The organism is Clostridium cavendishii DSM 21758 (assembly GCF_900141845.1).
Classification (GTDB): domain Bacteria; phylum Bacillota; class Clostridia; order Clostridiales; family Clostridiaceae; genus Clostridium_AG; species Clostridium_AG cavendishii.
In genome coordinates this window covers 230,685-288,355 of the sequence record NZ_FQZB01000008.1, presented here as the reverse complement: position 1 = coordinate 288,355, position 57,671 = coordinate 230,685, and the positions used below count along the sequence as shown (strand labels likewise).

At 26.5% G+C, this 57,671-nt stretch carries 59 protein-coding genes and 1 other annotated feature (2 of these 60 cut by a window edge); of the genes, 25 read left to right on the top strand and 34 right to left on the bottom strand.

Translation table 11 applies throughout. The features are described from left to right. Positions 1 to 62 carry the final stretch of a hypothetical protein gene (locus BUB01_RS09975; protein ID WP_072986685.1) on the top strand. It extends 814 nt beyond the left edge of the window, so the window shows 62 of its 876 coding nt (coding positions 815-876); its start codon lies off the left edge, out of view; the stop codon is at positions 60 to 62. Positions 63 to 210: 148 nt separating this feature from the next. Here the strand turns inward: BUB01_RS09975 and BUB01_RS09970 are convergent, their stop codons facing one another. The 4 genes from BUB01_RS09970 to BUB01_RS09955 all read right to left on the bottom strand — a co-directional run bounded on the left by BUB01_RS09970 (position 211) and on the right by BUB01_RS09955 (position 3,089). Then, positions 211 to 1,452, bottom strand: coding sequence for an SPOCS domain-containing protein (locus tag BUB01_RS09970; protein ID WP_072986682.1), 1,242 nt, complete (start codon positions 1,450 to 1,452; stop codon positions 211 to 213). A 15-nt stretch (positions 1,453 to 1,467) separates the two neighbouring features. Beyond that, positions 1,468 to 1,956: a hypothetical protein gene (locus BUB01_RS09965; RefSeq protein WP_072986679.1), complete on the bottom strand. Its 489-nt coding sequence runs from the start codon at positions 1,954 to 1,956 to the stop codon at positions 1,468 to 1,470. A 13-nt stretch (positions 1,957 to 1,969) separates the two neighbouring features. Beyond that, on the bottom strand, positions 1,970 to 2,446 hold the full coding sequence (locus tag BUB01_RS09960; protein WP_072986676.1) for an SPOCS domain-containing protein: 477 nt from the start codon (positions 2,444 to 2,446) through the stop codon (positions 1,970 to 1,972). 256 nt (positions 2,447 to 2,702) lie between these two features. Then, entirely contained in the window at positions 2,703 to 3,089 is a 387-nt protein-coding gene (locus BUB01_RS09955; protein ID WP_072986672.1) for a hypothetical protein, read from the bottom strand. 344 nt (positions 3,090 to 3,433) lie between these two features. On the opposite strand from BUB01_RS09955, the gene BUB01_RS09950 reads away from it, so the two are divergent. The 4 genes from BUB01_RS09950 (at position 3,434) to BUB01_RS09935 (ending at position 6,428) form a co-directional block, all read left to right on the top strand. Further along, entirely contained in the window at positions 3,434 to 4,579 is a 1,146-nt protein-coding gene (locus tag BUB01_RS09950) for a tetratricopeptide repeat-containing glycosyltransferase family 2 protein (RefSeq protein ID WP_072986669.1), read from the top strand. Positions 4,580 to 4,699: 120 nt separating this feature from the next. Then, positions 4,700 to 5,194, top strand: a complete 495-nt coding sequence (locus BUB01_RS09945) for a hypothetical protein (protein WP_072986667.1) — start codon at positions 4,700 to 4,702, stop codon at positions 5,192 to 5,194. Positions 5,195 to 5,263: 69 nt separating this feature from the next. After that, a complete protein-coding gene (locus tag BUB01_RS09940) occupies positions 5,264 to 5,698 on the top strand; it encodes a hypothetical protein (protein WP_072986664.1) in 435 nt (144 codons plus the stop codon). Positions 5,699 to 5,825: 127 nt separating this feature from the next. After that, positions 5,826 to 6,428 carry a hypothetical protein gene (locus BUB01_RS09935; RefSeq protein WP_072986661.1) on the top strand — a complete coding sequence of 201 codons (603 nt, stop codon included), beginning with the start codon at positions 5,826 to 5,828 and terminating at the stop codon, positions 6,426 to 6,428. Between the two features lie 63 nt (positions 6,429 to 6,491). On the opposite strand, the gene BUB01_RS09930 is transcribed toward BUB01_RS09935, so the two are convergent. From BUB01_RS09930 to BUB01_RS09910, 5 genes are read right to left on the bottom strand one after another with little or no spacing between them, the layout of a single operon-like run. Beyond that, positions 6,492 to 6,932 (bottom strand): hypothetical protein, encoded by a 441-nt coding sequence (locus tag BUB01_RS09930; RefSeq protein ID WP_072986659.1) that lies wholly within the window; start codon positions 6,930 to 6,932, stop codon positions 6,492 to 6,494. A gap of 3 nt (positions 6,933 to 6,935) precedes the next feature. Then, positions 6,936 to 8,072, bottom strand: a complete 1,137-nt coding sequence (locus tag BUB01_RS09925; RefSeq protein WP_072986656.1) for a glycosyltransferase — start codon at positions 8,070 to 8,072, stop codon at positions 6,936 to 6,938. A 14-nt stretch (positions 8,073 to 8,086) separates the two neighbouring features. After that, positions 8,087 to 8,584: a hypothetical protein gene (locus tag BUB01_RS09920; protein ID WP_072986653.1), complete on the bottom strand. Its 498-nt coding sequence runs from the start codon at positions 8,582 to 8,584 to the stop codon at positions 8,087 to 8,089. A gap of 3 nt (positions 8,585 to 8,587) precedes the next feature. Then, complete coding sequence (locus BUB01_RS09915) at positions 8,588 to 9,052, bottom strand: hypothetical protein (RefSeq protein ID WP_072986650.1); 465 nt, start codon at positions 9,050 to 9,052, stop codon at positions 8,588 to 8,590. Positions 9,053 to 9,068: 16 nt separating this feature from the next. Continuing rightward, on the bottom strand, positions 9,069 to 10,442 hold the full coding sequence (locus tag BUB01_RS09910) for a hypothetical protein (RefSeq protein ID WP_072986646.1): 1,374 nt from the start codon (positions 10,440 to 10,442) through the stop codon (positions 9,069 to 9,071). Between the two features lie 312 nt (positions 10,443 to 10,754). Here BUB01_RS09910 and BUB01_RS09905 point away from each other — a divergent pair, with 312 nt between their 5' ends. Together BUB01_RS09905 and BUB01_RS09900 are read left to right on the top strand one after the other, a co-directional pair. After that, complete coding sequence (locus tag BUB01_RS09905; RefSeq protein WP_072986643.1) at positions 10,755 to 11,231, top strand: hypothetical protein; 477 nt, start codon at positions 10,755 to 10,757, stop codon at positions 11,229 to 11,231. A 23-nt stretch (positions 11,232 to 11,254) separates the two neighbouring features. Next, positions 11,255 to 11,752 carry a hypothetical protein gene (locus tag BUB01_RS09900; protein WP_072986640.1) on the top strand — a complete coding sequence of 166 codons (498 nt, stop codon included), beginning with the start codon at positions 11,255 to 11,257 and terminating at the stop codon, positions 11,750 to 11,752. A 113-nt stretch (positions 11,753 to 11,865) separates the two neighbouring features. Here the strand turns inward: BUB01_RS09900 and BUB01_RS09895 are convergent, their stop codons facing one another. Continuing rightward, entirely contained in the window at positions 11,866 to 13,308 is a 1,443-nt protein-coding gene (locus BUB01_RS09895; RefSeq protein ID WP_242958394.1) for a bifunctional glycosyltransferase family 2 protein/class I SAM-dependent methyltransferase, read from the bottom strand. 418 nt (positions 13,309 to 13,726) lie between these two features. On the opposite strand from BUB01_RS09895, the gene BUB01_RS09890 reads away from it, so the two are divergent. Both BUB01_RS09890 and BUB01_RS09885 read left to right on the top strand, forming a co-directional pair. Next, the gene (locus BUB01_RS09890) at positions 13,727 to 14,272 is read left to right on the top strand and encodes a site-specific integrase (protein ID WP_072986637.1); all 546 of its coding nucleotides are present in this window, start codon (positions 13,727 to 13,729) and stop codon (positions 14,270 to 14,272) included. Positions 14,273 to 14,557: 285 nt separating this feature from the next. Further along, a complete protein-coding gene (locus BUB01_RS09885) occupies positions 14,558 to 15,205 on the top strand; it encodes a DedA family protein (protein ID WP_072986634.1) in 648 nt (215 codons plus the stop codon). Positions 15,206 to 15,292: 87 nt separating this feature from the next. Here BUB01_RS09885 and BUB01_RS09880 read toward each other — a convergent pair whose 3' ends face one another. The 5 genes from BUB01_RS09880 to nagE form a co-directional block, all read right to left on the bottom strand. Further along, positions 15,293 to 16,483, bottom strand: coding sequence for an anaerobic nitric oxide reductase flavorubredoxin (locus BUB01_RS09880; RefSeq protein ID WP_072986632.1), 1,191 nt, complete (start codon positions 16,481 to 16,483; stop codon positions 15,293 to 15,295). A 151-nt stretch (positions 16,484 to 16,634) separates the two neighbouring features. Next, positions 16,635 to 16,853 carry a YuzB family protein gene (locus BUB01_RS09875; RefSeq protein ID WP_072986629.1) on the bottom strand — a complete coding sequence of 73 codons (219 nt, stop codon included), beginning with the start codon at positions 16,851 to 16,853 and terminating at the stop codon, positions 16,635 to 16,637. Positions 16,854 to 16,876: 23 nt separating this feature from the next. After that, on the bottom strand, positions 16,877 to 18,088 hold the full coding sequence (locus BUB01_RS09870) for an NAD(P)/FAD-dependent oxidoreductase (RefSeq protein WP_072986626.1): 1,212 nt from the start codon (positions 18,086 to 18,088) through the stop codon (positions 16,877 to 16,879). 354 nt (positions 18,089 to 18,442) lie between these two features. Then, positions 18,443 to 20,101 carry a glutamate--tRNA ligase gene (gene gltX / locus BUB01_RS09865; protein ID WP_072986623.1) on the bottom strand — a complete coding sequence of 553 codons (1,659 nt, stop codon included), beginning with the start codon at positions 20,099 to 20,101 and terminating at the stop codon, positions 18,443 to 18,445. 88 nt (positions 20,102 to 20,189) lie between these two features. After that, positions 20,190 to 20,499: a binding site (T-box leader), on the bottom strand. Between the two features lie 391 nt (positions 20,500 to 20,890). Next, positions 20,891 to 22,333: an N-acetylglucosamine-specific PTS transporter subunit IIBC gene (gene nagE, locus BUB01_RS09860; RefSeq protein WP_072986619.1), complete on the bottom strand. Its 1,443-nt coding sequence runs from the start codon at positions 22,331 to 22,333 to the stop codon at positions 20,891 to 20,893. A gap of 416 nt (positions 22,334 to 22,749) precedes the next feature. Here nagE and BUB01_RS09855 point away from each other — a divergent pair, with 416 nt between their 5' ends. Next, positions 22,750 to 23,229 (top strand): PTS sugar transporter subunit IIA, encoded by a 480-nt coding sequence (locus BUB01_RS09855; RefSeq protein WP_072986616.1) that lies wholly within the window; start codon positions 22,750 to 22,752, stop codon positions 23,227 to 23,229. 86 nt (positions 23,230 to 23,315) lie between these two features. Here BUB01_RS09855 and BUB01_RS09850 read toward each other — a convergent pair whose 3' ends face one another. Both BUB01_RS09850 and BUB01_RS09845 read right to left on the bottom strand, forming a co-directional pair. Continuing rightward, positions 23,316 to 24,020, bottom strand: a complete 705-nt coding sequence (locus BUB01_RS09850; protein WP_072986612.1) for a hypothetical protein — start codon at positions 24,018 to 24,020, stop codon at positions 23,316 to 23,318. Positions 24,021 to 24,603: 583 nt separating this feature from the next. Then, on the bottom strand, positions 24,604 to 25,059 hold the full coding sequence (locus tag BUB01_RS09845; RefSeq protein ID WP_072986609.1) for an SUKH-3 domain-containing protein: 456 nt from the start codon (positions 25,057 to 25,059) through the stop codon (positions 24,604 to 24,606). Between the two features lie 399 nt (positions 25,060 to 25,458). On the opposite strand from BUB01_RS09845, the gene BUB01_RS09840 reads away from it, so the two are divergent. Further along, positions 25,459 to 26,043: a helix-turn-helix domain-containing protein gene (locus BUB01_RS09840; RefSeq protein WP_072986605.1), complete on the top strand. Its 585-nt coding sequence runs from the start codon at positions 25,459 to 25,461 to the stop codon at positions 26,041 to 26,043. A gap of 129 nt (positions 26,044 to 26,172) precedes the next feature. On the opposite strand, the gene BUB01_RS09835 is transcribed toward BUB01_RS09840, so the two are convergent. The 7 genes from BUB01_RS09835 to BUB01_RS09810 form a co-directional block, all read right to left on the bottom strand. Next, positions 26,173 to 27,516, bottom strand: coding sequence for a radical SAM protein (locus BUB01_RS09835; protein WP_072986602.1), 1,344 nt, complete (start codon positions 27,514 to 27,516; stop codon positions 26,173 to 26,175). 21 nt (positions 27,517 to 27,537) lie between these two features. Continuing rightward, positions 27,538 to 27,639: a glycosyltransferase gene (locus BUB01_RS23815; RefSeq protein WP_200802862.1), complete on the bottom strand. Its 102-nt coding sequence runs from the start codon at positions 27,637 to 27,639 to the stop codon at positions 27,538 to 27,540. Between the two features lie 13 nt (positions 27,640 to 27,652). Continuing rightward, positions 27,653 to 28,228 carry a histidine phosphatase family protein gene (locus BUB01_RS09830; protein ID WP_072986599.1) on the bottom strand — a complete coding sequence of 192 codons (576 nt, stop codon included), beginning with the start codon at positions 28,226 to 28,228 and terminating at the stop codon, positions 27,653 to 27,655. Positions 28,229 to 28,256: 28 nt separating this feature from the next. Then, positions 28,257 to 28,853 carry a dTMP kinase gene (gene tmk / locus BUB01_RS09825; RefSeq protein ID WP_072986597.1) on the bottom strand — a complete coding sequence of 199 codons (597 nt, stop codon included), beginning with the start codon at positions 28,851 to 28,853 and terminating at the stop codon, positions 28,257 to 28,259. A 226-nt stretch (positions 28,854 to 29,079) separates the two neighbouring features. Then, positions 29,080 to 30,096: a hypothetical protein gene (locus tag BUB01_RS09820; RefSeq protein ID WP_072986594.1), complete on the bottom strand. Its 1,017-nt coding sequence runs from the start codon at positions 30,094 to 30,096 to the stop codon at positions 29,080 to 29,082. Positions 30,097 to 30,111: 15 nt separating this feature from the next. Then, entirely contained in the window at positions 30,112 to 31,113 is a 1,002-nt protein-coding gene (locus tag BUB01_RS09815) for a phosphodiester glycosidase family protein (RefSeq protein ID WP_242958393.1), read from the bottom strand. Positions 31,114 to 31,217: 104 nt separating this feature from the next. Continuing rightward, a complete protein-coding gene (locus BUB01_RS09810; RefSeq protein ID WP_072986587.1) occupies positions 31,218 to 35,828 on the bottom strand; it encodes a hypothetical protein in 4,611 nt (1,536 codons plus the stop codon). 200 nt (positions 35,829 to 36,028) lie between these two features. Here BUB01_RS09810 and BUB01_RS09805 point away from each other — a divergent pair, with 200 nt between their 5' ends. The 7 genes from BUB01_RS09805 (at position 36,029) to BUB01_RS09780 (ending at position 41,056) form a co-directional block, all read left to right on the top strand. Next, positions 36,029 to 36,310 carry a TIGR04540 family protein gene (locus BUB01_RS09805; protein ID WP_084108625.1) on the top strand — a complete coding sequence of 94 codons (282 nt, stop codon included), beginning with the start codon at positions 36,029 to 36,031 and terminating at the stop codon, positions 36,308 to 36,310. Continuing rightward, positions 36,285 to 37,040, top strand: coding sequence for a ParA family protein (locus tag BUB01_RS09800; RefSeq protein ID WP_072986584.1), 756 nt, complete (start codon positions 36,285 to 36,287; stop codon positions 37,038 to 37,040). Before BUB01_RS09805 ends, BUB01_RS09800 begins: the two co-directional genes overlap by 26 nt. Then, positions 37,033 to 37,635, top strand: coding sequence for a hypothetical protein (locus BUB01_RS23690; protein WP_242958392.1), 603 nt, complete (start codon positions 37,033 to 37,035; stop codon positions 37,633 to 37,635). Before BUB01_RS09800 ends, BUB01_RS23690 begins: the two co-directional genes overlap by 8 nt. Before the next feature lie 210 nt (positions 37,636 to 37,845). After that, positions 37,846 to 38,010 (top strand): hypothetical protein, encoded by a 165-nt coding sequence (locus tag BUB01_RS23170; RefSeq protein WP_159433227.1) that lies wholly within the window; start codon positions 37,846 to 37,848, stop codon positions 38,008 to 38,010. A 466-nt stretch (positions 38,011 to 38,476) separates the two neighbouring features. Then, positions 38,477 to 38,917, top strand: a complete 441-nt coding sequence (locus BUB01_RS09790; RefSeq protein ID WP_072986581.1) for a GNAT family N-acetyltransferase — start codon at positions 38,477 to 38,479, stop codon at positions 38,915 to 38,917. A gap of 207 nt (positions 38,918 to 39,124) precedes the next feature. Beyond that, entirely contained in the window at positions 39,125 to 39,670 is a 546-nt protein-coding gene (locus BUB01_RS09785; protein ID WP_072986578.1) for a sigma-70 family RNA polymerase sigma factor, read from the top strand. After that, positions 39,671 to 41,056, top strand: coding sequence for a DUF4179 domain-containing protein (locus BUB01_RS09780; protein WP_072986576.1), 1,386 nt, complete (start codon positions 39,671 to 39,673; stop codon positions 41,054 to 41,056). Positions 41,057 to 41,152: 96 nt separating this feature from the next. On the opposite strand, the gene BUB01_RS09775 is transcribed toward BUB01_RS09780, so the two are convergent. From BUB01_RS09775 to BUB01_RS09750, 6 genes are all read right to left on the bottom strand, one after another. Further along, entirely contained in the window at positions 41,153 to 41,455 is a 303-nt protein-coding gene (locus BUB01_RS09775) for a hypothetical protein (RefSeq protein ID WP_072986574.1), read from the bottom strand. Positions 41,456 to 41,655: 200 nt separating this feature from the next. Continuing rightward, positions 41,656 to 44,145: a cation-translocating P-type ATPase gene (locus BUB01_RS09770; protein ID WP_072986572.1), complete on the bottom strand. Its 2,490-nt coding sequence runs from the start codon at positions 44,143 to 44,145 to the stop codon at positions 41,656 to 41,658. Between the two features lie 235 nt (positions 44,146 to 44,380). After that, positions 44,381 to 45,880, bottom strand: coding sequence for a zf-HC2 domain-containing protein (locus BUB01_RS09765; RefSeq protein ID WP_072986571.1), 1,500 nt, complete (start codon positions 45,878 to 45,880; stop codon positions 44,381 to 44,383). After that, positions 45,870 to 46,436: an RNA polymerase sigma factor gene (locus BUB01_RS09760; protein ID WP_072986569.1), complete on the bottom strand. Its 567-nt coding sequence runs from the start codon at positions 46,434 to 46,436 to the stop codon at positions 45,870 to 45,872. Before BUB01_RS09760 ends, BUB01_RS09765 begins: the two co-directional genes overlap by 11 nt. Positions 46,437 to 46,699: 263 nt before the next feature. Then, positions 46,700 to 47,689: a tetratricopeptide repeat protein gene (locus BUB01_RS09755; RefSeq protein ID WP_072986567.1), complete on the bottom strand. Its 990-nt coding sequence runs from the start codon at positions 47,687 to 47,689 to the stop codon at positions 46,700 to 46,702. A gap of 148 nt (positions 47,690 to 47,837) precedes the next feature. After that, a complete protein-coding gene (locus BUB01_RS09750; protein ID WP_072986565.1) occupies positions 47,838 to 49,103 on the bottom strand; it encodes a tetratricopeptide repeat protein in 1,266 nt (421 codons plus the stop codon). Between the two features lie 203 nt (positions 49,104 to 49,306). Here BUB01_RS09750 and BUB01_RS09745 point away from each other — a divergent pair, with 203 nt between their 5' ends. Both BUB01_RS09745 and BUB01_RS09740 read left to right on the top strand, forming a co-directional pair. Beyond that, positions 49,307 to 49,828, top strand: coding sequence for a YcxB family protein (locus tag BUB01_RS09745; RefSeq protein WP_072986564.1), 522 nt, complete (start codon positions 49,307 to 49,309; stop codon positions 49,826 to 49,828). A 97-nt stretch (positions 49,829 to 49,925) separates the two neighbouring features. Further along, positions 49,926 to 50,450 (top strand): YcxB family protein, encoded by a 525-nt coding sequence (locus tag BUB01_RS09740; protein ID WP_072986562.1) that lies wholly within the window; start codon positions 49,926 to 49,928, stop codon positions 50,448 to 50,450. A 26-nt stretch (positions 50,451 to 50,476) separates the two neighbouring features. Here the strand turns inward: BUB01_RS09740 and BUB01_RS09735 are convergent, their stop codons facing one another. Then, the gene (locus tag BUB01_RS09735) at positions 50,477 to 50,980 is read right to left on the bottom strand and encodes a DUF6241 domain-containing protein (RefSeq protein WP_072986560.1); all 504 of its coding nucleotides are present in this window, start codon (positions 50,978 to 50,980) and stop codon (positions 50,477 to 50,479) included. A 376-nt stretch (positions 50,981 to 51,356) separates the two neighbouring features. Here BUB01_RS09735 and BUB01_RS09730 point away from each other — a divergent pair, with 376 nt between their 5' ends. The 4 genes from BUB01_RS09730 (at position 51,357) to BUB01_RS09715 (ending at position 54,082) form a co-directional block, all read left to right on the top strand. After that, positions 51,357 to 51,545: a hypothetical protein gene (locus BUB01_RS09730; protein ID WP_084108619.1), complete on the top strand. Its 189-nt coding sequence runs from the start codon at positions 51,357 to 51,359 to the stop codon at positions 51,543 to 51,545. Between the two features lie 254 nt (positions 51,546 to 51,799). Continuing rightward, a complete protein-coding gene (locus tag BUB01_RS09725; protein WP_072986556.1) occupies positions 51,800 to 52,345 on the top strand; it encodes a sigma-70 family RNA polymerase sigma factor in 546 nt (181 codons plus the stop codon). A 1-nt stretch (position 52,346) separates the two neighbouring features. Continuing rightward, on the top strand, positions 52,347 to 53,708 hold the full coding sequence (locus tag BUB01_RS09720) for a DUF4179 domain-containing protein (protein ID WP_072986554.1): 1,362 nt from the start codon (positions 52,347 to 52,349) through the stop codon (positions 53,706 to 53,708). Positions 53,709 to 53,830: 122 nt separating this feature from the next. Then, positions 53,831 to 54,082 carry a kinase to dihydroxyacetone kinase gene (locus BUB01_RS09715; RefSeq protein WP_072986552.1) on the top strand — a complete coding sequence of 84 codons (252 nt, stop codon included), beginning with the start codon at positions 53,831 to 53,833 and terminating at the stop codon, positions 54,080 to 54,082. An 80-nt stretch (positions 54,083 to 54,162) separates the two neighbouring features. Here BUB01_RS09715 and BUB01_RS09710 read toward each other — a convergent pair whose 3' ends face one another. Continuing rightward, positions 54,163 to 54,714, bottom strand: a complete 552-nt coding sequence (locus tag BUB01_RS09710) for a GNAT family N-acetyltransferase (RefSeq protein ID WP_072986551.1) — start codon at positions 54,712 to 54,714, stop codon at positions 54,163 to 54,165. Between the two features lie 232 nt (positions 54,715 to 54,946). Between BUB01_RS09710 and BUB01_RS09705 the strand changes: the two genes are divergently transcribed. Beyond that, positions 54,947 to 56,530 (top strand): putative polysaccharide biosynthesis protein, encoded by a 1,584-nt coding sequence (locus BUB01_RS09705; protein ID WP_072986549.1) that lies wholly within the window; start codon positions 54,947 to 54,949, stop codon positions 56,528 to 56,530. Between the two features lie 83 nt (positions 56,531 to 56,613). Here the strand turns inward: BUB01_RS09705 and BUB01_RS09700 are convergent, their stop codons facing one another. After that, positions 56,614 to 57,069 carry a DUF2889 domain-containing protein gene (locus BUB01_RS09700; protein ID WP_072986547.1) on the bottom strand — a complete coding sequence of 152 codons (456 nt, stop codon included), beginning with the start codon at positions 57,067 to 57,069 and terminating at the stop codon, positions 56,614 to 56,616. A gap of 81 nt (positions 57,070 to 57,150) precedes the next feature. Then, positions 57,151 to 57,671, bottom strand: the 3' portion of a protein-coding gene (locus BUB01_RS09695) for a GNAT family N-acetyltransferase (protein WP_072986545.1). 61 nt of this gene lie beyond the right edge of the window; 521 of the gene's 582 nt are visible here — the last part of the coding sequence; the start codon falls outside the window, past its right edge; it ends in the stop codon at positions 57,151 to 57,153.

Here is a 57,671-nt window from a genome sequence, read left to right as displayed (position 1 = left end):
TCTATAATAACATATATAAATCTATGATATTAGATAAAAATGCCTATGACTTAGAAGATTAAAGTATATAATATAACATAAAAAATTTATATTTAAGTAATAAAGGGGCTGTCACATTAAGAGTAATACTATGATATATTGTGCTAATTTAAAATTTGCAAACCAATATATTGTATGTAAATTCCTTAGTGCGACAGCCCCTTTATTGTTTTAGTAACTTATAATTTTGACATTAATAAGAAGAGTTATATTCTTAAATAGCTCTCTTTTATTTACCTTTTTAAAATAAATATCTTTTATGTTTGTTCTGACATCTATTTTGTTATCTACTTTAAAGTTGTTAGGAAGTATTATGAAGGTGGAAAATGGTATAGAAAAATTAGCAAAATGTATTGATTGTTCAGATACCTTAGCAGTATATTCTATGCTTTCTCTTAGCAAACCTCTAACTACTAATTTGTAACCTGTTAATTTTTGACCTTCATTTGAAGTTACTGATGGTGTTCTTATTATATAATATTTTAGTATTTCTGTATCTACATTAATATCATTTACTTCTTCTATATCAGGATTATCTTCTGGAATACATAAATTATCATATACTGATAATAATTTGAATGTACTTATTCCAAGCTTTACTTCACTATCTTCAGTACTTTTACATACACATTTTTTCTCCCCTGATCTTCCTTTAGGTAAATTATAATTAAATTTTATATATGACTTATTTATAAGTATTCCGCTACAGTTAGAAGCTTTAACTATAACATCATAACTTATTATAATATTCTCACTTGGATTTATAGTACCTACATATATCTCCATATAATCATTAATACTATTAACTCTATTTCCATTAATCTTAAAAGAATTATCTACTAAATTAACTTCACTTGGTAACTTATCCTTAAATAAAATATTTCTAGCTTGTAATGTACCCACATTTATAAGATTGACTTCATAGGATATTAACTCTCCTATTGAAACTACTTTTTTATTAGCTTTCTTAATTATTTTTATATCTGCTATATCAACCCTAGTTGAAACTGTATTACTTATTGTATCCATAATCGTTGAATGATCCACTGAATTATTTTCATAACAAAACTTAACTATTGCACTATTTTCAATATATCCGATTTTAGGTTTACTTAAGATTCTTGCGTCAAAACTTAATATTTTAATTTCATCAGGTTTTAAACAACCTATATGAACACCAGCTAATATGTTCTCATTTAATAAATTAGATTCCTCCAAAATTACGCTTCCATTTATAAATTCTAATTCACTAATTAGAGGGTCTATAATTATAACATTATCAACAAATTTTTTCGATTTATTGATAACCGTTATTTTATACCTTAAAATATCACCCACAATAGCATCTTGAGCATTTACAGCTTTCTTAATAATTAAATCGCTCCCATGCTCCTCTATATTATTTAAACTCATATTCTTCCCTCTCTTTTATAATATAAATTTGACATCTATAAATAAAAATAAACATGTAAAAATTGTTCTACTATCTAAACTTTTTATATAATCTGCTTCTACATATGGGGTTACAACAATTCTTTTTTCTCTATATAAATTATAGATATCTTCATTATCTATTTTATTTGGTACTATTATAAAAGAGCTTTTTAAACTTTTGTAATAAATAGAATAAACAGGTTGAGTAATTTCATCTGCTGAATAAGTTATTCTTTCTTTAATTTTAAGCTCAGTTATAAGAGCTTTTCCTGTAAGTATTTGTCCTTCATTGGACCTACCAATTTCAGTATTAATTACTTTTATATCTTCGATTTCTGGAGAAATTCTTAAAGATAATATATGTTTTATATCTGGTTTTTGACATGGTATGGTTAAGACTTCTGATATTTGCTCTTCTTTAAAACATAAAAGATTCTTAGGAAATGTACCTTGCTCATAATATCTATTTTTTAATATTGCCATTTAAGTTCCCTCCCTAAGCTTTTATATCAGCAATTAGTAATAAAGTAAGATTTAAACAAACATATCTATTAGCAATTTGCTCCGCATCTATATCTTCTATAAAAGCATATGGAGTTATATAAGATAAGTTATTAAAGTGCTGTGACAATACTATATCTACACCAAACGGAATATAATGTTTAAAAGTTTGAACTACTTGATTTTCATCATCTCCTATATATTGAATTTTATAGTTTATGTCACCAAATACTAATAGCTTATATCCTGTTAGTTTCTGCCCTTCTAAGGATATTCCAATTGGGGTTTCTATAACTTCATATTTACAAATATCTACATTTGCATATACTTTAACAATCTGTTCTATATCTGGTGCTTCGGAAGGCACATGAAAATCACTTTCAAAGTTTAACTGTTTAAAATTTTTAAAATTTTTAAGTTCTCCTTCATTAATGCCAATATATTCTACTAAATCCTTAATAACAGTTGCCATATTCCCCTCCTCAAATTTTATAAACTCCTAAAACTTTATATTTTGTGAGATATATTTTGCTAAAGTTAATAAAATACATTTATATTTTTAAAAATGCATAAAAATCCATCATTTATTTTACAGTACTATTATATTAAAAAATACATTTTTTACCACATTTTTTTGCTTATCTCCTAAAAAAGTGGTTTTATATAATTTTTATCACTTGATTAAATTCGAGTAATGAAAATTATATAACACCACATAAACATTTTAATTAAGTTAATATATCTTGCCCATTACTAATCTTTATTCTAATTAGATTTATATCAATATCAGAGGTCATTATTATTTGAAACATTCCCATTGAATCCGTTAGTACATCGTGAATTATCGCTTTATCTGAAGTACTTATGTTGTAAATACTTATTAGTTTTCCTCTAATAGGTCTCTTATTATCATCAAATATATATCCGTTTAAAGTAATATAATTAAATTTATCCATTACTAAATCTACTCTTTTATTAGAATCAAACGATTCTATTCTAATATTTTCAGACTTCTTTTTAAATTCCGATATATTTTCAACCCAGTATTCTATATAATACTTTTTATAATATTTTAAGTTTATATTTTCATGACTTATATAAGTTTTAATTCTCATGATATTTCTAAAACTCCAATAAAAATATTTATTCTAATATATTATGATTAAAATCGCAAAATGCTGTTATTTTCGTCTTTTCATTAATTAACGATATACTTTTACCCTAGTATATAGTGTAACTTTTAAAAAAATTATTATATAAAAATACATAGTATTATATTCTTATTATTTATATCTATGACTCAACTAGTAATTACATTACAACTAAGTTTAAATCATAATCTAATTATTAAACTTATCATCTAATAATATGAAATCCCATATTTAAATAAGTTTTATTATTATAAATACAGATTCTTCTTAATATTAATAAATATATGAATTAATAAAAGGAGTTTAAAATGTCTAAAAAAGTATCATTAAGTCTTTGTATGATAGTAAAAGATGAAGAAAAAACCTTAGCTCGTGCTTTGAATTCTGTAAAATCCTTTATAGATGAAATAATAATAGTTGATACTGGTTCTACAGATAAGACAAAGATTATTGCACAGAATTTTAATGCTATGATTTATGATTTCAAATGGATAAATGATTTTTCAGCAGCAAGAAATTTCTCTTTTAGTAAAGCCACAAGTGATTATATTTTATGGCTAGATGGAGATGACTTTATTAATGATGAAAATATAAAAAAAATTGAAAATTTACTTTCAAATTTAGATTCTACTTATGATTATATAAATGCAGAATATATTTTAGGTAGAAATGAAGTAGGTAATATAAATTATTCCTTAAGAAGAAATAGGATAGTTAAAAGAAATATGAATTTTAAGTGGATTGGAAATGTACATGAATATTTAGAGGTTTATGGCACGGGATTAAATGGTGATTTTCAAATAGAACATGGAAAAATTAAAGCTTATACAAATAGGAATCTTGGAATATATAAACAAATGGAAAAGAAAAGGCTTATATTTAATCCAAGAGATTTATTTTATTACGCAAATGAGCTTAAAGATAATTGTGAGTATAAAGAAGCTATTAAAAATTATAGAAAATTCTTAGAGACAAAACAAGGATGGATTGAAGATGTAAAATCTGCCTATTCTAATATAATTAATTGTAATTTACAGTTAAATATGAAAGATAAAATACCAAATATAGCTTTTGAATCTTTTAAAGAAGATTCTCCTAGAGCTGATATCTGCTGTGCTCTTGCTGATTATTATTTAGAAGAAAATAAGTTAAAACAAGCTGCATTTTGGTATAGGACAGCTCTAGATTGTATACCTGAAAAAGGAAATATAGCTATTGATAATAAGGAGTATTATACTTCTATTCCAAGTCTTCAATTATGCTTATGCTATTTTAAAATGGGGAATTTGAATTGTTCTTACTTTTTTAATGAATTAGCTGCAAGCTTCATTCCTAATTCACCAAAGATTAAATATAATAGAGAATTCTTTGAGAACGAATATAATAAGCCTGAATTAAAAAAACCAGAAATAGACTATCCTATAAGACTAAGTGACTATGTTAGATACTTGTAATTTATCTTCTAAAATACATGATATAGATAAGCATCCTAAATTTTGTAACAAAGTCTAAAATAAAAAACTATAATAAAGAGTAGCAAAATATATAAATTCCAGATTATAGGAGGATTATAAATGTCTAAAAACTATTATAATTGTGAACCTGAAAACAATTCAAATTGTGATTGTAATCATAGCAATAAGCATAATTGTAATTGCAATGAAGATTCATCTTATGTAATTGGTAACTCGGTTAAGTTCTGTATCAATGAATTTGATAATGAAATAAAGGCCGATGTAACTGTTAATACTAGAAATACTGTTAGAGTTTGGGGTCAAATAATTGATTGTAATGGTAAGCCCGTTCCATATGCATATGTAAAATTAGCTAAAGTTTGTGGAAATTCATTAGAAGGGGTAGCTCATACAATAACTGATTGTCTAGGTTACTATCAATTTGACGTATGTCCATCAATTGAAGGTTTTGAATTTACATTAATAGTAGGAAAAGCTTCTGTAGGTTCTGAAAGAGTCATTTCAACTGGTACTGAAGGAACCGCTTGTAATCCATATGTAGCACCTAACTGTCCATCTTGTAATCAATGTAATCACCATTCATGTAAATACTAAATCATTCATAAGCAATAAGAGAATTCTTTATAATTCTCTTATTTTTTAATTATTATATTGGAGGAATATATGAAAGTTTTTTCTAGAACATTAGACTATCCTTTCTATAAAAATTATCATATAGAAAATTTTGAACTCGAAAATTATAAAGCTTTCTCAACTAGTACTAAAAATTATAAGGTTAATTATTGTATAGAAAACTGTACTACATTTGAAAATAAATCTATAAAAATAAAAATATATCCTAAAAATTTTCAATATAAAGTAAATGTAATTTTAAATACTATACTGTATACTAAAATCTATGGATATATAACAGATTCAAATAATAATTTTGCTACAAATGTAGAGGTTTTTATTTGTAAAAATGGTCATTCACAATATATAGATAAATATATACCAATATGTTCTAGTATTACTGATAACAATGGAATGTTTCAAGCAGTAATTAAGAATCATAGTAAATTATGTGATATCAAGATAAAAATAGAAAATGAACTATAACTAAAAGTAATTAACTTACTATTAATAACACTTTATACAATGTTGAAGTTATTCACACAATCCTTTATAATGTAAATAAAGTTAATTTATATAAAAATAATATATATCTAAAATTCGGGGGTCAATCATGAACTTAAAAAAACAACTTAGAATAAATATGATCTTTATAGTTTCTATAATTATATTAATTATATTATCTGCCTTTATTGTTAAAACTGATAACAATATGAGTACTATTATCGCCACTATTGTAGGATTTATATTTGTTTCTCAATTATTATACATTTCAAAGGTTATTTATGAAGATTGTCCGCGTAGTAAACAAGCTCCTTATGTTTTAGGGAACATAATTTTATTTCCTGCATTAATAGGCTTACTTCATTATTTATATAAAAGAAAGCCTTATACCAAATGCTACAAAAAAGAAGTACGCAAATTATTTAAAATAAATATGTTTTTAGCCAGTATAAGTAGTGTATTATTTATACTATTTTTAAATAATATATTTAGCTTTTTACCAAACAGTATAAATACTACTATCAATACTTTAATTATTATTTCGTCAGGTATATTTTTAATTCTTTCTATTATTTCTATTTTTAAATTACGTAAGGTTAATCATGGAACAGATAAGCTTATAAAAAGGCTTCAAGCGCCTATCTTACTTATAAATTTAGTACCAATTGTAATATCAATCTTTATATTTAGTGTATATAACCTTAAACTTTAAAAATAATAGACAAATTATACTAATAAATTAATATAATTTGTCTATTATTTTTTATACTATAATTTAAAGACTTATAAGCGAAACTATAGATATATAAAATGAATCATTTGAAAATTTATTTATATATAAATATTGTATATAAGCATGTAAGTCTAAAGGAAGCTTAATATTATAATCCTTTGGTAATACTATATAGGATTTTTTAGAAAGCTTTACTTTTTCAATTATTAACTTGTCATCAGTTGACACATATTCTATAGTACAGCTTACATCTATATGAGTTACACCCATTACACCTGTTAGCTCCCTATCATCAAAGGTTCCTTCTGGTGTATTAAAAACCTCAACTAATTTAGCATTAATTGATGCCGAAAATCTATTTATTTCCAATATTCCACTATTTTTATCAACCTTTATTGTGGAAGTTAAAATTTCCTCTTTAAATAAACTTAAGCCTTCTGGTAAAGCTTTTGATATTCCCCTATACTCAATATCGCTTTCCATATACTAAAGCTGCCCCCTTTCAACCTCCTCATAAAAACTTAAAAGCTTAGCTACATGTGTCTCAATATTAAATTGATAAAATGGTTTATAAGCTAATAATTTATAGACGGTTTTTGTTTTAAAAATATAATCTATTAATGTATCCAACGCAGTAAAGTCATAGGTATTTAAACTATCTAAATTAATATTATCTATATTTAGATAGAAAGGATAATCTGCAAGTATTTCATGATAATATTCTATTGGACTCGCTATTATTTTGCATCTGCAAAGAAAAGCCTCTAATATATTTATATTAAGACCTTCATAAATGGATAAATCTATGAATGCACTGCAACTATTATAAAGATTAAGTTTGTCTGAAATATTTAAATTATTTAAAATCATAACCTTTGTATCTAATTCTAATAAATATATAAAACTTTTGATTTCAGCTAACGCTTCTTCATCATAATAACTTTGAGTAAAATTCATTATAAGAATAGAATCTTCCTTAATAGTGCTTATATATTTAAACACTTGTAATAAACTTTTAAGCCTCTTTCGTGAGTTAAGTTCACCTATATATAATAAAAATTCTCCGTTTATAGAGAACTTTGATTTTATATAAATCTTACTAAATTCCTTGTCTATTGGCCTATAGTAACTATTAACTCCAGGATATATGACTTTAATTTTTCTATCATCTATATTGAAATTTTCTAAAATCTGATTTTTTATACTTTCACTTGATGTTACTATATTATTAGAATTTATAAGCGCTTTAGGTACCTTTTCATAGAAAGCCTTTGAATACCTTTCTTTAACCAAATCTTCAAAATATATTGGAAGCAAACTATAAATAGATGATACCTTTAAGAAATCGCCATAATCAGGTATTGTAAAACCATTATTAAAGCAATGATAAATACTTGTTTTTTTATTTAGGATATTTAATATACTAAACCTAGAATCTTTTACAGGAATTATTATTTCATTTTCATTTTCACTCTCATAATCATTATCTATATTAATCTCCCTTTTTATAGTATAAAAATTTTCAAAATTTATATTTTGTAGTTCATTTACAACTTCCCTTAAATATAATCCTAAGTCTCCACCATGAAAATAATATGGAGTTCCTTCAATATATAAATTCAAAGTTACTAACCCCCTTAGAAAAATTCTTCACTTAAATATATATTTGTTATCTTACCTTCTCTATTCCTTAAAAGTAATTTTTCATCTTCTTTATCAAGTATAAGATTAGCAGAAAACATAGCTATTCCAATTAGAAAAAGCTTTAAATTGTTCTTGTCTAAAAATGAGAGTTTTAAGTCTACCCACGCTATTTTAAAAAGTTTCTTTTTTACCTTTATATAAGAAAAACTATATAACTTTTTATAAGTTATAATTTCAGCACTATTATCCTCTAAAATCATTAGAAGTTTTATATTAAGCTCTCCATAAACAGTAATAAGGTTTTTACCTCCCACTTCCATATAATCAACCTGCTTATCTTTCTCTTCTATGATAATTTCATAAATATCTTTGTAACTCTTATTAGTTTTTATATTTAAATCTAGACTACAAGGTTCAGCCCCCTCTAAGCTATCATAATTAAATTTTTCTTTGTCTGTAAGACCTTGAATATTTAAGTTTTCTATAAACATATATCATTCACTAACAATAGCTATATTTGCATAATAAAAAATCTTATGTCTAGATACCCTTTTTACATAGGTTTTTAATGTATAGGCATTTAATGATAGCTTATCTATTTCATCATTATCTTTAAGATTTATCATATTGGTAAAATTTTTTTTAATATTTATAATATTTAATCCTGAAACTTCCGAGTCTTCTATATATTCAATATTTAAACTTAAGCAAGCCTCAAATACTAAAAGATCATTTTCAAAACTTTCTCCTTCATAATTAGTAGCCATGGGAGACAGAATCTTTTTAGTATTTAATATATTAACATCTACATAAACTCTGCTTATATCTAATATATCCCCTTGATTTTCTTTAAGCTTATAAACTTTATCTAAGCTACATAACTTTTTTACATTATAATGAGAAAGATTTATTTTTGACAGACCAACATATTCTATTAAATTTTCATTAAAACTATCCATAAATCCCCCTTAAGCTTTAGCTTTTATAATATAAATTTAAGTTGGTATTTGGCACTGAAACTAAAAAATTATTCTCTAAAGTTTTTAGATTTAAATTATAAATATTTAAACCCTCATTTCCGTCTGCAGTATAAAACATCTCTTCTTCAGAAGGAGATAATACAAAATCGTAAGCTTTATATAAGTTTAGTTTATAATTTATCTTTCTAAAATTTTTCTTTTCTATATCATATATAAGTATCAAAGATTCATTTTTGGATTTACAAAGCATATAAATTAAATTTGAAAACTTTGCTATACTTACCTTAACTATCTCTTCTATATAATCTGGTATAGCATTGTACACTATATTATTTTTGTAAATAAATATATTTATTTTTGAATCTAAACTTACTAATCCTATTATAGAGTTAGAATTATCAATATCACACCAAAAGACTTGTCCTTCTATATTTATTAGCTCTACTTTAAAGTTATTATTTTTAAGTTCATAAATAATGGACTTTTCTTTAAGCGTCTTAAAATAATAAATAGAGTTTGTCCTTTTATTCATTAGAAATTGAACATTATTATCCTCATTAACAATGTTTGTTAACTTAATAAATGTGCCATTTCTAAGGTTTCCCTTACATAGATTAATTCCCTCTATAGTTTTAGCTAGAAAAATTACATTATTTCCACCTATTAAAGAAAAGCTTATTATCTCATCTATATTGATATCTTTAAAAACTTTTTTAGAAATTAAACTTCTAATTCCTAAAATATATAAGCTAAAATTACCATCTTCATTGCTTAGATAGCAAATATCTTGAGTGTTTTTTATAAAAGAAACATCTTTATAGGTTATATTATTAGAAAAAGTTTTTTGGAGTATTTTTGCCATATCATTGGAGGCTAAAAATATGTTATTTCCTCCATTTTCATTAAAACCTACAAAAGCTAAACTATATTGCTTATCACAAATTAAAGAAAAAATTAAATAGCTTGTAATAGTTATTCCTTTTTCTTTAATCTCTATATCTATGTTATTTATCTTAATTTCTACCTTCATAGAATTGTTTAATATAAGTTCTTCTATACTATAACCATCAATGTAATTTTTTCTCCAGAACTCTACTATATGAAAAGACTCATCCCTTAAAACAAATACAGAATTCTTGCCTTTTAAGTTGTAAAGTATCTTATAACCTAAAAAAAACTGTAAGGATATTAACGTTTTATCTAGATATAAAGAAGTATCTATATCTACACTAGTTATTTTAGAATTTATAGAAGCTGAAATTACATTTATTTTATCATCAGCATTATCTACATTTAAATCTACTTCTAGTTTCTTGAAATAGAAATTTTTTATAGCATTATCCTTATTTAACCCAAGCTTATGTATCATATCCCACCCAAAAAAAATTACTTATATTTAGAATTATATGTAAAATTACACCTACATATACTATGTAAAATTATTTTTAAAATATATACTATATCCTTTTAACAAGTTGCTATACTTTGAAACATATCCTTATTGGTAAAACAATTAAATTTATAAACCCTTCTTAATATTTATACAAAGAAATCATTATATAGAAAAACTCAAAGCTCGTTACACTTCATCTCTTAATTTAACATAGTAACCTATAGTAATTTTTGTTAAAAAGTAGGAATATACTATTAAAAGAAGTTATATGTTTTTGGAGGAGTTAAGGTGATTTCTAATTTTAAGAATATGATTGAATATTATGGAGTTTCAGAATATATACCAGACAATATAAAATCTTTTAAACAAATAATAATAGAGGAAAAAATCGTACTTCCAGGTTCTAAACCTAAAGCTAAAGAACTAATAAAGGTTGGGGTATTTCCTAATATAATAAATTCTAGAATTATAAGAACTGCAGTAGGTACTTCCTTAGAAGGTATAGAACTTACAGGGTTTAAATATTGTGTAGATTTAGGTATAAGAGTTAGAACTGATTATATAGGTAGTTATGAGGGAGAATCTATATTTACAACTTCTAATATATTGAAAAAACATGTATCTCTAATACTTCCTAAAAACTTTTCCTATGACAGTAATATATTTCCTGCAGTTTTTGTTGAAGATATTTATGCAGAATTAGAAAGTGAAGAATCTATATTACTGATTACAACATTATTAGTTATGGCGGAAATAGAAAGTTAATTAATTATTTTGGAGGTAAAAAAATGTCAAGAACAGTTATCAACTCTATAGAGATAATAGGTATTGCTGATGAATTTCCTAAATCACCTAAATATTTTTCAGAATTCTCTATACCATATGATATCCTTATACCCTGTGAAAAACCTAATATCTCCTCAATTTTATCAGTTATTATAAAAAGTGAAATCTCAAGTCTTAATGTAATAGATACACCTATAAGAATATCTAATGATGGAACTAAGCTTTCTGGAAACAAGCTTATGGTAGAACTTAAAATTATAGAACAAATAAAATATGTTTCTGAAGAGCTTACTAATTGTGTATATATACTTCCTAATAACATAATAAAAACTCTTCAAATAGTTGTTCCCTCAACTATTCATGGAGAAAAACTTATAGATTTATTTAGAAAGAACAAAATAATTGTAAAAACTTATTTTGAAGATGCTTATTTTGAAATTATTGATGATAGGAATATTTACTCAAATTTATCTATTATGGTGAATGTAGAAAACTTTTAACTAAAATGCATATAAACAAGTACTTTCTTTAGAAATACTAAGTGACCCTATATAATTTTACATGATTTAAATCCAATTAAGTCATACAAATTATATAAGGCCACTTTTTGTAATTATCGGTATATATTTTTATTTGCTTTTACAAGATATTGATATACTGTATATTGATCTTTTAAATCCGATGTAACTATTTGATATAAAGAATTTAAAAGTTTTTCTTCTTCAATATTCGGCGGAGATTGAATTGTAGCTTTATAAATTATATTAAAACCTGTAGAATTAAACAAATCCTCTATTTCAGCTAATGTAAAAAACCTTAAATGTGTTTTATCTAAAATACCAGAATCCTCATATCGAAATCTTCCATTTATAAGGTTGTTTAAAACACTTATATGCATAACATTTGGAATACTTGCTAATATATATCCATCTTCTTTAAGATATTTCCTTAGTTTCTCTAAGGTGCCCCATGGATTTACAAGGTGTTCTAAAACGTCGCTAAATATAATATAATCAAAATAATTATGTTGATAAGGTAAATCTATAGATTCAATATCTCCGTTTATTGAATTACAAAGTTTGCTAGATATTTGAGCAGATTTTTCACAAGACTCTATACCATATAAGTTAGCATTTCTATATCTATTTTTTATTTCTAATAATGTGTTACCTACGCCACAACCTATCTCTAAAACATTTATTTTATCATTTACCTCTGAAGTAATAAGGGATATTATATCAAACCTGATATTTGCACTATAGTAAGCATCAAAGCCCCACTTTTCTTTAAATTTATTCCTGTTTATTTCAATAATATTACTAAATTTATTTGCTTCCTTACCAAATGAAACACTTCCAAAGTGATGAATAAAAACATCTTTACACAAAAGTAATTTGTATCCTTCATTAATTATTCTAAAAGAAATATCATCATCTTCAAAGTTACCTGGTGTAAATATTTCATCTAGCATACCAACCTTATCTATCACTTCTCTTTTTATCATATAACAATAACCTATTAATCTAACTTTATTTTCCCATAAATTGCTGTTTGATTTGTTTATTTCACTTGCAAACTTTAGCAATTCATCTATCTCTTTATAGAATACAGGTATTTGCTGATAATTTGAACAGTAGTTAGATATAGCCCCTACTCCTCCAATATCTTCACTACTATATAAAGCTCTTTGTAAGTTATTAAGCCAGTTTGGTGTGACTACAGTATCATTATTTAAAAGTAATATACTATCTCCTTTTGATATTTCAATACCTTGATTACATGCTGTAGGAAAGCCTTTATTTTCAATATTATATATGACTTTTAAGTCCGTTTGTTTTCTTAACCAATTTACTGTATTGTCTGTGGAATTATTATCAACTATAATAATTTCATAATTTTCCTTAGGTGTAAACTTTCTAATACTTTCAATGCAAAGTTTTGTATAATCAAGTTGATTATACGTAGCTATTACAATACTAGTAAACTTCATATCTTTATTATCAGTTTGATAATTATAATCTTTTATGAAATTTATAGTCTCTGTGTTTGCATACATAAATTTCCTCCTTATATTATATCTTTTATTCTTATAATATGATTATTATATACACCTTAAATTCTTTTGTTTCCATAAAATATATTAAAAATATAGTCTTTATATTACACACTCCCTGTAAAAATAAAACCATTTTTAAAATAACTTTAAACTACTTTTATTATGTTTAGAAGGTTTTTAAAAATAAAAATTTTATACAAATCGATATGTTGTAATTTCTCTTTTTATGCAGAATTAATGTAACATAATTAATATTAAGTTACATTACGTAAAAATCCCCCCTAAGCTTTACTATTAAAGACTTAGGAGTATATTTATTTAAAAAATAAATTTCGCAAAAGTAACTTAACATATTTATTTGTTACTTAAAATGTATTATTATAGATATAGGTAATTTTATGATTTGGAGGTACACTTTATGGATTTTGTACAACCTATACGAGATAGGGATAAAATACAAGAAATGAAAAATGAGCTGCTTAAACTTGGATATAGAAATTATATGCTATTTAATTTAGGAATAAATACAGGACTTAGAGTTTCAGATATTTTAAATCTTCGAGTTATTGATGTTAAAGATAAAACTCATATTCTAATAAAAGAACAAAAAACAGGTAAAACTAAGAGATTTCTTATAAATTCTAATTTGAAGATAGACTTAGATAGGTACATAAACAATATGGAAGATTATGAATATCTTTTTGCTTCTAAAAAAGGTTATAATACTCCCATAACAAGGGTACAAGCCTATCGCATATTAAATCAAGCTGCCACTAAATGTAAACTTAAAGAAGTTGGAACTCATACCATGAGAAAAACCTTTGGTTATTTTCATTATAAACAATATAAAGATGTAGCTATACTTCAAGATATATTTAATCACTCTGCTCCAAGTGTAACACTTAGATATATCGGAATAACCGATGATATAAAAGATAAAACTATCGAAAACTTTTATCTGTAAGAGAAGCATCCTCCTCATTACAAATTCTAAGAATATTTTAATATTAAAAACTAATAGTTTTAATATATGATTTGTTTAAGTATTTATATTTGGATATAATAAATATATAAGGAGATTATAGGATAGCTTAATTACTTATATAAGAAGTTTTTTGACTAATTAAAAACCCAATTATGTAAATGAATTATAAACTATATTCTATTTCCTTGAATATATACCACACTTAATGGTATAATTTAACCCATGGGCATATAACTACATACATAAAGGAGAGAATTTTTATTTATGGAATCAGCTAGACAATTACTAGACATATTTATACATTTAGACGTACATTTGAAATATATAACTGAAACCTATGGCGCATTAACTTATGGAATATTATTCTTAATAATATTCTGTGAAACTGGACTTGTAGTAACTCCATTTTTACCTGGAGACTCATTAATATTTGCAGCTGGAGCTTTAGCTGGACTTGGTGCTTTAGACATCTTCAAGCTTATACCACTTTTATTTTTCGCAACATTTTTAGGTGATAATGTAAATTATCATTTAGGTAAATTTATAGGTGCTAAGATAGTTGCAAAAGAAAATTTAAAGCTCATTAAAAAGGAGCATATAGAAAAAACTCAAGGATTTTATGATAAATATGGCGGTGCTACTGTTATAATTGCTAGATTTGTACCAATAGTTAGAACTTTTGCACCATTTGTAGCCGGTATCGGAAAAATGAAATATATAAAGTTTTTAAGTTTTAGTATAGTAGGTAGCCTTTTATGGGTTTCTCTTTGTAGCTGTACAGGATTCTTCTTTGGTAATATTCCAGTAGTTAAAAATAACTTCTCATTAGTTTGTTTAGCTATAATAGGAATATCAATAATGCCAGCAGTTATTACAATATTAAAACAAAAAAGAGCTTCTAAAGTGAATTAATAATATTAAACAGCTTGAATAAATTCAAGCTGTTTAATATTTTCCTATTACTTAATATTTTCCTATTACTTAATATTTTTTTATTAACTAATGTATCTGTTGAGCAATTCTTCTTCCAAATTCATTACATCTTTCTAATGCTACTTCATCAGGATTCCATAACTCTCTTATTCCGTCATCTATTAGTTCAAATCCTGCTTTCTTTAGTTCCTCTGCAATTATTTTAACTGACTCTCCTCCCCATCCATAACTTCCAAATGCAGTTGCCTTTTTGTCTTTAAATCCAAGTCCTTTTATCATCTCTAATATAGCTGCTGTAGAAGAAAGAATCCCTTTATTTATTGTTGAGGAGCCAACAAGTACAACCTTAGATTTAAAAACTTCTGTAATAATATCATTTTTATCATTCTTCGAAGAATTAAATATTTTTATTACAATATCCTTGTTCTCTTCCTTTAATCCTTCTGCTATTCCCTCTGCCATTTTCCTCGTACTATTCCACATAGTATCATATATTATTGTCACTTGATTTTCCATATAGTTTTTGGCCCATTCCATATATTTATTAACAATTTGAAGCGGGTTTTCTTTCCAAATAATCCCATGGCCAGGACAAATCATATCTACTGGTAAATTTAAACTTAGCACTTCCTCAATTTTCTTTATTACTAATGGACTAAATGGAGTTAAAATATTTGCGTAATATTTTATTGCTTCTTGGAATAACTCTGCATTATCAACTTTATTGTTATACATAAGTTCTGATGCATAATGTTGACCGAAAGCATCATTACTAAACAATATGTTTTCTCCTGTCAAATATGTAAACATACTATCTGGCCAATGAAGCATTCTTGCCTCAACAAATATTAATTTATTTTTCCCTATTTCTAGTGTATCTCCAGTTTTAACTTCAACGAAATTCCAGTCCTTATGGTGATGTGCTTTTAAAAATTTTGCTCCATTTTTAGTACAATATATAGGTGTGTTAGGAATTTCCCTCATAAGCTCTGTGAGCGCTCCACTATGATCAATTTCTGAATGATTGGCTATTATATAATCTATTTCATTTAAATCTATTTCTTGTTTCAGGTTAGCAACAAATTCCTTGGCAAAAGGCTGCCATACGGTATCTATTAATACAGTTTTTTCATCTCTGATTAAATATGAATTATAGGATGAACCTTTGTTTGTAGAATATTCCTCCCCATGAAAAGTTCTTAATTCCCAATCTATTTTCCCAACCCAAGTAACTGTATTGTTAATTTTAAATGACATTAATCTTCACCTTCCTTATTATATATTCCTAAACAGAATATTATTTTCAATATGTATGTGCTCAAACCTATCCTTTTCTAACTTCATCAATTTTTTGTTAGTTAACTCAAAAGTTTTACAAACATCTTTATGTATTATAATGACTTGTTATTTATATCATATCTCTTATTTTTTCAAATAATTCTTCTGCTGTATTAGCCTGTATTATTTCACCATTCACTAAAGCATAAGGCCCTACTGAACAATCACCACAATATCCTAAACATGATTCTGCTGATACATCAACGTTATTAAAATTTTCTTTTAGTTTTTTCATAGTTTCTTCTGTTCCGAAAGAAAAATTATTTTCACAAAATTTTATTTCTGTCATATTATCACCTCCATCAGTAGTATTTATTTTTTCAATTTATTTAATAAATCCTCTATAGATATATTAGTAAAATCAACCTCATCCAATACTATTTCTTTCTCTATTGCTCCTTTAAGCAATGGTGATTGTTTTATATCACCTATTACAATTGCACCTACTACTTTATTATTTTTAATAAATATTTTTTTATATTGATTTCTACTAATATTTTCATCTACTAGCACTTTTGTAGATTCCGTTTCATTAATACATCCCATAGAAAATAAAGAAATACCAAAAGCATTTAATGTTGTCACCGGAATAACATTCTCATATAACTCTTCTTTTTCTGCAATGTTGTATCCTGCAACTTTTCCTTGAGCTATAGCAACATTCCATAACCCTACAACTTTATTATTAAATTCTGCAATGTCCCCTGCTGCATAAACATTCTTCACATTAGTTTCCATTTTATCATTTACTACTATTCCTCTTGCTGTTTTAATATTGGTATTTTCCAATAACTCTATGTTAGGTTTAACACCTGTAGAATAAATAACTATATCACACTCAAGTTTATCTTTCCCATCTATTAGAACTCCTTCTACTTTAGTATCACCTATTATTTCTTTTACTTTTGTGCTTGTTACTACTTGTATACCACAATCTTGTATTATTTTTTTTAATAATTCTGATGAATTATCATCTAATAATTGTGGCATAAGCCTTGATAGTAATTCAACAATTATAACCTTTTTACCATGTTGATGTAATATCCAAGCCATTTCTAAACCTTGTATACCACCTCCAATGATTATTATTTGCTTACTTTCATCAAGTCTATTTTTGATACTTAAGGCATCATTAAGACCTCTTAGTGTATATACCCCTGCTTTACCTATCCCATCAATTGGAGGAATAGTATTACTTGATCCATTTGCAAAAAGAATTTTATCATATTTAATTTTACGACCATCAAATAATAATACTTCCTTATTATCTATATCTACATTTACTACCTTTGTATTAATAAATATTTTCACCTTGTTATTTTCATACCATTCTTTCTTTTGAAGTAGTATTTTGTTTTCTTCAAGTTCATCAAATATACCTTTTGACAATCTTATTCGATTATATGGATAAAATTTTTCTTCTCCAATTAAATATATGTCTGACTCTAAATCTATTTCTCTAATTGATTTAATTGCTGTTATTGCTGCTATTCCACTACCTACAATCACAATACTTTTAGGCATCTTTAATACCACCTTTGCATTACATTATTTGATTTTTTATCATAATCCTATCTATTTTAGATTAATTAATAAATTTATAACTTTACTAATTTCATATAATATTATTTGCATTATCTAAAAATTTTATTAATTACTTTTCCTACAATTAATAATCAACTAATTTATTTAAATATGTTTTATGATGTTAAAGACAAATTTTTAAATGAAAAAATCTGAACAGAATAAATTAATTCGTATACTAGCAAAAAATTATGTTTTTGAAAAGAAAAATGATAAAATATTACAGGAAAAATATAAAAAATGAACTAATTTATAAAAAATAAAGACTACCAAAATTTTGGTAGTCTTTGCTTTTTATAAATTTAAGAATTTTGCAAAACGTTCTGTAACCATATCACTTCCCATAATGTGCATTATAGTGTGAAGGTCTGGAGTATTAGTTCTGTGAGCCACTACTGATCTTATAGCTCCAGCTACATCTGAAACCATTCCTTTAAATTCTTCTGGATTTTTCTTAAAAGCTTTTCTATCTGCTGTATAACCTAAAGATATAGCTAGTTCTTTAACTTTACCAAACCAAGCTTCATTGTCGTCATTTTCATCATAAATTTCAACATAAGCTTTAGCTATTCTCTTAGCTTCTTCAATATCCATATTCTTTGGAAGTTCAACATTTTCTAAAGTTTCTTTATCAAATAATTCATCATAGAAGAAGAATACTTTTTCTTTTACATCAGTCCATTTAGCAAAATCTTTTCTTGGTTTTGGACCCTCTTTATCTATATTAAATGCTTTTATAGTTCTTTCCTTATATTTAACTATTAAATCAAACATTTCTTTATCATATTCTTCTGCCCAAGTTTTGTATTCTTCATAAACTCTAGTAGCAGGGAATTTACAGATAACATTCTTAGAAACGTCATTTAATTTTACAATATCAAATAATGACCCACTCTTACTCATCTTATCTAGAGAGATAACAAAATCATGATAATCAGCATTTGGATTTTCTTCTCTCCACACTTCAAATGTTGAATTTATAAGATTTAAAAGATATTCAACAACTGAAGCTACTGGATAGCCTTCTTCTTTGTAGTAAGTAACTGCACTTTCAGGGTCCTTTCTCTTTGAAAGCTTTCTCTTATTTCCATTTTCAAGCTTCATTATACTTGGAAAGTGAGCATGTTTTGGCACTTCGAAACCTAAAACTTCGAATAATTGAACATGTATTGGAAGAGATGATAACCATTCTTCTCCTCTAGTTACATGAGTTGTTCCCATCAAAGCATCATCTATAGCATGTGCAAAATGATACGTTGGAAGTCCATCTGATTTTATTAAAACTATATCAACATTGTTTTCTGGGAAAGATATATCTCCCTTTATTAAATCGTGGAAGTTAACTCTAGTTTCAAAGTTTCCTGGTGATTTTAATCTTAAAATATAAGGTTCACCAGCCTCTATTTTAGCTATTGCTTCTTCTGGTGAAAGATTTCTACATTTTGCATATTCTCCATAATAACCTGGAGTTATTTTATTTTCTACTTGTTCTTCACGAACCTTTGTAAGTTCTTCGGCTGAACAGAAACAAGGATAAGCTAATCCCTTTTCTATTAGGCTTTTTGCAAAAGCATTATAAATATGTGCTCTTTTACTTTGTCTATATGGACCATAGTTTCCTATTTCAGTGTCTTCTCCAGTCATTCCTTCACTAAAATTCATACCAAAGTGCTTCATAGTATTTATAGTATCTTCTATAGCTCCTACTACTTCTCTCTTTTGATCTGTATCTTCAACTCTTAAGTAGAAAACTCCTCCACTTTGAACTGCAAGTCTTTCAGCTATTAAGGCCGCAAACACTCCTCCTATATGCTGAAAACCTGTTGGACTTGGTGCATATCTTGTAACCATAGCACCTTCCTTAAGCTCTCTTTTCTTATACTTTTCTAAAAAGAATTCCGGTGTTTCAGTAACATCCTTAAATATTTTTTCTGCTAAATCTTTGTAACTCATATTATCAATCCTCTCTTTAATTTATAGTAATTAAATAGCATTACTCTCAACAAAATAGTGGACATTAAAAAAAGCCTTCATCCTAAAATCTTAGGACGAAAGCTAAACTTCCGTGGTACCACCTAAATTGGTCAATTAATAACCCGCTTAATGTTTAGAAAATTTAATTCAATTTATTAAACAAACCTTATTAATCTCTTAATAATATAAAGGATTTGTGTTTACACTTTTTCTAAACTTCTTTTTAAGGGAAGAAACCCCATAAGATTACTATAGTAAAACCTTTCATCTTATAGCTTAGGAGCTTCTTTTCACTAAGATAAATATACTAAACTTTCACCTAACTTTAGCTCTCTTTGAAATCTAACTTACCTACTTTTCTCCATCATTGCTTAACTATTCAATTTAACTACCTTGCAATATTTGTCAGTATTTCCCAGGTTATAAACTTTATTAACCTATAAAAATTATAGGCTTTATACCTTCTAATTATAAGCATATTAATATATTTTGTAAACACTAAAAATTAAGTGAGTATCTAAATCCTAAATTTAATTAATAAAAACTTACTCTTACTAACGCTAGTGAATAAGAATTCCCTCTAAGCCATTATTGAAATCCTAGATTTAGATAATATTAATTACTCTTCATTAACTAACCTCAAAACTTTTATATCTCTAATCCCTAATAAACTTTTCATTATAAAATTAACTTTATTAAATTTTTATATTTCTAATAAATATTTTATAAAAAACGCGGTTTCTTTATAGAAACCACGCTTTTTATTTCCTATCTACATAACTTTTTGAATTCATCTGCAACAAATTGTACTTGAGGTCCAACGACAACTTGTAAACTTGTTTTACCTGGTCTTATTACACCAGCTACCCCTGCAGATTTTATTTTCTTTTCATTAACCTTTGCTTGATCTTTTATTTCTAAACGTAATCTTGTCACACAATTATCTATAGATGTTACGTTTTCTTTTCCGCCAACACCTTCTAATATAATTTGAGCTATTTTTGTGAAGTCATTGTTTTTAAGATCTATGTGCATTTCTTCATCTTGGTCGTCATCATCTTCTCTACCTGGAGTTTTTAAGTTGAATTTTGTAATTGCAAAACGGAATACTACATAATATACAACTGCAACTACTAAACCTATTGGAATTAACCATAGTGGATTTTGAGCCATTGGCGCTTTAAAGCTTAAGAACCAATCTACAAAGCCGGCACTAAAGTTGAATCCTGCTCTTACTGGTAACATTGCACATACTGCTGCTGAAACACCTGTTAATAATGCATGAATTACATATAATCCTGGTGCTAAGAACATAAATGCAAATTCTAATGGTTCTGTAACTCCTGTAAAGAATGCAGAAATTGAACCTGCTAGTAATAGTCCATAAACAACTTTTTTCTTTTTATCTTTAGCTGTATGATACATAGCTAAAGCTCCTGCTGGTAATCCAAACATCATTACTGGGAAGAATCCTGTTAAATACATACCAGTTTGTCCATAAGTTCCCTTCCCACTCCAGAAGTTTCCTATATCATTTATTCCAGCAACATCAAACCAAAATACTGAGTTAAGAGCATGATGTAGTCCTGTTGGTATTAATAACCTGTTAAAGAAAGCGTATATACCTGCACCTATAGCACCAGTAGATATAATCCCTTTACCAAATGACACCAAACCTCCATAAACAATAGGCCACACAAAGAATAATATTCCTGAAGCAACAAGAGATAATGCTGCTGTAACTATAGCAACACTTCTTCTTCCGCTGAAGAATGATAACGCATCTGGAAGTTTAGTTCCCTTAAACCTATTATAGCAACTAGCCCCAATTAAACCTGCTAATATACCTATAAATTGTGTTTGTGTTTTACTATATGCAGCTGCAACATCAGCTTCCTTAATTCCCTTAAATATTGCTACTGATTTTGTAGATAATAAAGTTGTAATTACAAGCCATGAAACAAGACCTGCTAAGCCTGCAGTCCCTTCACTATCATCAGACATACCTACTGCTACACCTATTGCAAATAGTATCCCCATGTTCTCAATCAATGATCCACCTGCTTTTATTAAAAAGGCAGCTGCAACATTATTTGCACCCCATCCAGTAGGATCAATCCAATAACCTACACCCATTAGGATACTAGCTACTGGTAAACAAGCTACTGGAAGCATTAATGACTTTCCTAATCTTTGTAAATACTTCATCATAATTATAAGTCCCCCTTATTTTTATTTATTTTAAGAACATAAGTCCTAAAATTACAAATTAAAAGCAATAAAAAAAGCTGAAAAGGTATAATGTAATAACATATCCTTTTCAGCTAATGCCCAAAACTTAAATTGGTTACACGCCGTTAAACGCTGTATTTAATTTACAACTTTATTATATATCTCACAATTGTTCTTGTCAACGGTTTCAAGAAAAATTTTTATTTTTTTCTTTTTTATGTATTATTTGTTCCTCCTTGACAACCAAATTATACTTGCTGTATAATAATTATTAACGTGTTACTGTTAAATCAGGCATAAGTTTTAATAACTTATGCCTATTTTTTTTTAGTATTAAATATAATTTAAAGAAAGGATGTGAATTCCCTAATATTTAAAAATATTAGGAATATATTATGTTTGGATTTTTTAAGAAGGATTTAAGATTATTAGCCCCTATAGCTGGAAAAACCATAGATTTATCTCAAGTACCAGATGCAGTTTTTGCTCAAAAAATGGCTGGTGATGGAGTTGCTATTGATACTACTGGTGATATAGTAGTTGCCCCTACAGATGGAGAATTATCCCTTATATTCAAAACAAATCATGCTTTTGCTATGACGCTTGAAGGTGGAGTTGAATTATTAGTTCATATTGGAATAGATACTGTTACTTTAGAAGGAGAAGGTTTTGAAAGGCTAATAGAACCTGGTGTCCATGTTAAGGCTGGTACCCCTATATTAAAAATAAATAGAGACCTTATTAATAGTAAAGGATTGTCTCTTATTACACCAGTACTAATAACAAATATGGATTCTGTTAAAGATATAAATCCAAAAGTTGGTGTAACAGTTAATGAAGGTTCTGATGTAATTATGACTTATAAATTTAAATAAAATAATTACTCAACTTATTAATTTTCATAATATCAAAATAACCTATTAGTTAATTTTTCTTTTAACTAATAGGTTATTGACTTATATTATTTAATTAGAAAATATGACATATTCTCAGCTTTAACACTTCTAGTCTCAAATAAAAATTCCTTTGTCTCAGTTGGTAAAATCGTTGCTATCTGGTATGTTCTTGTTTCTCCTTGTTTCATAAAGCCTGTAGCACTCTTTTTTATAGTAATAGTTGGTATTCCTATTAATGCTGAATTTCCTTTTTTAACTGCAGCCCCATCTTTACCCTTAACAGAAAAATTACTACCTTCCATTATCAAATCTTCCGGATTAGAAGTTACATTCTTTGGTACTGCAATTTCTGTGTCAAGTACTACAAACTCAAATCCTTCCTCTAAAGCTTTAAATCTTGTTACTGGATCTGTTGCATCATATTCATCCACCATTTTTTTAGCATCAGTACCACGTGTTACTTTTATTACCTTCATTTGTACCATAAACTCAGTTTTTGAATCTTTTGAAGTAGTTGCTGCTAATGCTCCAGCTTCATTCATTTTTATTGGTTTTTCAACAGTTCCTTTTACCAAATCAGACTTGGCCACTGTTCCTTTCGAATCTTCATTATCAGTTTTTTTATTATCCTCTTTCTTAGTATCACTACTAGACGCAGTTTCTTTTTCAGTTACCTTATCTTTTTTTGAACCACTTCCACATCCTACAGCCCCTATTACTAATGAAATACATAATACAGTCATTATACTTTTAACTAACCTTTTTTTCATAATAAATCCCCCTATAAATTTATAATTTTTTATACATCAAAAAATAAGATTAACAAACAATTTATCTCATTGTTAATCTTGCTTTGTAGGAACCTCAAAGATTTGCACCTACATACTGAATTAAGAATTTATTACTTTTCTTAACCCTTCATTTTTTGATTTAATACCACATAATACCATTATACATCATTTTTTATTATATTATATTAAAAATTTCCGCCTTTTTTATATACTTTTTTACATTTATTTAATAAAATTACATATAAGTTTATATATTCTAACCAGAATTTTATTCTAATTTAATATAATGGATTTCCCCCTTCGTAGTCTATTTCTATAATTTAAAAATTATTTTCACATTTAAGCTCTATATGTATAATACACATACTTATTTAGGTACTACCGAATCATTCATAACATTTCCACATTTACAAGTCTTTATCATGTTCTTTTCCCCTTTTATTTTTTATATCTCTAAATTATGTTCAAATTCAAATTGTTTTGTTTGGGTATAGTTCCTTTACTATACTTGATTCCTCTAATTAACTAAAAGCATAAATCATAGTATACAGCTAATTTAATTCTATTCAAAATAAATTGGTTCCCTACATTCACCTATCACACAATCAAACATTTCTTCAATATTTTCACCATCTTTACATAGAAATCCATCAGTGTATCTGTAAAACGTTCCATTCTCTGTCATAAGCATAAGTAAATTTCCCCTACTGCTTATTCCTATAGGATAAACAATATCATTAATATCATATTCATCAAATATATCTTTAAAATATTCACCATTCAGGTTATTACCAATAGCTTTAATTGGATTAAATTCAATCACCTCAAAAATATCAATGGCTTGTATTTTTCTTTTAAATCTTATTTCTAACATCCCATATTGTCTCAAAAAAGCTCGTATTTTTTGAGGCATATCAATACTTTTCTCTTTAAATATTTTTTCTATTAAATCAATATTAATATTTCTTTCACTTGTCCATCCAGCCTGCCTCAGTCTATCTAATGTAATATTCTCCATAAGAACCTACCCCTTAATATTATTTGTTTCACTTAGTATAGCACTTGTTGGTTGTGATTTCATTTCTAAATCATCTAAGGTTACATATTTCTTATTAAGTATAGTGCAGTATATATTTGATATAATTCTATAACAATATAGCTTAAACTGATCAAATTTTAGTGATTTTACTTGATAACATAATTATCCTATAAAATAAATATTTATTATAAAATTACAGTTAAATTTCCTATTGCCTAAATTCACCATAATATAAGCTTAATAAAAAAAATTAATAAACTTACATAAAAATTTAATAAATTAAGAAGGATTTATTGTAAATATATGGAATATAATAATTATCTTACAAATATTGTAAATCTACTTAACATAGTTTATAAAGTGATTAGAGGTGTATTTATGGAAATTGAAAATAAGTTTAGTATTGGTGAAGTATGTAAAATACTAGGTTGTGAACAACATAATCTAAGATATATTGAAAAAGTATTAGAGCTTAATATTGAAAGAGAAAATAATATAGAAAGAAGCTATAGTTATAGAGATATAGAAATTCTTAAAATAGTTTTTGAGCTTAAGGAACAAGGATTGAATTATAAAGCAATTAAAAAGGTCCTAGAAAAAGGTGAGGAAATTAATGTGAATACTCCTGATATAGAAGTAGGTCGTAAGGAAATGACCATTATAAATCAAACTAATTATAATGAGTTTATGAAAAATTTTCAAGTTTCTTTAGAAAAAATGGTTGAAGTAGCTATGACTACAGCTATAAATAATAACTTAGATGAATGTTTATCAACTAAATTAGAGCCACTAGAGGAAGGGCTTAAGAATATTCAAAAAGAAAATAAAGAATTAAAATCTTCCTTAGAAGAAATGCAAGAAAAACATTTTAAAGAAATAGATGATAAACTTTTAGCTTGGAGAGAAAAATCTATAGAACAAAGTAGAAATAGGAATTTTTGGCATCGTCTATTCAATCTTTAAATATCAACAAAGTAGCTTATTTTATTTAAAAAAAATAAAATGTCCTCTTTCTTAAGGACAATTAGAAAAAAGTTATGTAAAATTAATAAGATGATTTCTATATTGAACAGGAATCATCTTTTTTAAGTTCTATGCCCTAGCATTACATTTGTTGCAACCATATCTTAGGTTAAATTTAAATGCCTGTTGTTCTCTAATGATACAAGAATTTAAGCAATATAGTAAAGAATTGCAATCTAAACAAGGAGCTGAATACTCTTTTATACATCTATATTTATCAAAATACTCATTGAACCTCCATAAATCATCTATGTTTCTATTATGAATTGTATTTGACATAGGTTGTGAACAAGCACATCCTGAAACCTCACCCTTATTAGAAACATAAATCATATATGTTCCACCCTCACAGTATTGTTTTAAGCTCTCTTTTTCATTCATAAAGGATTGCGGAGCTGATATATATATTTTATCTTTGTACTTTTCTTTATAGCAACGTATTTTTTCCATGGCTATACGTATATCATTTTCATTTAGTTTTATAGAATCCCATATTGTAATTGCCCCGCCAACTGGCATAACAGGATAAAAATATACACTATATAACTTATTCTTAATACAGAATTCTATTATCTGTTCGATCTTTGTTAAACTCTCCTTAGTTAAAACACTACAAACACCTAGCCTAATTCCATATTCCATACTCTTTTTTATCATATCTATATTATCTTCAACAAATTTATTTCTAACTCTATCTTCTTCGAACAAAGTACACTGGTTATATGATATTTGAAGTTCATTTAAGCCTGAAGACGCTAATCTTTCTATATTTTTTTCAACTCCATATCCACTTGTAGAAATCATTATTCTCTTATACCCAAGTTTTTTAGCATATTTTACAAGTTCAATTGATTCATCCGCATATTTTCCATAAAGGGGCTCTCCTCCTGTTATATTTAATGACATTGCTCCCATTTCAAAACAATCATTCACCAATTTTCTTTTCTGCTCAAAGCTTAAAACATTATTTTCAGAATCTACTTTTCTCATACAGTAAGAGCAACTAAATGGGCAGTCTTCAGTTATTGCTAATTCTAATTTCCCTAATGTTAAAATAGTATCTTTACTACAATTAATGTCAAGTTTCTCAACTATTTTAAACGAATTAAAAGAATAAATTGGATGTAATTCTAATACTTCTTTTTCAAAAATCATCATTTCTTCTTTTTGAAAACGCGCCAATATTCTTTCAATTTCATCTAATGAAATGATACAATTCTTATAATTATTCTTAATTAAGTTTTGAATTTTAAGGATGTCACTTTGTCCATTAGAAAATAAATATACTAATACCTCATAAAGATTAACATCTATTCTTTTACCAAACTGTGTAATTATATAAAAATCACCATTTACCGTTTTAAAAATAGCTTGTTTTTGTTCTTTATACTTATAATATTTGTTTACTTGCATTTTACCTTCTCCCCTCCATCTCTAATCTGATATAGATTGATCAAAACATAAATATTCATTTTTATCAATTGCTCTTTGTATAGTGTGTACCCTATTGTACGTGGGCATAACTACACTAATCATTTATAAACTTCCTCTAAATATAATTATCAAATACCTCTTTATCTAATTCACACACCGACATATTATCTAATCTAAAATTTCCAATATCAGAGAAAGATGTTTTAGTCAAATAACATTGTAATGCCATAATAACTCCACTATGAGTTACTACTATTACGTTTTCTCGATTTTTACTTATAATATTCTTAATAACTTTTAATACACGCTCTAACATTTCTTGATATGACTCTCCTTGATGTGATTTAGAATATCTACGATTATTACACCATTCAGTATATTCCTCTGGAAACTTGTCCTTTATTTCATTCCACGATAATCCTTCCCACTCACCAAAATTTATTTCTTCTAATCCTTCAACGATTTCATAATCAACAGTCATATATAAACTTAATATCTTAGCTGTATCTATAGCACGCATTTGTTTGCTAGTATAAATTTTACATATATTATAATTAGATTTTAGTATATTCTCAGCTAGTTTTTTAGCCTGTTCAATACCATGGTCATTTAACATAGTATCAGAACTACCCTGAATTTTATTTTCTAGATTCCAATTAGTTTGTCCATGCCTTAAAAAAAGTAGTTTCATTTTTTCCCTTCTTATATAGTTATTCTTTCTATATTTCAAATTTATCCTTAATTATATTTTTTATAATTTTTTGATTATATTCAAAAGAATCTGCACTATCTAATATAATAGCTTTTTCTTCCTTCGCAATTTCTAAATATTTTTCCCTAGCTTTTTCTAAAACCTCAGTAGTTTCATTATAACTTCTGCTTCCTCTCCTATCTATACGCTCTAAAGCAGCATTAACTGGTAAATCTAATAAAAAAACTAAATCTGGTTTACAGCAACTATCCAGCAATAAATTAGCAAACTTATTATTTACATTTCTAGCATAATTATAAGCATAATGACAATATGTCCATCTGTCTGCTATTATTCCTATTCCATCACTAATATCTTTTTCAACTTCTTTTGCCCTACGAAAAAACTCAAATGCCAATAAAACACTAAAACCCTCATCAGTATCTTCTTCATATTTTTCTTCATACATATTTGTAACCTGTTTAAATGTATCATAAAATAAATGGTTATCTGAAATTAAATTTGAATCTTTAATTTTTATACCTTTATTTCTTAACCAATTACCAATTTCTTTACTATGTGAACTCTTTCCAGTACCATCAATTCCGCAAAAAGCAATTAGCATATCATTCTCCTATCTACATTAAGCTGTAACTTACAATAATGTGTCTATAAATAACATTTTTTTATCTTAGCTATAGTTTCTGGTGGTAGTTCTCGTTCAGTTATTTTTAAAACTTTAACACCTGCTCTATACAAGGTTCCTATACTACAAAGAAAGCAATATAAACTTCTAGGTAGGCTTTTTTCATTGTCTACTCTATAAGGTACATTAAAAAATTATCTATTTTTTATTTATCAAATTTAATTTTGTAATATTTCCCATTTAATATACTTGTAACTCCATTATTATAAAATGACAAGAAGCTACCTTCATATTTAGTCTCCTTTAAAGATAAAAGTTCAGTTATAACATTTTTGGACGAATCATTTACAAATACTTCCCCTTTATTATTAACGAAAATATCTTTAATTTCTGTTTCTTTAGTAAGTTTTAAACGCTCCTTCTTTGGACTACTACTGATTATACTTATAACCTTGCCATCCTTTAACTCACCTAAATATATAATACTTTCATCATCTACCCCTAAAATCTTAGTTTGTGAATCACTTTTTATATTTAACTTTTCCTTAGGTTGAGTTAAATATATTGAATTTTTTACATCTTCGTATACTACTCTATCCTTTGTTGGTATTATAAAAATATCTGTTGAATCTTTTATTCTTATAGGTACTTCTATAACCTTAGTTTGATTTATATCTGTTCTATAAATCATACTATCTATTTTTACATATATAACACCTGTAATTGCAGAACTTTTTATATTAAAGTCCTTATAAGTTGATAAATAATTAGTAATTGTTATTATTCTTTGTTTTGATTTTTTTTCAACATCATAATTGTAAAGATTTATTTTATTTGATTCTTTCTGAAGAAATAACATCAAGTTTCTGTCCGGTAACCAGATTGATTTTAAAAGATCTTCTGTATTTAAATTTTCAATGCTCTGTTTTTCACCATTTGTTGTATTAACTATATTTACTAAATTTTTTTCATTATAAGTTATAAACTTACCATCATAAGATACTAAAATATCATTAATTCCACCTGGCATATCAACATGCAATTCTGCTTTTGCTTTTGGCTTTGGTACATTTACTTGCTTCATTTTAACCTCAGTATTATCTTTAAAATAAAATTTATCTAAGAAAAATAAGGTTAAGCATTGCAATGAAATAGATATTAAAATTAAAATTATTATATGTTTTAGCTTTAAATTCGATTTGATATATCTAAAAAATTTCATGAATCTTCACCTTTATTACTTAACTACAATGGACGTAGCTATATACCTTTCGCCTAATGCATTAGAAACTTTATTTATAACTTCACCATTTAAATACATAGTAGCTGACTTACCACCATCTAAATTCAAAGCAGTAACACACTCTCCCTTTGTATACATAAGGGTTTGAAGTTCTGTCATAGTGGCTCCCATACCTTGTATTAAATCTCTACCATCTATAACCATCATAACTATTGATCCATCTGCTCTTTGGCCTATAGCTGTTCTAGGTGCTATTCCTTGAGATGCATTCGTTCCTTTTAAAGGTACTATTTTACCTTTCTTTATAAGTGTAGGATAAAACGTTACTGCCTCTCTAACATTTAGATCCCTTAATTCTCTTGTTGAATATTTACCAACATACATTTTTCCATCCTTATCTAACGCAACACATTCTGTTTTTTTACTTTCAGACTCTAAATCTGAAAATACTATCTCCCCATCACTTATTATTATTCCAGTTGGAGTTCCACCGTTTCCTGTATAAATTGCCGTACTTGAGCTATCTACAAAAGCCCCTCCATTTATTGCTGCAACTGCATTATTTTTTATTGCCATTTCTGAGGTAGTTTCTCCCTTTTTATATAAACTACTCGTATAACCTATCTTTACTCTTTTTGGATCTTTAACTATAAGCATTCTTCCTTTATATTTTGAATTTTCAAATTCAAAAAGTTCTATGGTACTATCATACCTTTTATTTATTATTACTTCTGGAGCTTTTTCTTCTACTTCAGGCTCTTTTACCTCTTTAGGTACATTAACATTTAATATATTATTAATTTTTTCTTTTGATAAAAATGTAGTTGCTAGGTATTGATGGTTTAATGTATTCATTGCAGACCCCACATATATTCTCTTTGCATTCTCAAAAGGTCCATAAAGAAGTATAAATGGCGCTGTTATAACAGTAAAAAGCAATTCAAATATAATAAAAATTAAAATCTGACCCCATTTAAGCTTTTTTAATTTTTTCAATTTTATATTCCCCCAAATTTATACACTCTAAATTTCAATATATATTATTTTAAGTAATGATAGAATAATTATTCCACCATTACTTAATTAAATAATTTTTAATTTTATATAACCATAGGGCCAAAACTTATTAAAAGTGTTCTATTTATAATTTTAAATTCAATCACTCTATTATCTGCTACTACCTCAAACTTAAAAGGATATGATGAATTTGTATCATTAAATGCTTCAAATACCTTTTTATATTCAAATGGTATTATAAATTTTACAACCTCATTTACCACATGTGTAATTTCGTCATTTAAAGCATATAAAGAAAATTGCATATCATAGCTTCCTTTTCTCTTATTAAAGGAAGCAAGATTTATTTTTGGATTCTCCTTACTACTATAAATATAACCATATTCATCCTTAATAAAACCAAAATCTATTAGCTTATCTTCTACAAGCTTTGAAGTATATATTTTATTATCTACCTCACTTAAAAGATTTTTATGTTCAGTATAAAGGTCTTCAACAAAAGTGAAAATAGTATATTCATTTGTTTTGTTTCTAATAAATTTTTCTTTTTTATTTATCTCTTCTTTATTATCTATTTTCTCTTCCTTACTATTAATTTTATCCTCTTTACCATCAATTTTATAATCTTTATTATCATTTTTTTCTTCTATTGGTTCTTCTTCTATAATGTCATCTAACTCTATAATATCTGTTTCCCTAGATATTTCTTCTTGTCCATCAAAGTAAATTCTTCCGTCCTTTTCCTTAAGCCCAAGATGTTCTTTTAAAAAATCTATTGGAATTAAAAAATCATCCTTTTCCTTTATTGGCACAAAATATCTACTATTACCAGTACCTATATTATTTCTACTTAAATAAGGATAATAGGAACCATCTATATACCCATATGGATATTTATCAAATAACCTAAACACCTTACCATTTACAGTCATTTCTAGATTAGTAGAATGCTCTATAACCTCTATATTCTCTTTTTTCATAAGAAGTTTAATTTTAACTGCTGTAACCTCTGCATGTAATCTATTTTTTAAATTTGGCTTAATTATAATAGGCTTTACGTCTTCCTCTATAATCGCTAACAAATCATCTTCTGGATTATTATCTAAATTACTTTCACTGAAAGTAGTTGGCATAGAATCATTTAGATTTGTATAATCTAAATTAACATTTATGTCTTTTTTATCGAGCGTTTGCTTTAGCTTTCTTTGTAATTCATTGTTATTATTTTCAAGATTTATATCTTCTATAAAATTTTCATTTATCTCTATGTTATGCGGTTCATAACCTTTGACATTATTATCAATATCATTAGATTCTTGGTTTAACTCTATAACATCATCTACATAATAATTTTGAACTGATTGCTGTTTATCAAACTTCTCATCCTCTATAGCATTATCAAATACTACTATATCATCACTATTTTCTAACGACTCCTCCTCTATAAAACCATATCCATTATCATACTCTATAAGATTAAGATTTTTCTTTAAAAATTCTACTGGAATTAATAAATCTCCATGTTTTTTCTTTGGAATATAATATTGAGTGGTACTCTTACCATTTATTTCACTAGTTAAATATGGTTTGTAAACTTTATTTATATATGCATATGGATATTTTTCATATATCTTAAAATCTACATCATTTATAACAAAATCTATACAATCTAAACTCTTTGAATAAGTTACCTTTTGATAGCTCAAAAGCTTAATTATAGGTAACCCATAAAAATCTTCCTTAAGTTTATTTTCACTAGCAGAAATCAGAACTAAATCATCCTTACTTAATAGTGTAACTTTGTCAACATTGTAACTTTGTAATAAATTTTCATCACTACTCTCATCTAAAACATCATTAAAGCTTACTACATTTAAAAGAGTATTATCAGTATCATCTACTATAAATCTATCCTCATCTTCTTTAATAATAAATTCACCATAACTTTCTTCTAACTTCATATGCTTTTTAAGATACTCTATAGGAATTAAAAAATCCTTCCCCACCTTTTTAGGTATATAATATTGTGATAACTCCTTCCCATTCACTTCTCTAGTTACATAAGGCTCAAAAGTATCCCCTATATGCCCATATGGATACGAATTTAAAAATTTAAAGCTGGTGTCCCCTATTTTAAAAGTTATTGAATCTGGATGATTTTCAAAATCTATATTAAGCTCTTTTAAAAGTTCCTTTATAGGTACAGCTTCTATATCAAAGGTTATTTTAGTATCTACCAATGCCTTTAACATTACAGATTTTACTGAAGTTTTATTTTCTTCATTTTCTATTGTAATAGGTAATTCTTCCCACTCATTTTCTATAACCTCTTTATTTATAAAGCTATATCCATTTTCATCTTCTATAAGATTAAGATTTCTTTTTAGAAACTCTACGGGAATTAATAAATCACCCTGTTCCTTCTTAGGAAGATAATATTGAGTTGTAAGTTTACCATTAATCTCACTAGCTAAATAAGGTTTATAACCTTTGTTTATATATGCATATGGATATGTTTCATATATTTTAAATTCCACATCATTTAAAACAAAATCTATATAATCCACATACTTTGAAAAATATATTTTTTGATAACTTAATAATTTAATTATAGGTAAAGCATAAAAATCCTCTTTAAAATTATTTTCACTTCCTTTAATTAAAACTAAGTCCTCTTTACTTAATGGAGTAACCTTTTCAACAATATAATCCCTTACTAAATCTACATCATCAGAGCTATTAGAAGTTACCACATTTAAAAGAACATTTTCAGTATCTTCTACTATAAATTTATCTTCATCTTCTTTAATAACAAATTCTCCATATTTTTCTTGTAAATTCATATGTTTTTTTAAATATTCTATAGGAATTAAAATATCATCACCTAACTTCTTAGGTATATAATATTGTGATAGCTCTTTCCCATTTACTTCTCTAATTACATAAGGTTCAAAGCTGTTACCTACATGAGCATATGGATATGCGTTTAAAATCTTAAAACTAGTTCCATTTAATTTAAATGTTACTGCATCAGCCTGGCTCTTAAATTCTATATTAAGTTCCTTTAAAAGTGCTTTTATAGGTAATGTTTCTATATCGAATATTATTTTAGTATCTACTAAAGCTTTTAATACTATGGGTTCTAATTTTCTCTTATAAGTATTTACTTCTTCTTCCTTTGAATCTTTAAATACGTCATCCATACTTTCATCTAGTTCCTTAAACGCAGCTTCTTCAACCTTCTGTACATCAATATTTACATCAATATTATTAGTAAATTTTGCTTTTTTTAATTCTTCCTTATTGACTAAGACAAATCTATCTTCAATAAATTTAATATTAAAATTATCCTCTAAAAATTTTACTGGTATTAAGAAATCATCATTTTTGAGTTTAGGTATATAATTCCCTTTTGAAATTTTATCAAATATATATGGTTTATAAGATCTATCTATGGAGCCATACGGATATTTATCATAAACCTTAAAAGAAACTCCATTTATAATAAATTCCACAGAATTATTATTCTTACTTTCAGCTATATTAAGTTCTTTCATAAGCTCTCTAATAGGCACTACATAAAGATCAAAATTAAGGTCAAATTCTTCATTTGCCTTTAATAAAATAGGTTTAACTCTTTTCTCAGCCTTACAAGGTTTATCATCTGCTGAATGCTTTATTTTACTACTTTCCCCAATAGCCTCACAAGGGTTATTAACATCATTAAAATAATAAAAATCTCCTTTCTTAATTAGCCCATAATGCTCATTAAGAAAGCTAACAGGTATTAAAAGATCACTATCTTGCTTCACGGGAGTATAATATTGAGTAATATTCCTTTGACCTATTTTTTTATAAATATATGGTTCATAATTATTGTTTACTGTGGCATAGGGATACTTTTCTAACAGCTTAAGCTTTTTACCATTTATATTCGCTTCTAAAGTTCTAGCTTTATAAGTAAAACTTATACCACTCTTCTCTAATAACTTTAAAATAGGAACTACAGTAATTTTACTCTCCAAAATTGTTCTATCATCAGGAGTCAATGTTATACCTAAAATAGCTCTATCATTTGGCAAATCTTTTGATTCTTCATTATCAGCTTCCTCCACTTTTCTAAATTTAGAGCTAGTACTATTTATATTCTCTTTATATCCTTGAGAACTATCCTTTATAAAATCCTTTACATTCTCCTCAATAGCTCTTTTAATTTCTTCTTTAAAAGTAAGATTATTATTCTCTATAGATTTTTCTTCTATATTTTTAATTTCTTCTTTTGACTCCTCCTTTTTTTCAGATTCAAAATAAAAATTGTTGTTATCTTCTTTTAAATCAAAATATTTCATTAGAAATTTTACAGGTATTAAAAAATCATTATCTTGTTTAATAGGCCTATAATTTTCTGATATATAGCTTCCATTTACCTCACTCCAAACATATGGTAAAAATGTACCATTAACTACACCATAAGGAGATCTTTCCATAACTTTAAGCTTTTTTTTATTTAAAATACATTCTATGAATGTAGATCCTTCCTTAAACTCTATATTTAAATTTGTTAACATTTTTTTTATAGGAATTACTTTAAACTCACCCTGAGAACTTTTTTTCTTATCTGAAATAACTATTGGAGTTATACCAAGACAAATAAGCATAGGCATAGTTAAAATTTTTATAACTTTATTATTCATGAATTCCTCCTACTTTTAAATAATGTAAAATAATCAAGAAACTACCCTTATATTAAAATTATAGTATAATCACAAAACAATGTAAATGATATGAAACTCTTTATGATAAATTTAGTTTGAAACTGAGTTAATATTAGTGTAAAATAAATACAAAGACTAGTTAAAAATTATATTAAAGTAGTGTAAAAGGAGGTTAAAAAATGACAAGAAATGACATAAGGCTTTATTATAAGAATCAACTTGAGTTAAGCTATGCATTACGCGATTATATAGATTTATATTTTGAAAATAGAGTTCATGATGAAGAGTTAGAAGAAACCATAACCTCGGTTATTGCTGCAAATAAAGATAAGTTCTATAGTGGAACTGAAATAGCAAAAAAGCCAAAACAGGTTTTAGGAAAAACTAGACTTAACGTACTAAAGCAAATATTATTAAAAAAGGGGGAAAAGCTAAATGAAGAAGATAGCTATATTAAATAATAAGGGTGGCGTTGGTAAAAGTACAGTAGCAGTGCAAATTTCTCACGGCTTATCTAAACTTGGTTATAAGGTTATTTTAGTTGACCTTGATGGACAAAATGATTCATCTTTATTTTTAGGAATAACAGAGGCCGATTACAATAAAACTTTTTATGATTTAGTAGACAAGCGTTCTAACATTAAACTCGAGGATTGTATAATAGAGGCTAGAGAAAATCTAGATCTTTTACCAAACTCTCATATAGAAGAAATAAATGCAGAATTTTACAGAGAATCTAGAATAGATTTAGTCTTAAACGAAAAACTAAGTGATTTAGAAAATATGGACTATGACTTCGTTATAATAGATTGTGGTCCTCAAAGAACTAGAATAAATGATGCTGTTCTTTGCTACGTAGATGACATAATAATGCCAGTACAAGTTGAAGCTGCATCTGTTAGAGCTTGTGGAAGTATATATGAATATCTTGCAGATTTAAGATTATCACCAGATAAAATCACTCTTATAATTCCAAATATGTACGACCAAAGAACAAAAGATGCTAAAGAAAACCTAGAATTCTTACAAGAATTCTTTAACGATAAGGAAGATATAATAACTCCACCTATAAATAGAAGAGTAAAAATTACTGAAGCAGGTAAAATGGGTAAGACTGTTTTTGAATATGATGAAGAAGCAGCTACTCAATTCTTTAATGTGCTTGAAAGGCTGGTGAAAAAGATTGGCTAAAAATAAACCAAAGGGCAGTATAAGCGATAACTTTGAAAATCTAAAGATGCAAATGATGAAGAAAAGAGAACTGGCTGAAAAAATCATAGAAAAATCTGAAGATAGCCCTAAGGTAACACCTTTAAATGAAAGACAAGATGAGGCTACTATATATAATAAAGATGTTAATACTAGTACAGAAAATGATATGTACCCAAAGTATGAACCTAAAGAAACACCTTATATAACTGAAACTAATGAATCCCGTACAGATAATATAGATGAAAGTAAATCTATGATAGAAAGCTTAATAGATGTTAATAAATCATCTGATATTAATGAAACCTTTGATGTTAATAAAGCTTCTCAAGAAGAACTTTACAAATCTTCAAGATATACTTCTGCAAAAGAAACTGTAGTTGCTGATATTAACATAAATAAAATAGTTATAAAAAAGGTAGAAAAATTTGAGGCTCCTAAGAGAATAACCTATTACTTAAGACCAGAAACTATAGCTAAAATAGACAAATTTTCAAAATTAACTGGTATGGGTAAATCAGAATTTGTTCAAAAAATTCTAGATGAAGTATTAAATAATCTAGAAGTTGAAAACTAGTACAAAAAGCAAGTGAATGGGATTAACTCTCACTTTAATTCACCAAAAGTTAGTCTCCTTCACCCTATGTGCTAGAAATAAATTCATATTATAAGTTTATTTTATGTATTTTTATGGTAAACTATATATATAAAGGGTAAATGTTAGAATCTCCTTTCTTAAAATATGCTGAACGAAAGTAATCAAGGCTTAGAAAGGAGAAGGTAATTTATGTCTGAAAGTACAATTATAATATTATTTATATGTATAACTGTGATTGTGTTATATGGCTTAACTATAGTATTTGTTTTTTCTTCTAATGCTAAACTGGGCATTAAAGGTAAAAAAGCTGACAGTGAAGTTTGTATAACTTTAGATAAAGAAAAAGATAATTAGAGTTACCACCTCTAATTATCTATCACATAAATAACCTATAACATTTAGTTAGCCAACTTTCGTTCAGCCATCCCTTTATTAATTATATTATATCATAGAGATTCTCTAAATCAATATGATTATATAATTATTATTAGCCTAAAATATTAAATATATACGAAACCTAAAAGCTTAAAGACCCAGAATTTGCCGTAGGTCTTATTTTTTTACTATTTATATACTCTTTGTATATGTAACAAAAAATTTACTCTTCATATCTAAGCTATGAAAACTATAAATAACAATCCTTTGCTTAATGAAGGTATTCTAATTTTATTCTAGAATAAATTCTAAACTAAAACCACTGTTATAAGAATTAAATAATTTTTATTTATATATATTTATGATAAACTACTTATAAGAAACTCTTAAGTTATGTAATTTTCTATTTAACTAATATATAATCAGGAAATATATGGAGGTACATATGTTAAAATACAAAAAAATTACATTAGAAAATATTGATGAAATGGTAGGAATGTACATAGAAACTTTTAATTCTCCACCTTGGAATGATAGTTGGACAATTACAACTGCTACAAAGCGACTGCACCAGATGATAACTGTTGAAGATTTTTATGGGCTTTGTGCTTATCAAAATGATGAACTATGTGGAATTATTTTAGGAAACATGGAGCAATATTTTGATGGTATAATATTCAATATAAAAGAATTTTGTGTAAGAAATACTATGAGAGGGCATGGTGTAGGCTCTATAATTTTTAAAGAATTTGAAGCAAGATTAAAAAATATGGGTGTAAAAGAAATTATCTTGCTTACCTCAAGAGGAGAACATACAGAACATTTTTATCATAAGCAAGGACTTGAATCGTATAGTGATTTGATTTTTATGGGCAAAAAACTATAACCTCCCATTTACATAAACAATTATATACAAATTTATATAAGGTAAAACGGGCAAGTCTAATCTTGTCCGTTTTACTGTTTGTAAACATTAGTTCAAGACATAACCTTAAAATAAATATTCTTTATATGAGAGATTTTATTTAAAATCTCCGTATCTATATATGAAAACCAAATAATAAAGTGCACTTATAAAAAATGGGGGAAATTTATGATAAACGATGAAAATCTAGTATCTGAATTAAAAAAACATAATAAAGATGCTTTAGCTTACTTAATTAAAAAATATGGAAACATCCTTATGAAAGTTTCTTATTCGGTATTAGAAGATAAAGAAACTAGCATGGAATGTGTAAATGATGCTTTTCTTAGGATATGGGATAACATAGACAGTTTTAAAGGAGAAAATGGTAAATTTACGACTTGGATAATAGTTATCACTAGAAGAATAGCTATTGATGAATTTAGAAAGAATTCTAAAAAAAATTCTAACTTGCCTTTAGAAGAAGCTATTACTAAAAGTAGCCTAGACAATATAGAAACACAAATAGAGGATAAAGAATTTAAAGATAAGATTTTGGAAGAGATAAATTCTATGGAACCTATAAATAGAGAGATTTTTTTAAGACGCTTCTTCTTGGATCAAACCATAAAAGATATTGCTACCTCTATGAATCTTACTGTTTCAACTATTTCAAACAGAATTCTTAGGGGCAAAAAGAAATTAGGGGTTTTATTTAGAGAGGAGGTTATTTAAATGGATTTTGAAAAAATTATGGATATAACAAATGGGGTAAATTTAAAAGAAGATGATTTTAAAGATATTAATATAGAACTTAATGATTTGGAACTTAAAACTATGGAAAAAACTATATTAGTTAAGATTAATAATCATCAAGAAGATAATATTAAAACTAAAAAAATTAACTTTTTTAAAAAACATTCAAAAAAAATAGCAGCAAGCTTTGCATTGGTCACTTTTTTAGGAGCTTCTTGTGCATTCTTATCTAAACCTGCTTTTGCCGAAAATATAGAAGTATTTCAAAACATTTATGAAAAGCTTGGATACTATAGAGATTATAAAGATTATTCTGAGTTTATTGGACAATCTAAAGAAGATAATGGTTATAGATTTACTATTGAAAAACTAATAGGTACTCCAAATAAAATGCTTGTAGCTGTTAAAGTAACTTCTTTAAATAAACCTTTTGATAAAGATGCTGAAAAATCTATTGTTAAGAATCTTATGCCTTCTGTTGGTTTTTCATTTAAAGTTGCAAAGGATGGTTCTGGAAGTAGTAATATAGAATATATAGATGATTATAATGCAGTATATGTTTTCTCTGAAGATATACCTTATGGTAAATTTAACAAAAGAGGAAATGTTACGATAAATATTCATAGCTATGGAATAGAAGGTATAGCCCCAGTAAATGTTAATTTTAATTTTAAAGCTGATTTTTCGAAATCCTTTAATAAAACCTTGAATCTTAAAGTTAATAAAAAAGTTACTGTAGGTAAAACTGAAACTACTATCAGTGAAATAAGTTCTTCTTTACTTGGAACTTTTCTTAAATTTGATGAATTTGGACATGAGCCATATGACCAAGGCAGTTTAGCTATAGAAGTAGATGGTAAAATCTATCTTGATTCTAACTTTGGAGCTGGTAGTGATGGTGCTTACTCCTTTTTCCCAGCATTAACTTACGATGTCCTTAATAAAACTACAAGTATAAAGGTTATTCCTATAAATAGAGCTGATTTTTCAAAAGAAGTTCAAACTAGTGATAATAAGTATGAAATTGCTTTAAAAACAAATTTAAAAGAACCTTTGAAAATAACAAATATCTCTGGTGCTTATGGTGAAATTTATAAAATTGAACATACTGCTGACAAAATTAGAGTATACTACGATGCAGGTGATAAAACTTTAGGCGAACTAAGTCTTGCTAGAATTTATAGTCACTATAAAAATCCTATGCCTGAAGAATATAACAATTCTACAACTATTATAGTAAAAGATGAAAATAGAAAAAACGGCTATTATATAGAACAAAAAGCTAAGCCTGATAAAGAATACTTTTTCTCTAGAAGTTACCCTTCTGTCGCATATAAAGCTGGAGATCCATTAATAGTTAAATAAAAATATGGCTATGTATAAAATTAGTTTCTATTTTATACATAGCTTTTAGTGTATCTAAACTAAGTACAATGAAAATTTTTCTACATTTTTATGAAACTATACTCCAAAAATAAATCCACCTATAAACCAATATGCAAATGGTAATATAAATAATACTATATTTGCTGTAACTCCAACCTTACCTAATTTATTATCTTCTTTATTTACTGATAATGCCCCAAACAAAATTCCTATTGGACTTATAACTGGAGCAGCCAATAATGGTAATCCTTGCAATTTTTGAAATGGTGTTATTTGAAAATACCAATTAAGTATTGGTAGAAATATGATAATAGCTATTAGAACTGATATACCTCCAAATATATTAGCCAATCTTTCACGCCTTTTTTCACTCTCCATAAATTTACTCCTTTTTAATGCATCTATATATTCCATTATATTATATATCAAATATATAAATCATTAATTAAATCTTAAGTTTATATTTTGAAATGAAAAGATAAATTCTAACTCATTAGACATCATCAATTATTGAAAGATAGATGATAATATTAAATTAAGGGAACTATTTAGCTCCCTTAAAAATATTTACTTTAAAATTATTCTCGAATTACTTTTGAATTTTTAGTAATCTTAACTACCTCCCACCAGCTAGTAGAAATAACTCCTAAAATAAAAGCTACTAAAGCACTACTTAAAGATAAAGCAGTAGTTTTAAAAATATCTTGCACTACAGGAAGGTAAACTATTAAAAATGCCATTATAAGTGCTATAGAATTTATATAAAGTCTAGCTTTATTTCCTTTTTCTCTAAGCAAATCCTTTATATATCTAGTATTAGAACTATTAGTAAGAACTAAGAAAACATTACCTACTATTAAAGTTATAAGCGAAAAGCTTCTTGCATAATCTATACCTACACCTAAATCTACCATATAATGAAATGGTAAAAATGTTGCTAAGAAAAGAGTCAGCCCTTGAAGTAAAACCTTTTTAAGTAAGCCTTTTGTGAGTAAGGCTTCATTTGGAGACCTGGGTGGCTGCTTCATTATATAAGGTTCTGCCTTTCCACCTTCAAATACTATAGAGCAAGTCGGATCTAGGATAAGTTCTAAAAGTACTATATGAACTGGTAATAATAGTTGTGGCAAGTTGAATATAGGTAAAAATAGAGCTAATGCCATTATTGGAATATGAATTATCATAATATAAACCATAGCTTTTCTTATATTATCAAAAACTCTTCTTCCATCTTCTATAGAATTTACTATAGTTTCAAAATTGTCATCCATTAAAATCATATGAGCTGCTTCCTTAGCTACTTCAGTTCCTCTTTTACCCATTGCAATTCCTATATCTGCATTTTTTAATGCTGGAGCATCATTCACTCCATCTCCAGTCATTGCAACTATCTCTCCATTCTTTTTAAGTGCCTTAACTATCTTCATCTTATGCTCTGGTATAACCCTTGAAAATATATCACAGGTTTTAACAGCATCACAAAGCTCCCACTCTGTCATTTTATCAATTTCTTCTCCAGTTATAGCCTTATTAAAAGTAAGTCCTATCTCATTTCCTATAGCTCTTGCAGTTTTAGAGTAATCACCAGTTATCATAACTACTCTAACACCAGCCATTTTGCATACCCTTATTGCTTCCTTAACATTTTCTCTTGGTGGATCTTGAAGACCAACTAATCCCTTAAACTTTAAATTATAATCCTCTAAATTTTCTTTAATATTATCTATATTTATTGAAGCTAATGCTATAACTCTCAAACCCTTATCAGCCATTTTATCAATAGCCTCTAATATTTCTTTATCCTGTTTCAAACCACATAATGGCAATATGTTTTCTGGAGAGCCTTTAGCTGCTACATAATAATGGTTTCCCTCTTTAAAAATATTTGCCATTCTCTTAGTTTTATTACAAAAAGCAAAGCTTTTAACTAGTTCCATATTATAAAACTTATCTGTATCAAGATTATCTTTAACTAAGTTAACTATGGCTTTTTCCATAGGATCATACGGCTCTCTCTCACAAGATAAGCATAAAAGCTTTCCTAAATTCTCATCTTTTATATTATTTATATCTAAAGATCTACCATTATATAAATCCTTAACTATCATAGAATTTTGGGTTATAGTTCCTGTTTTATCTACACAAAGCACTGTAGTAGAGCCTAAAGTTTCTACAGCTGGTATTCTTCTAATTAATGTATTCTTTTTAGCTAGCCTAAAAGCACCTAATGATAAAAATACTGTTAAAACAACAGGAAACTCCTCTGGAATAATTGCCATAGCCAAAGTAATACCAGACAATATGCTTTTAATAATATCTCCTATATACATATAAGAAAAACCTATTACCAAAAGACATAGTATAAAGCCTGCTATAGCTAAGTTTTTTACTAAAGAATTGACCTTTTTTTGAAGTGGTGTAGCTTCTTCCTTAGTTTCAGCTATAGCCTTTCCTATTCTCCCATATTCTGTTTCACATCCTATAGCATCTACCTTAGCTATACATGTGCCAAAACTAACTAACGTACCTGCATATAAGTAATCTCGTCTCCAGTAATCAGTATGTTCCTTTAGATTTTCTTGTGCTACCTTATAAACTACCTCACTTTCTCCTGTAAGTGAGGATTCATCTACTGAAAAATTTGCTTCCTCAATCACTATACAATCAGCAGGTATCCTTTCTCCCTCCTTTAAAAATATTATATCTCCTGGTACAAGTTCTATACTTTTTATAGTCTGTTTTCTTCCATCTCTAAATACAGAAACTTTAGGTGAAGTCAAATCCTTTAAAGCATTCATAGTATTTTCAGTCTTCCATTCTTGAATAAAGGTTATAGTAGCAACAAAAACAACAAAAATAAGCATTATAAATGCTTCCCTAGGTTCCCCTAATATAAAATATAAAATTGCAGCTCCTATTAAAAGTAAAAACATCGGTTCCTTAAAAACACCTAAAAATTTAATTAAAGGACTTTGCTTTTTTACCTTTGCGATTTCATTTAAGCCATACTTCTTTCTTAAATTTTTAACTTCACTAGTAGTTAAGCCCTTTAAGCTTATATTATCCAAATCAACACCTCATTATCAATTAATAATATAGTTAATACTATTGATATGCTAAACTACTATATTTGTTGCATAATGATATTATTTAATAGATAATTTACTCTTTCAATTGATAATAAAAACTATATATTAAAGGTAATTAATAATATAAGATATATATTATTAATTACCTTCAATAAGATTAGTAATTCTCTTTTGCATTTTCTACTATTTAATCAATATCTGACTATACTATTAATTATTTAGCTACAATATATAATGCTTTTGTAATTTTAGTAGAATCAATACAGTATAATATCATTGATCTATCTTTACAGTAAATTCTACCTATATGCTCCTTTTGATAATCAACCTTATCTAATATTTTATAATATATATTTTCATTTATATCATATATGAATGCATTTATATTCTCAAATTGATCACACTTAAAATAAATATAATCTTTAGTCAAACAGAAATTTGAAAAGAATTTACTATAATAAAAACCTGATTCATCTTTAAACATGTTCATATTTTCTTCTGTTATCTTTACTATTTTAGAAGTATTAATATTTACTAAATTCACCATTTTAGAAGTATTAATGTTTAATAAATTTACTTTTCCATTATTATTAACCAGAATATATTCGCCATAACCACATAAATCTTTATCACTAGAGCTATATGGGAGTTGCTTTTTTTCATTACTTTTTAAATCATAGTAATAAATATCATATACTTCATTATTTTTATCATTTCTTTTGCACCACAAAATCTTATCTTGTACCCTTGTAACACCTAAAAAATTAAAAATAGGATCTTTTTCAGAATCATCAGTACCAATTTCTTTCAATGTTTTGTTATTTAAATCAAGAAATAAAAATTTGTCACAATTACCTTGTTTATCTAGTGATTTTACTGTTCCTATTCCATTATTAAGCGTAATTTCAGGAACTCTAGTTGTTCCTAAACGCAGCTCCCCTTTTTGCATCATAAATACTTCATTAGTTTTTATATTTTTAGCAAATACAAACCACAAATTCTTTCCCACAGATTTAAGCATACTACTTTTAGTAAATTCTAACCATAATACAAAATTACCATCATATTTTATATCAATTATATAATTTTCTGGTTTTGCTACACTTATAAAATTCTGTAACTTTCCTGTATTAACATTAAATAAAAATGACTCTGAACTTTCCTCAAAAAAAGATTTTGTTACTATGAGATTGTCCTTATCATAGATTCCCCTATACCCATAATCATTTGGAATTTCTTTTACAATAAATTTATCTGAATCTTTTATTGACTTTAATTTAGCAGTATTAGGATTAATATTTTCAAGATTCATAGTATCCGTTATTTCCTTATTCTTATCACTCACTTTATTCTCTATAAAAAACTTGGAAATAGCTGAATAGTTAGTGATTATTATTATTCCTATTATACAAGCTGCTATAATAGGTGAAAGCTTCTTTAAAAAGCTATAATTTTTTCTTAACTTGTTTTTCTTCTTATCCTTATATTTATTTTTATCTATTTTGCTCATTAGCTCATCTTTGCAATCTGTGAATACAAAGCCCTCTATATCTATATTTTTCTTTAAACCTTCTCTCGCTTCCTTAGAAAAATTATACTCAACTCTGCATTCATCACATTCTTCTATATGCTTCTTAAACTCATTAAGCTCCTGAGTAGTTATATCACCTTCTAAAACATTCGAAATTAACTTTATACAATTACTACACTTCAAGGTTCTCCCCCCTTTTTTCACTAGCTTTTTTAAGAAAGTTTATATACCTTTTATACAAAGAGTAATATCTTTGCTTCACAGCTCCTTCGCTTATTTTCAAAATATAACTTATATCATAAAAGGTAATATCATCGTGATAATACTTTAGATATATAATCTCTCTATTTACAGTGTCTAAAGTTTTTATAAAATCATTGATAGTTCTCTTTGTCTCATTAAATTCAACTATCTCAAAAGCTGATATTTCTTTAGACGCTAGTGTATTTTGTGTATCTTCAATATCTACAAGAGTTATTTTATTTTTTCTAATATAGTCAATACACTTATTTCTTGCAATAGTATAAAGCCAAGTTTTAAACTTACAATCCCTTTTAAAAGTATAAAGCTTATCATAAACTGTAATAAAAACCTCTTGAACTATATCTTTAGTTACTTCATTATCCTTTATATTTGAATAAACGAACTTACTTATCTCCAACTGATATTTTAAAAATAACTGTTCAAAAGAAATCTCATCACCTTTTAATACCTTATCAATTAAAGCCAAATCCTCCATATTGTCCCCCTAAATTTCTCTATCACTATCTATTACGTAAATATCTTACTAAAGTAAGGTAAAACATCTATATTAAACAATTGTTTTTACATAAAACTATATTTTAAACCTATTTTACCACTTGAACTTATCTTAATATATAAAAAAATCCGAGCAACCTATAAATTGCATCAGATTTTTATAACTATCTATATTGAATTCACTCTTATAACTAGTTTCTTTTTACAAGGATTATAAAACAGATTACTCTACTAGCTATAATACTAAATTTTATCTAATTCCTCTTGAAAAAGTTCTATAAACTCTTCTTTATCTCTAATCTTATCAAACATTTCATCATCAAAATAATCATAATAACTAATTTCTCTACTCTTAGCCTGTTTTAAATTTTCATAACAACTATCATAATCATCATCATATAAATTTATAGCAGCTAAAATAATATAATTGTCTCCTATACTATCATCAAGCTCTATAGCCTTTTGTATATTTTCCTTAGCTTCTGTAATTTTAGAAGTTTTTAAAAATATATGAGCATAATTTTTATAAATTCGAGGTATTTTTTCATCTATTTCAATAGCCATATTTAAATCATTAATTGCATTTTCATACTGCTTTAACCTGATATATGTAAAGCTTCTGTTATTTAAATAAATGCACTCGTCAGGATTTTTATTAATGGCCTTATTAAATTCTTCAATAGCTTCAGTATATCTTCCTAATTTGCCATATATAAGACCTCTTAAATTATAGGCATCAAATTCATTGAAATTAAGTTCTATACATTCATCTATATACTTTAATGCATTTGTTAAATCATCTAACTCATTATAAATATAAGCTTTATAGTAAAAAGCTTTTGAATTCAGCTCATTAAGTTCTAGTATTTTGTCACAATCTCTAATTGCATTTTCTAATTCTTTAAACTTTATAAATACAGCAATTCTTAAATAATAGCATTCAACATCCTCACTATTATATTGTATAGAGGTATTTAAACACTTTAATGTGTTTTTATATTTCTTTAATTCAAAACAGCACACTCCCATTAATTTATATACCTGAGCATTTCTAGGAGTCATCTTTACTATCTCTAAAAATTCATTAAGAGCTTCTTCATACTCCCCATTGTTTAGCAAATCAATTGCATTATTAAGCTTTCCTCCATGACCTATCTTTTCACTCTTTTTTTTGCTTATTGCCAAAATGACTATTATACTTAATAATATAATAGATATTAAAATTTTAACCATTAATTAATTTCTCCTTTATCCTAAAACACTGTATAGTTTCTAAAGTAAATTTAAAATTTCATCTTATTTGCTATATATATTGATTTGCTAGTTCCTAGTTACACACTATTATTCATAAACAAAGTACATTACTTAACAACTATATATTTTAAAATTTTATAATCTCATCTGGAAACAATTCTATAAATTCTTTATCATATCTAATCTTATCAAAGATTTCATCTTCAAAATAATCATAATAATTAATCTCTCTATTTTTAGCTTGTCTTAAATTTTCATAACAACTTTCATAATCTTCATTATATAAGTTTATTTCTGCTAAAATAATATAGTTATCTCCAATAGTATCATCTAACTCTATTGACTTTAATATATTTCTTTCTGCTTCCTTAACATTAGCTAATCTTAAAAAGACATGGGCATAATTTTTATAAATTTGTGGTAAGGTTCTATCTATCTCAATGGCCTTGTCTAAATTTTTAATTGCATTCTCATATTGATTTAATCTAATATACGCAAATGCTCTATTATTATAATCCTTACCTCCATTATTAATTTTAATAGGTCTATTAAAATCCATAATTGCATCCTTGTATTGCCTTAATTTTAGATATATATTTGCTCTTATATAATAACACCGTCCATCTTTATCATCACCATTACTAATAAATTTGTTTACTTCCTCAAGAGCCTTATTATAGTTTTTGGTTAGAAAATAAATCGTTACGCTAATAAAATGTACATTTAAATTCTTTGGATCAAGTTCACAAACTTTATTTAAATCTTCCATAGCCTTATCATATTCCTTTAGATCCATATACACTTTTAATCTAACATAATATAATTCTTTATCAGAATAACCTTCGATAAGCTCATTTAATTCTTTAAGTGCATCTTCTTTTCTATCTAAATCTATATATGTTTTTATTCTTAATTTATATGCTTCTCTCATACTAGGATTAAGATTAATACATTTATTTATATTGATTAACGAACTTTTAAAGTCTCCTTTTTCATTATAAGCATAAGCCTTATAATAAAATGCTTCAGAAGATAATTCTTTAAGTTCTAATACTTTATCACAATTCTTAATAACATTATCAAAATCTTCAAGATATACAAATATTTCAATTCTCTGATAATAGCTTTCAACATTTTGTGGTGAATATTCTATTGCTATATTTATATTTTTCAACGCTTCTTCAAAATCTTCTGCCCCAAAATATCCCTTTGCAATAAGCTGATATATTGTAAAATTCTTAGGGAAAATATCTTTTGCAATTAAAAACTCATTAATTGCCTTTTCGTATTCCTTTTTATCTAATAAATTCTCACCTGTTTTTATCCTTTTATTAAAATTTTCTATTTTATACTTCTTATAAATAATCAATATAAAACTAATTAAAATTATCACAAACAACACTATTAATATTAAAATAATAATCACCACCAAATAATCTTTTACTATTACTTAAATCCAACTCAAGTCTATTATTTACCAATTATATATCTTTATGGTATCATATTCAATAATATATTTTTCTCTGCCATAAAATATATGGCTATTGAAAGGTTATAATTTCACAAAACAACTTTTATTTCTAGGGGGTAATAAAATTGAAAATATCCTATAAGAACAGTATTCAAGACTTAGTTGATTTTAAACTTTTTTATTTTAAGACGTCTCCATCCTTTAATAGAATCTCAAAAATAAGTAAATTCGGTATGCCACTGCTAATATTATTAGTATTAACCTTTTACTATTTTGTATTAGACATGTTTTCTATTCCTTTTACTCTATGCATGATTTTACTTTCTTTTTTATGGATAATATTCTATCCTAAATTTTATGTTTGGAAAACAGAAAAAGAAATTATTAATATATGTAATGATCCTAAAAATGCTCCAATTCACTTAACAGTAACATTAGATGATTATGGTATAACCAAAGAAACCTCTATGGACACCTTAAAAGTTTCTTGGATAGCTATAACAAAAATTGTAGAATTACAAAATCATATTCTTATATATTTAAATTCTTTAAATCCCTTGATTGTACCAATAAACATATTTGAAGACTCAGTTCAAAAGGACTCTTTCTTAAAATATCTTTATCAAAAGGCTAATATAGACTCTTAAGTAGCTAAAATAATAGCTTTATACATTCTATTATGTAAACAAGCTTTTGTTTTTAAGCATTTATATTGTTTAAATCTTAATGAAAGTGGTGATAAATTTGAAAATATCCTATCAAAATACTCTTCAAGAAATGGCTGAATTTAATCTTTTTACCCTACAAAATTCTCCAAATAGCAAAAAGAAATTTAAGATACGATTATTTATTATTCCATTATTTACCATAGCATCTTCGATATACATGTATTTCACATTCGCTTCAACTCCAATTGAATTTATATCAGCTTCTCTATCTTTTGGTATTATGTGGCTTATACTATATCCTAAAATGTATCGCTTTCAAATAAAGCAATTATTCTCTAAAATAGCTACTGAATCAAAAAAAGACCTCATACCAATAACTTTAACATTAACTTCAGATAGTATATTAAAAGAAACAGCTGTATCTTCATATAAAACCTCTTGGAGTTATATAACAAGTGTAAATGTACTTAAGAATATTATAATCATCTATCTAAATTATAATACTGCCCTTCTTGTTCCAATAAAGGTATTTAGAACCCCAACAGAAAAAAAGAAATTCTTAGATTATGTTTATCAAAATATTGATATAAATAAAAAATAAATCTAGCCAATAACTAGATTTACTTTTTATTTCTCTTTAGCCTTACCATTTCCTCCCCCAAGTCTTTCCCAAACTATATTGTGTACTCTTGAAGATTTTGAATAATCGTCCTTTGACCACTTTGTAATTCCATCAACTAAATCTTCATAATCCTTCTCTCCAAGTAATTCTTTAGCTTCTTGTTTATGATCTGCATAATATTCTAATAAAGCTTTACATCTACCTTTAGTGATGTCTGCTTTCCCCCATATTTGATTGTCTTCTGCTTCGATCTTTGTATTTGCCATTTGATGAATTAGAGTAAATGTTGAGCTAACTGATGATAAATTTGCTTTTAAAGTATCATATTGTTTTTCTGATACAGCATCCAATTTTTCATCACTCTTCTTGTCTAATACAATTTCTTTTGTAGCTACATCATTCGACTCCTTTGCTTGTTTTTGATGAAGTATAAATCCAGCTACTCCTAATAATATTACGATTACTGCACTTACTCCAAGTACTATAAACTTTGACTTTCTATTTTTCATATTCTTAAATTGTCCCCCTACTTTAAATAATAACTAATCCATTTTTAGAAAAACTAATTATTACTTACCATATTATTTATTAAAATTAAAATAACTATGTTTCTTATATGTAATTATGTTCTTATTATCTACTACGTAATAAATTCAATAAAGTAATGTTGTTTTTATTATTTATATTTATTGAATTTACAACAATACTAAGATAGGCCCATATTGACTAACTCCATTACCTAACAATTATATCATTATCCTCCATATATTTAACTTCTTTTATTGTTAATAACTCCACTTTGAAACAATCTTTTTATAAAAATTTCATATTTAAGAAAACTACTGGATAGTCTATAATGTAACTATAGAAAGATAGGTGATTACAATGACAAAAACATTATATGATCCAGAAGTTGAAATAAAAGGCGAAATAAAAGGTGAATTAAAAAAAGCTAAGACCACAATAAAAAATATGTTACTTAAAGGAATGGATATAGAAACTATAGCCGAATTAGTAGAAGTCGATATAGAACTAGTTAAAGAAGTTGAGAAAAACTTATCTAAAAATAACTAAAAAATAAAGTGAACAGGTTTTGCCTGTTCACTTTATTTTTTAGTTTGTATAATAAGACTATTATGACTAATCACTCATGGTATATTTATACTTTAAATATAATTTTGCTTTAAAAAGTTATTATTTTACTATAAAGTGTCTAATATTATTTTATAACCATTTTACATTTTAATATATATTTTAAATAATAGAGAGAGATAAAGAAAATTTCTACGTAGTTATATATGAAAGCTAAAGTACAAGGGGGTAGTATTTTGAGCATTAATCAAAGTAATTTAGTAAGTGAGCTTAAAAATAGAAATACAAAAGCTCTAGACTACTTAACAGATCATTATGGCGATTTGATTATGAAGGTAGCTTATTCAGTTTTAAAAGATAGAGATAAAAGCTTAGAATGCGTTAATGATTCCTTATTTAAAATTTGGAATAACATTGAATATTTTACTGGCGAAGATTCAAAGTTTGCTACTTGGATTATAGTTATAACTAAAAGAACAGCTATTGATGAACTTAGAAAAGAAAAAAAACTAAAAGAACATGTACCATTAGAAGACTTTATAACTAGCGATGCTTTAGACTTTACAAAAGCTTTAGAAGATAAAGAGTTTCGAAAATCTTTACTTAACGAAATAAACTCTATGGAAAAAGTTAATAAAGAGATCTTTTTAAGACGCTTTTTCTTAGAAGAATCTATTTCAGATATTGCCAAAAGACTAAACTTATCAGTTTCAGCAGTTTCTAATAGAATTCTTAGAGGAAAAAAGAAATTAGAACATCTAAAAAGAGAGGAGGTCATTTAGTGTGGATTATAAAGAAATTATGGATATAGCCAATAGTTTAGATATCGATAAAAATGATTTTAAAGATGTAGATGTAGATCTTAAAAGCTTTGAAAAGAAAAGGCTTAAAAAGGACTTGAAAAAATTCATAAGAAACGGTAAAAAGTTTAAAGCTAGAAGAATTAAAATAATAGCTACTGCTTCAGTACTTGCACTATGCTTAACAACCTCTGGCATAATATTATCAAAACCTGCTTTTGCTGATAATATAGATATTCTTCAAGATGTCTACGAAAAGATGGGCTACTATAAAGACTATAAGGATTATTCTGAATTTGTAGGACAAACTAAAGAGGATAACGGCTATAGCTTTACTATAGAAAAACTAGTAGCAACTCCAAATAAAATGTTAGTTGCTGCTAAAGTTAAAGCTTTAAATGGTAAATTCACAAAGTATTTTGTAGAATGTTCCTCAACATTTTCTGATAAAAAAGTATCATACTCTGGTGGTGAAATTAAAGAGAAGGTTATAGACGAATCTACTAGAATGTATATTTTCGAAGAAAGAATTGATTATGGAAAATTCAAAAAGAGAGGCGATATAAAAATTACCTTTAGAATTGACCCTAATGAAGCTATGGCCAAAACTCTCGATTTAAAAGAGGATACTAAAAATGTTAAAGTAGACTTTGATTTTAAAGTTGATTTTTCTCATGCCTTTGATAAAACAATACACAAAGAAATAAATAAAAAATTAAACATAGGTGATACTGCCACATATATAAAATCCATGGATAGTTCAATTTTAGGAACTCTCTTTAAAATAAGTACCTATGATGATACTAAAGGAACCCTGCTTATTCAAGTAGATGATAAGATATATCAGCAACATAGTGGTCCAGGTTTTTCAAGTGAAGGAGGTTCTCTTTATAATAATGAAATAACCTATGATACTATAAAAAATGCTAAATCTATAAAACTTATCGCTTTAGAAAAGAAAACTATTGATGATCCTGATTATAAAAATAAAAAAAATGATTCAGGTATTCTTTTACCTAATAAACTAGAAACTCCTATAAAAACTAACTTTATAAAAAATAGAGACGGAGAAATATATAAAATAGAAAGAACAACAGATACTTTAAGAGTTTACTATGATTGTGCTGAAAATACTCTATCAGAATGCAGTATGATTGTGATACACAATAAAGACTTTGTAGACGAGGTAACTGGGGCTCCAACTATAATTGTTAAAGATAAAAACAGGAAAAATGGTTACTATTTAGAAAGAGCTATAAAAGAAAATGAAGACTATTATCTAAATAGGATAAGAGATATAACTCCTACTCACTATAACGTAAGTCAAATTCTTGATATTAAATAATGAAAATTTTCTATATATAAATAATAAAACGGACACTCATAATATCCGTTTTATTTATATCTGTTCATAAATTATGTATAATATATAAATAGAAGCTTATAAAACAGAAAAGGAGAATAATTATGCTTGAATACAGATTTGATACTCAGTTATTAATCGAAGGAAAAAATCTTTCAGAAGATGAAATCAATGAATATATTACAAAAAATATTGAAGGTGACTGTTTACTTGCAGTTGGTGATGAAGAACTGATAAAAATACATTTTCACACAAATACTCCATGGAAAGTACTTGAATATTGTGCTTCACTAGGTGATATTCATGATATTGTTATAGAAAATATGGAAAGACAAGCAAATGGTCTTAAAGGTTAAAATCTAAATATAAATAAACCTAATCAAATAATAAAACGGACACTCATAATGTCCGTTTTATTTATATCTGTTCATAAACATTATTTACTTCTAACAAAATAATCATCATAAATCATAAATTTTTTATTTAAAGGAATATAATTAGCATTTTCTAAAGCCAAAATCCTTTGATCTGCTTTTTTAATAGCCTTTGTTAAAATATTAGTAATCTCAAAGGCTTCATAAAATTCTTCGGTTACAATATTCAGTATCTCACTAATAATTTCATACTTTTCATATTTGCTTTGTAAATCTATTCTTAATATTCCATAATGATTAAACTCATCTTCTACCTCTCTATGAAACATTTCAACAGTACCTATCTTTTCATAGGTTTCATTTAGTATAATGGTCCACCTTACAAATTGTCTATTTTCATAAGAAAAGTTCCAAAAATCTATAGCCTGTCTCATCTTCTCAATTGTTGTATAATAAAAATCATCACCATGACAATTATCAGAATTAAAAAACCCCACTGCAGCTTTATCTGAATAGCAATCTAATAGATATTCTGCATCCTCTAACTTTGTTTGCCTCAACGTAATTAAATTTTTGTGATAGCTTGGACATTGTTCATAAATATCTTTTCCCATAAATCCCTCCATATTTCTCATAAGTACTCTTAAAATTAAATATTAAAATATATTTAAAGTATATCATATTTTTCCTATAAATTACATAAATCACAAAACTCTCTTTAACTAAATAATATATTTTTCTTTAATTCAACTTAAATAGACAAATTTTTCAAAGTAAGTTATAATGATGATTATTTAAATGTGATCTGTCTTAATTAAAAGATTACACTTTAGTTAGGAGAAATATATGTCAGTTTCAAAAGAATCTAAAAATATAACCATTTTATCAATAGCAGGTATACTAAGTAAGTTCATTTCACTATTTTATTTACCACTTTTGATATTAATAATTGGTAATGCCTCTAATGGTGTTTATGCTCATACTTATGACGTTTTTGTATTTATTTATGCAATTACAAGTTTAGGAATGCAACCTGCTATTTCAAAATTAGTTGCAGAATTAGATGCTACTAATAATTTTAAAGACAGCTTAAAAACCTTCAAACTAGCCAGAATGTTTTTAATTATAGGTAGCTTAATTTTTACTTTAATATTAATAGTTTTTGCAACTAACATATCTGTTTTAATGGAAAATCCTCAGGGAGATTTAGCCTTAAAATTTTTAGCTCCATCTGTATTTTTCACAGGTATTTTAGTATCTTACAGGGGTTACTTCCAAGGTAAGGGTTATATAAAACCAATAGCAATTTCGCAAATTATAGAACAGTTTATAAATGTAAGTACAAGTCTCTTATTTGCCTATATTTTTTTACATAAAAGTTTAAAGCTAGCTATTGCAGGTGCTACTATAGGTACTTCACTAGGTGCTATTATTGCTACACTTTATCTTATATTTTATTTATATAGAACCTGTAGAATAAATAATTATTCTGTTCAAGCTAAAAAACAAATTGATACAAAACTACTAGTAAAAAAATTATTTACATATACACTGCCACTTTCTTTAAGTGCAGGTCTTCAGAATTTAGGTGCTCTTATAGATGATAAAGTTGTACGTTCTAAACTGGCTTTTTTAAACTACACTCATGAAAATATTAATATTTTGGTATCTTACCTTGGTATATATAGACAATTATTATATGTTCCATTAGTTATAGTGACTTCACTAACTGTAGTTTTACTTCCTCGTATTTCGAGATCATTTAAGCTTAAGAACAATACTGATATAAAAAGAACAGTTGATTATTCTTTAAAAATAACTTACATATTGCTCATTCCTATAAGCTTTGGATTTGGAGTCCTTAGTAAAAATATGTATGCCTTACTATTTAAAGGTGCTGCTGGATTTGAATTAATGCTTTTTGGTTCTGTGCTTTTAATCTTTATGGGTATAGTGCAGCTTCAATCAACCATTTTACAAGCTTTGAACTGTTTTTATAAGCTTGTAATAAGCTTACTTATTGGAGTAGTCGTAAAATTATGCGCAAATTATTTCTTTATAGGAATAGGTTTTTTCAATATATACGGCGCCATACTAGGAGGAATATTAGGATTTTCAGTTTCTTTAATTATAAACATGGAATTAATACATAAAACTATAAACGAAAAAATTAATTCATTCAATATTATTTTAAAAGCTATAATAGCCTCCGTGGCTATGGCTATTGTGATATTTGCTATGGATAAACTTATATTCACCTTGTTTACTAGAAAATACTTTATTATATTAATTGCAACAGCGATTGAATTTATAGTTGGAATATTTACCTATGGATATTTGTTAATAAAGCTTAAAGGCTTTACCGAGAAAGATTTAGCCATATTTCCTAAAAAAATTCAAGAAATATTACTTAAAATTTTCACATTCTAAACAAAAAATGGAGGCTTATAGAAATTTTTTATTCCATCCTAATAACTCCAAGTCATCAAAAATTTCTATACGCCTCCTTAAATTTAATCTTTATTACTCATTAATGTGTGAGCTATACATGCATTTGAAAGTTTTTGTTTACAAAAATCCCACCATTGATTTTCTGTCATATTTCCTATTTTAATCTGATGTGGAAAATAAGAATAAATTATCCCAGGCACTGAAACTCCAAGAAGCATTCTAACATTGCCACATCCCATATCACCATAAAACAATTTCTCACATTTAGAGTGAAACTCTGAAAAAATATTAACTCCTATTAGTTCTTTGATTTTATCCTTGATAAGAATACACTCTTTAATGGGATAGCGCAATAATTCTAGTTTAGCATCTAGTATAACCATATCTGGTACAGATACATCTACTATTACTTCTATATCATGCTGGTCATCCCTTAAATGTGAAGTAGCTCTCCAAATATTCTCCTTAATTTCATAATAGTTAACCTCAAAATTTCGTGAATAAAGACTTTTCTCCATAAATATACCTCCATATTTATATTAAATACTCATTATTGAAATGTTAAAGGAACTCTCTTAAGAGTTCCTTTAACATTTCATTTATAAGTATAGTTCATAAAGATTACATTTATGAATCCTTTTAAATTTACTCTTTATTTCCTCTGTATTTTCTCCTACATAATGTGCAAAACAATTACATACATGCAACTTTTCTACTTTGACTTTAACTATTTCATCACATTCATCAGACTCAGTATAAACATGTAAATAAAATTTTTTGAAGCTAAAGCCTCTGTTTTTATACCAATCATTTACCCACTTATCATCCCTTGTCCAAACTTCAACTCTTTCAATTTCATTTACCTTTAAGCTTCTTATTGCTTCATTTAATAATACAGTTGCTATTCCTAACTTTCTATACTCCGGCAACACAGCTAAATTCCTTATTACTCCTCCTAACTGTTTGTTATAATAACAAACAGTTCCCCTTTCAATCTCATATTCCACATCTATTAAACCTATTATCTTACCATCTACTTCTGCCACTAATTCAATAGAAGGATTTTGATAATGCTCCTTTTCTCTAAGTACATTATCAAAATATGCAGTATCTAAAAGTG

Bases quoted from the DNA above. Each gene is read 5' to 3' on its own strand.
- BUB01_RS09700 (WP_072986547.1), bottom strand. From the start codon at position 57,069: ATGGAGAAAAGTCTTTATTCACGAAATTTTGAGGTTAACTATTATGAA.
- BUB01_RS09935 (WP_072986661.1), top strand. From the start codon at position 5,826: ATGAACTTAAAAAAACAACTTAGAATAAATATGATCTTTATAGTTTCT.
- BUB01_RS09955 (WP_072986672.1), bottom strand. From the start codon at position 3,089: ATGAGAATTAAAACTTATATAAGTCATGAAAATATAAACTTAAAATAT.
- BUB01_RS09890 (WP_072986637.1), top strand. From the start codon at position 13,727: ATGGATTTTGTACAACCTATACGAGATAGGGATAAAATACAAGAAATG.
- BUB01_RS09760 (WP_072986569.1), bottom strand. From the start codon at position 46,436: ATGGAGGATTTGGCTTTAATTGATAAGGTATTAAAAGGTGATGAGATT.
- BUB01_RS09735 (WP_072986560.1), bottom strand. From the start codon at position 50,980: ATGAAAAATAGAAAGTCAAAGTTTATAGTACTTGGAGTAAGTGCAGTA.
- BUB01_RS09895 (WP_242958394.1), bottom strand. From the start codon at position 13,308: ATGTATGCAAACACAGAGACTATAAATTTCATAAAAGATTATAATTAT.
- BUB01_RS09820 (WP_072986594.1), bottom strand. From the start codon at position 30,096: ATGAAATTTTTTAGATATATCAAATCGAATTTAAAGCTAAAACATATA.
- BUB01_RS09845 (WP_072986609.1), bottom strand. From the start codon at position 25,059: ATGGAGAATATTACATTAGATAGACTGAGGCAGGCTGGATGGACAAGT.
- BUB01_RS09920 (WP_072986653.1), bottom strand. From the start codon at position 8,584: ATGTTTATAGAAAACTTAAATATTCAAGGTCTTACAGACAAAGAAAAA.
- BUB01_RS09775 (WP_072986574.1), bottom strand. From the start codon at position 41,455: ATGGAGAGTGAAAAAAGGCGTGAAAGATTGGCTAATATATTTGGAGGT.
- BUB01_RS09730 (WP_084108619.1), top strand. From the start codon at position 51,357: ATGACAAAAACATTATATGATCCAGAAGTTGAAATAAAAGGCGAAATA.
- BUB01_RS09715 (WP_072986552.1), top strand. From the start codon at position 53,831: ATGCTTGAATACAGATTTGATACTCAGTTATTAATCGAAGGAAAAAAT.
- BUB01_RS09880 (WP_072986632.1), bottom strand. From the start codon at position 16,483: ATGTCATTTAAAATTAACAATACAGTTACTTGGGTTGGGAAAATAGAT.
- BUB01_RS09960 (WP_072986676.1), bottom strand. From the start codon at position 2,446: ATGGCAACTGTTATTAAGGATTTAGTAGAATATATTGGCATTAATGAA.
- BUB01_RS09850 (WP_072986612.1), bottom strand. From the start codon at position 24,020: ATGAAAAAAAGGTTAGTTAAAAGTATAATGACTGTATTATGTATTTCA.
- BUB01_RS09780 (WP_072986576.1), top strand. From the start codon at position 39,671: ATGGATTTTGAAAAAATTATGGATATAACAAATGGGGTAAATTTAAAA.
- BUB01_RS09755 (WP_072986567.1), bottom strand. From the start codon at position 47,689: ATGGTTAAAATTTTAATATCTATTATATTATTAAGTATAATAGTCATT.
- BUB01_RS09900 (WP_072986640.1), top strand. From the start codon at position 11,255: ATGTCAAGAACAGTTATCAACTCTATAGAGATAATAGGTATTGCTGAT.
- BUB01_RS09965 (WP_072986679.1), bottom strand. From the start codon at position 1,956: ATGGCAATATTAAAAAATAGATATTATGAGCAAGGTACATTTCCTAAG.
- BUB01_RS09830 (WP_072986599.1), bottom strand. From the start codon at position 28,228: ATGAAACTACTTTTTTTAAGGCATGGACAAACTAATTGGAATCTAGAA.
- BUB01_RS09875 (WP_072986629.1), bottom strand. From the start codon at position 16,853: ATGACAGAAATAAAATTTTGTGAAAATAATTTTTCTTTCGGAACAGAA.
- BUB01_RS09790 (WP_072986581.1), top strand. From the start codon at position 38,477: ATGTTAAAATACAAAAAAATTACATTAGAAAATATTGATGAAATGGTA.
- BUB01_RS23815 (WP_200802862.1), bottom strand. From the start codon at position 27,639: ATGATTAGTGTAGTTATGCCCACGTACAATAGGGTACACACTATACAA.
- gltX (WP_072986623.1), bottom strand. From the start codon at position 20,101: ATGAGTTACAAAGATTTAGCAGAAAAAATATTTAAGGATGTTACTGAA.
- BUB01_RS09940 (WP_072986664.1), top strand. From the start codon at position 5,264: ATGAAAGTTTTTTCTAGAACATTAGACTATCCTTTCTATAAAAATTAT.
- BUB01_RS09855 (WP_072986616.1), top strand. From the start codon at position 22,750: ATGTTTGGATTTTTTAAGAAGGATTTAAGATTATTAGCCCCTATAGCT.
- BUB01_RS09800 (WP_072986584.1), top strand. From the start codon at position 36,285: ATGAAGAAGATAGCTATATTAAATAATAAGGGTGGCGTTGGTAAAAGT.
- BUB01_RS09915 (WP_072986650.1), bottom strand. From the start codon at position 9,052: ATGGATAGTTTTAATGAAAATTTAATAGAATATGTTGGTCTGTCAAAA.
- tmk (WP_072986597.1), bottom strand. From the start codon at position 28,853: ATGCTAATTGCTTTTTGCGGAATTGATGGTACTGGAAAGAGTTCACAT.
- BUB01_RS09910 (WP_072986646.1), bottom strand. From the start codon at position 10,442: ATGATACATAAGCTTGGGTTAAATAAGGATAATGCTATAAAAAATTTC.
- BUB01_RS09840 (WP_072986605.1), top strand. From the start codon at position 25,459: ATGGAAATTGAAAATAAGTTTAGTATTGGTGAAGTATGTAAAATACTA.
- BUB01_RS23170 (WP_159433227.1), top strand. From the start codon at position 37,846: ATGTCTGAAAGTACAATTATAATATTATTTATATGTATAACTGTGATT.
- BUB01_RS09705 (WP_072986549.1), top strand. From the start codon at position 54,947: ATGTCAGTTTCAAAAGAATCTAAAAATATAACCATTTTATCAATAGCA.
- BUB01_RS09810 (WP_072986587.1), bottom strand. From the start codon at position 35,828: ATGAATAATAAAGTTATAAAAATTTTAACTATGCCTATGCTTATTTGT.
- nagE (WP_072986619.1), bottom strand. From the start codon at position 22,333: ATGATGAAGTATTTACAAAGATTAGGAAAGTCATTAATGCTTCCAGTA.
- BUB01_RS09950 (WP_072986669.1), top strand. From the start codon at position 3,434: ATGTCTAAAAAAGTATCATTAAGTCTTTGTATGATAGTAAAAGATGAA.
- BUB01_RS09870 (WP_072986626.1), bottom strand. From the start codon at position 18,088: ATGCCTAAAAGTATTGTGATTGTAGGTAGTGGAATAGCAGCAATAACA.
- BUB01_RS09805 (WP_084108625.1), top strand. From the start codon at position 36,029: ATGACAAGAAATGACATAAGGCTTTATTATAAGAATCAACTTGAGTTA.
- BUB01_RS09945 (WP_072986667.1), top strand. From the start codon at position 4,700: ATGTCTAAAAACTATTATAATTGTGAACCTGAAAACAATTCAAATTGT.
- BUB01_RS09710 (WP_072986551.1), bottom strand. From the start codon at position 54,714: ATGGGAAAAGATATTTATGAACAATGTCCAAGCTATCACAAAAATTTA.
- BUB01_RS09930 (WP_072986659.1), bottom strand. From the start codon at position 6,932: ATGGAAAGCGATATTGAGTATAGGGGAATATCAAAAGCTTTACCAGAA.
- BUB01_RS09835 (WP_072986602.1), bottom strand. From the start codon at position 27,516: ATGCAAGTAAACAAATATTATAAGTATAAAGAACAAAAACAAGCTATT.
- BUB01_RS09785 (WP_072986578.1), top strand. From the start codon at position 39,125: ATGATAAACGATGAAAATCTAGTATCTGAATTAAAAAAACATAATAAA.
- BUB01_RS09885 (WP_072986634.1), top strand. From the start codon at position 14,558: ATGGAATCAGCTAGACAATTACTAGACATATTTATACATTTAGACGTA.
- BUB01_RS09970 (WP_072986682.1), bottom strand. From the start codon at position 1,452: ATGAGTTTAAATAATATAGAGGAGCATGGGAGCGATTTAATTATTAAG.